The organism is Pararhizobium sp. PWRC1-1 (genome assembly GCF_049897905.1).
In the GTDB taxonomy this organism is placed as follows: domain Bacteria; phylum Pseudomonadota; class Alphaproteobacteria; order Rhizobiales; family Rhizobiaceae; genus Pararhizobium.
In genome coordinates, this window is the sequence record NZ_JAFCXE010000012.1 from 163,789 (window position 1) to 211,001 (window position 47,213).

At 61.0% G+C, this 47,213-nt stretch carries 49 protein-coding genes (1 of these 49 running past the window's edge); 22 read left to right on the top strand and 27 right to left on the bottom strand.

Annotated elements, in window-relative coordinates; translation table 11 throughout:
• On the bottom strand, positions 1 to 585 hold the 5' portion of the coding sequence (locus ACP7E0_RS19370; RefSeq protein WP_426126951.1) for a M20 aminoacylase family protein. It extends 579 nt beyond the left edge of the window; the window shows 585 of its 1,164 coding nt (coding positions 1-585); it begins with the start codon at positions 583 to 585; its stop codon lies beyond the left edge, outside the window.
• 142 nt (positions 586 to 727) lie between these two features.
• Here ACP7E0_RS19370 and ACP7E0_RS19375 point away from each other — a divergent pair, with 142 nt between their 5' ends.
• Genes ACP7E0_RS19375 through ACP7E0_RS19385 form a run of 3 tightly spaced genes read left to right on the top strand, consistent with a single transcriptional unit; the run spans position 728 to position 3,868 of the window.
• A complete protein-coding gene (locus ACP7E0_RS19375; RefSeq protein WP_426126953.1) occupies positions 728 to 1,855 on the top strand; it encodes a D-alanyl-D-alanine carboxypeptidase family protein in 1,128 nt (375 codons plus the stop codon).
• 28 nt (positions 1,856 to 1,883) lie between these two features.
• Positions 1,884 to 3,071 carry a CobW family GTP-binding protein gene (locus ACP7E0_RS19380; protein ID WP_426126955.1) on the top strand — a complete coding sequence of 396 codons (1,188 nt, stop codon included), beginning with the start codon at positions 1,884 to 1,886 and terminating at the stop codon, positions 3,069 to 3,071.
• Between the two features lie 20 nt (positions 3,072 to 3,091).
• A complete protein-coding gene (locus ACP7E0_RS19385) occupies positions 3,092 to 3,868 on the top strand; it encodes a DUF930 domain-containing protein (protein WP_426126957.1) in 777 nt (258 codons plus the stop codon).
• 12 nt (positions 3,869 to 3,880) lie between these two features.
• Here ACP7E0_RS19385 and ACP7E0_RS19390 read toward each other — a convergent pair whose 3' ends face one another.
• From ACP7E0_RS19390 to ACP7E0_RS19420, 7 genes are all read right to left on the bottom strand, one after another.
• Entirely contained in the window at positions 3,881 to 5,143 is a 1,263-nt protein-coding gene (locus tag ACP7E0_RS19390) for an RNA polymerase sigma factor (RefSeq protein WP_426126959.1), read from the bottom strand.
• 68 nt (positions 5,144 to 5,211) lie between these two features.
• Positions 5,212 to 5,634 carry a YciI family protein gene (locus ACP7E0_RS19395; protein WP_426126960.1) on the bottom strand — a complete coding sequence of 141 codons (423 nt, stop codon included), beginning with the start codon at positions 5,632 to 5,634 and terminating at the stop codon, positions 5,212 to 5,214.
• A 174-nt stretch (positions 5,635 to 5,808) separates the two neighbouring features.
• Positions 5,809 to 6,039, bottom strand: a complete 231-nt coding sequence (locus tag ACP7E0_RS19400) for a sulfurtransferase TusA family protein (RefSeq protein WP_426126962.1) — start codon at positions 6,037 to 6,039, stop codon at positions 5,809 to 5,811.
• Positions 6,039 to 7,505 carry a L,D-transpeptidase family protein gene (locus tag ACP7E0_RS19405; RefSeq protein ID WP_426126970.1) on the bottom strand — a complete coding sequence of 489 codons (1,467 nt, stop codon included), beginning with the start codon at positions 7,503 to 7,505 and terminating at the stop codon, positions 6,039 to 6,041. The genes ACP7E0_RS19400 and ACP7E0_RS19405 overlap by 1 nt, the downstream gene beginning before the upstream one ends.
• A 203-nt stretch (positions 7,506 to 7,708) precedes the next feature.
• Positions 7,709 to 8,662, bottom strand: coding sequence for an acetyl-CoA carboxylase carboxyltransferase subunit alpha (locus tag ACP7E0_RS19410; protein WP_113315288.1), 954 nt, complete (start codon positions 8,660 to 8,662; stop codon positions 7,709 to 7,711).
• Between the two features lie 80 nt (positions 8,663 to 8,742).
• On the bottom strand, positions 8,743 to 9,699 hold the full coding sequence (gene xerD, locus ACP7E0_RS19415; RefSeq protein WP_426126972.1) for a site-specific tyrosine recombinase XerD: 957 nt from the start codon (positions 9,697 to 9,699) through the stop codon (positions 8,743 to 8,745).
• Entirely contained in the window at positions 9,696 to 9,845 is a 150-nt protein-coding gene (locus ACP7E0_RS19420; RefSeq protein ID WP_426126974.1) for a hypothetical protein, read from the bottom strand. The genes xerD and ACP7E0_RS19420 overlap by 4 nt, the downstream gene beginning before the upstream one ends.
• A gap of 158 nt (positions 9,846 to 10,003) precedes the next feature.
• Here ACP7E0_RS19420 and ACP7E0_RS19425 point away from each other — a divergent pair, with 158 nt between their 5' ends.
• Genes ACP7E0_RS19425 through ACP7E0_RS19435 form a run of 3 tightly spaced genes read left to right on the top strand, consistent with a single transcriptional unit; the run spans position 10,004 to position 13,051 of the window.
• Entirely contained in the window at positions 10,004 to 10,582 is a 579-nt protein-coding gene (locus ACP7E0_RS19425; RefSeq protein WP_426126976.1) for a shikimate kinase, read from the top strand.
• Positions 10,583 to 10,586: 4 nt separating this feature from the next.
• Positions 10,587 to 11,720, top strand: a complete 1,134-nt coding sequence (aroB, locus tag ACP7E0_RS19430) for a 3-dehydroquinate synthase (RefSeq protein ID WP_426126978.1) — start codon at positions 10,587 to 10,589, stop codon at positions 11,718 to 11,720.
• On the top strand, positions 11,717 to 13,051 hold the full coding sequence (locus ACP7E0_RS19435) for an HlyC/CorC family transporter (RefSeq protein ID WP_426126980.1): 1,335 nt from the start codon (positions 11,717 to 11,719) through the stop codon (positions 13,049 to 13,051). Before aroB ends, ACP7E0_RS19435 begins: the two co-directional genes overlap by 4 nt.
• A gap of 19 nt (positions 13,052 to 13,070) precedes the next feature.
• Here ACP7E0_RS19435 and ACP7E0_RS19440 read toward each other — a convergent pair whose 3' ends face one another.
• Entirely contained in the window at positions 13,071 to 14,657 is a 1,587-nt protein-coding gene (locus tag ACP7E0_RS19440) for a caspase family protein (protein ID WP_426126981.1), read from the bottom strand.
• A 215-nt stretch (positions 14,658 to 14,872) separates the two neighbouring features.
• Entirely contained in the window at positions 14,873 to 15,154 is a 282-nt protein-coding gene (locus tag ACP7E0_RS19445) for a BolA family protein (protein WP_113242123.1), read from the bottom strand.
• 152 nt (positions 15,155 to 15,306) lie between these two features.
• On the opposite strand from ACP7E0_RS19445, the gene ACP7E0_RS19450 reads away from it, so the two are divergent.
• The 4 genes from ACP7E0_RS19450 (at position 15,307) to ACP7E0_RS19465 (ending at position 20,053) form a co-directional block, all read left to right on the top strand.
• Positions 15,307 to 15,942 carry a J domain-containing protein gene (locus ACP7E0_RS19450; RefSeq protein WP_113315350.1) on the top strand — a complete coding sequence of 212 codons (636 nt, stop codon included), beginning with the start codon at positions 15,307 to 15,309 and terminating at the stop codon, positions 15,940 to 15,942.
• Between the two features lie 93 nt (positions 15,943 to 16,035).
• Positions 16,036 to 17,031 carry a cobaltochelatase subunit CobS gene (cobS, locus tag ACP7E0_RS19455; RefSeq protein ID WP_113241926.1) on the top strand — a complete coding sequence of 332 codons (996 nt, stop codon included), beginning with the start codon at positions 16,036 to 16,038 and terminating at the stop codon, positions 17,029 to 17,031.
• Between the two features lie 3 nt (positions 17,032 to 17,034).
• Complete coding sequence (cobT, locus tag ACP7E0_RS19460) at positions 17,035 to 18,939, top strand: cobaltochelatase subunit CobT (RefSeq protein WP_426126983.1); 1,905 nt, start codon at positions 17,035 to 17,037, stop codon at positions 18,937 to 18,939.
• Positions 18,940 to 19,030: 91 nt separating this feature from the next.
• On the top strand, positions 19,031 to 20,053 hold the full coding sequence (locus tag ACP7E0_RS19465; RefSeq protein WP_426126985.1) for an esterase-like activity of phytase family protein: 1,023 nt from the start codon (positions 19,031 to 19,033) through the stop codon (positions 20,051 to 20,053).
• Between the two features lie 67 nt (positions 20,054 to 20,120).
• Here the strand turns inward: ACP7E0_RS19465 and ACP7E0_RS19470 are convergent, their stop codons facing one another.
• Positions 20,121 to 20,759, bottom strand: a complete 639-nt coding sequence (locus ACP7E0_RS19470; RefSeq protein WP_426126987.1) for a queuosine precursor transporter — start codon at positions 20,757 to 20,759, stop codon at positions 20,121 to 20,123.
• A gap of 163 nt (positions 20,760 to 20,922) precedes the next feature.
• Complete coding sequence (gene rpmB / locus ACP7E0_RS19475; RefSeq protein WP_113241922.1) at positions 20,923 to 21,225, bottom strand: 50S ribosomal protein L28; 303 nt, start codon at positions 21,223 to 21,225, stop codon at positions 20,923 to 20,925.
• A 369-nt stretch (positions 21,226 to 21,594) separates the two neighbouring features.
• On the opposite strand from rpmB, the gene ACP7E0_RS19480 reads away from it, so the two are divergent.
• Positions 21,595 to 22,371 carry a DUF3108 domain-containing protein gene (locus ACP7E0_RS19480; protein ID WP_426126988.1) on the top strand — a complete coding sequence of 259 codons (777 nt, stop codon included), beginning with the start codon at positions 21,595 to 21,597 and terminating at the stop codon, positions 22,369 to 22,371.
• Positions 22,372 to 22,399: 28 nt separating this feature from the next.
• Complete coding sequence (locus ACP7E0_RS19485; protein ID WP_426127048.1) at positions 22,400 to 23,290, top strand: DMT family transporter; 891 nt, start codon at positions 22,400 to 22,402, stop codon at positions 23,288 to 23,290.
• Positions 23,291 to 23,292: 2 nt separating this feature from the next.
• On the opposite strand, the gene ACP7E0_RS19490 is transcribed toward ACP7E0_RS19485, so the two are convergent.
• Positions 23,293 to 23,685 carry a cupin domain-containing protein gene (locus ACP7E0_RS19490; RefSeq protein ID WP_426126989.1) on the bottom strand — a complete coding sequence of 131 codons (393 nt, stop codon included), beginning with the start codon at positions 23,683 to 23,685 and terminating at the stop codon, positions 23,293 to 23,295.
• Positions 23,686 to 23,734: 49 nt separating this feature from the next.
• Entirely contained in the window at positions 23,735 to 24,505 is a 771-nt protein-coding gene (gloB, locus tag ACP7E0_RS19495) for a hydroxyacylglutathione hydrolase (protein WP_426126991.1), read from the bottom strand.
• Between the two features lie 89 nt (positions 24,506 to 24,594).
• Between gloB and ACP7E0_RS19500 the strand changes: the two genes are divergently transcribed.
• From ACP7E0_RS19500 to ACP7E0_RS19510, 3 genes are all read left to right on the top strand, one after another.
• Entirely contained in the window at positions 24,595 to 25,365 is a 771-nt protein-coding gene (locus ACP7E0_RS19500) for a class I SAM-dependent methyltransferase (protein ID WP_426126993.1), read from the top strand.
• Between the two features lie 78 nt (positions 25,366 to 25,443).
• Complete coding sequence (gene hisC, locus ACP7E0_RS19505) at positions 25,444 to 26,550, top strand: histidinol-phosphate transaminase (protein ID WP_426126994.1); 1,107 nt, start codon at positions 25,444 to 25,446, stop codon at positions 26,548 to 26,550.
• Between the two features lie 11 nt (positions 26,551 to 26,561).
• Positions 26,562 to 27,488: a prephenate/arogenate dehydrogenase family protein gene (locus ACP7E0_RS19510; RefSeq protein WP_426127049.1), complete on the top strand. Its 927-nt coding sequence runs from the start codon at positions 26,562 to 26,564 to the stop codon at positions 27,486 to 27,488.
• 168 nt (positions 27,489 to 27,656) lie between these two features.
• Here the strand turns inward: ACP7E0_RS19510 and ACP7E0_RS19515 are convergent, their stop codons facing one another.
• Positions 27,657 to 28,700 (bottom strand): DUF2125 domain-containing protein, encoded by a 1,044-nt coding sequence (locus ACP7E0_RS19515; protein ID WP_426126996.1) that lies wholly within the window; start codon positions 28,698 to 28,700, stop codon positions 27,657 to 27,659.
• Positions 28,701 to 28,905: 205 nt separating this feature from the next.
• Here ACP7E0_RS19515 and ACP7E0_RS19520 point away from each other — a divergent pair, with 205 nt between their 5' ends.
• Positions 28,906 to 29,451, top strand: a complete 546-nt coding sequence (locus ACP7E0_RS19520) for a gamma-glutamylcyclotransferase (RefSeq protein WP_426126997.1) — start codon at positions 28,906 to 28,908, stop codon at positions 29,449 to 29,451.
• Here the strand turns inward: ACP7E0_RS19520 and ACP7E0_RS19525 are convergent.
• From ACP7E0_RS19525 to ftsE, 4 genes are all read right to left on the bottom strand, one after another.
• Positions 29,442 to 30,236 carry a lysophospholipid acyltransferase family protein gene (locus ACP7E0_RS19525; protein WP_426126998.1) on the bottom strand — a complete coding sequence of 265 codons (795 nt, stop codon included), beginning with the start codon at positions 30,234 to 30,236 and terminating at the stop codon, positions 29,442 to 29,444. The genes ACP7E0_RS19520 and ACP7E0_RS19525 overlap by 10 nt on opposite strands.
• A 93-nt stretch (positions 30,237 to 30,329) precedes the next feature.
• Positions 30,330 to 31,028 (bottom strand): YdcF family protein, encoded by a 699-nt coding sequence (locus tag ACP7E0_RS19530; RefSeq protein WP_426127000.1) that lies wholly within the window; start codon positions 31,026 to 31,028, stop codon positions 30,330 to 30,332.
• A 100-nt stretch (positions 31,029 to 31,128) separates the two neighbouring features.
• Positions 31,129 to 32,139 (bottom strand): cell division protein FtsX, encoded by a 1,011-nt coding sequence (locus tag ACP7E0_RS19535; protein ID WP_426127002.1) that lies wholly within the window; start codon positions 32,137 to 32,139, stop codon positions 31,129 to 31,131.
• The gene (gene ftsE, locus ACP7E0_RS19540) at positions 32,132 to 32,791 is read right to left on the bottom strand and encodes a cell division ATP-binding protein FtsE (protein ID WP_162745284.1); all 660 of its coding nucleotides are present in this window, start codon (positions 32,789 to 32,791) and stop codon (positions 32,132 to 32,134) included. The genes ACP7E0_RS19535 and ftsE overlap by 8 nt, the downstream gene beginning before the upstream one ends.
• Positions 32,792 to 33,069: 278 nt before the next feature.
• Here ftsE and ACP7E0_RS19545 point away from each other — a divergent pair, with 278 nt between their 5' ends.
• From ACP7E0_RS19545 to ACP7E0_RS19555, 3 genes are all read left to right on the top strand, one after another.
• Complete coding sequence (locus ACP7E0_RS19545) at positions 33,070 to 33,738, top strand: hypothetical protein (RefSeq protein ID WP_426127004.1); 669 nt, start codon at positions 33,070 to 33,072, stop codon at positions 33,736 to 33,738.
• A gap of 68 nt (positions 33,739 to 33,806) precedes the next feature.
• The gene (gene hpt, locus ACP7E0_RS19550; RefSeq protein ID WP_113315266.1) at positions 33,807 to 34,352 is read left to right on the top strand and encodes a hypoxanthine phosphoribosyltransferase; all 546 of its coding nucleotides are present in this window, start codon (positions 33,807 to 33,809) and stop codon (positions 34,350 to 34,352) included.
• A gap of 140 nt (positions 34,353 to 34,492) precedes the next feature.
• Positions 34,493 to 34,852 (top strand): response regulator, encoded by a 360-nt coding sequence (locus tag ACP7E0_RS19555; RefSeq protein ID WP_113315346.1) that lies wholly within the window; start codon positions 34,493 to 34,495, stop codon positions 34,850 to 34,852.
• Positions 34,853 to 34,992: 140 nt separating this feature from the next.
• On the opposite strand, the gene ACP7E0_RS19560 is transcribed toward ACP7E0_RS19555, so the two are convergent.
• The 4 genes from ACP7E0_RS19560 to argH form a co-directional block, all read right to left on the bottom strand.
• A complete protein-coding gene (locus ACP7E0_RS19560; RefSeq protein ID WP_426127005.1) occupies positions 34,993 to 37,626 on the bottom strand; it encodes a TIGR02302 family protein in 2,634 nt (877 codons plus the stop codon).
• 144 nt (positions 37,627 to 37,770) lie between these two features.
• Positions 37,771 to 39,039, bottom strand: a complete 1,269-nt coding sequence (gene lysA, locus ACP7E0_RS19565; protein WP_426127006.1) for a diaminopimelate decarboxylase — start codon at positions 39,037 to 39,039, stop codon at positions 37,771 to 37,773.
• Positions 39,040 to 39,051: 12 nt separating this feature from the next.
• Positions 39,052 to 39,246: an LPS translocon maturation chaperone LptM gene (gene lptM / locus ACP7E0_RS19570; RefSeq protein ID WP_426127008.1), complete on the bottom strand. Its 195-nt coding sequence runs from the start codon at positions 39,244 to 39,246 to the stop codon at positions 39,052 to 39,054.
• A gap of 94 nt (positions 39,247 to 39,340) precedes the next feature.
• Positions 39,341 to 40,744: an argininosuccinate lyase gene (gene argH, locus ACP7E0_RS19575; protein WP_426127009.1), complete on the bottom strand. Its 1,404-nt coding sequence runs from the start codon at positions 40,742 to 40,744 to the stop codon at positions 39,341 to 39,343.
• 30 nt (positions 40,745 to 40,774) lie between these two features.
• Here argH and tlpA point away from each other — a divergent pair, with 30 nt between their 5' ends.
• Entirely contained in the window at positions 40,775 to 41,455 is a 681-nt protein-coding gene (tlpA, locus tag ACP7E0_RS19580) for a thiol:disulfide interchange protein TlpA (RefSeq protein WP_426127011.1), read from the top strand.
• Positions 41,456 to 41,463: 8 nt separating this feature from the next.
• Here the strand turns inward: tlpA and ACP7E0_RS19585 are convergent, their stop codons facing one another.
• A complete protein-coding gene (locus ACP7E0_RS19585; protein WP_426127013.1) occupies positions 41,464 to 42,432 on the bottom strand; it encodes a GlxA family transcriptional regulator in 969 nt (322 codons plus the stop codon).
• Between the two features lie 179 nt (positions 42,433 to 42,611).
• Between ACP7E0_RS19585 and ACP7E0_RS19590 the strand changes: the two genes are divergently transcribed.
• Both ACP7E0_RS19590 and ACP7E0_RS19595 read left to right on the top strand, forming a co-directional pair.
• Positions 42,612 to 43,082 (top strand): SRPBCC domain-containing protein, encoded by a 471-nt coding sequence (locus ACP7E0_RS19590; RefSeq protein ID WP_426127015.1) that lies wholly within the window; start codon positions 42,612 to 42,614, stop codon positions 43,080 to 43,082.
• A gap of 31 nt (positions 43,083 to 43,113) precedes the next feature.
• The gene (locus tag ACP7E0_RS19595) at positions 43,114 to 43,698 is read left to right on the top strand and encodes a glutathione S-transferase N-terminal domain-containing protein (protein WP_426127016.1); all 585 of its coding nucleotides are present in this window, start codon (positions 43,114 to 43,116) and stop codon (positions 43,696 to 43,698) included.
• 27 nt (positions 43,699 to 43,725) lie between these two features.
• On the opposite strand, the gene ACP7E0_RS19600 is transcribed toward ACP7E0_RS19595, so the two are convergent.
• The 3 genes from ACP7E0_RS19600 to ACP7E0_RS19610 all read right to left on the bottom strand — a co-directional run.
• Positions 43,726 to 45,321, bottom strand: a complete 1,596-nt coding sequence (locus tag ACP7E0_RS19600; protein ID WP_426127018.1) for an EAL domain-containing protein — start codon at positions 45,319 to 45,321, stop codon at positions 43,726 to 43,728.
• Between the two features lie 90 nt (positions 45,322 to 45,411).
• Positions 45,412 to 46,284: a 3-hydroxybutyryl-CoA dehydrogenase gene (locus ACP7E0_RS19605; RefSeq protein WP_426127020.1), complete on the bottom strand. Its 873-nt coding sequence runs from the start codon at positions 46,282 to 46,284 to the stop codon at positions 45,412 to 45,414.
• Positions 46,285 to 46,514: 230 nt separating this feature from the next.
• Positions 46,515 to 47,213 (bottom strand): electron transfer flavoprotein subunit alpha/FixB family protein (locus tag ACP7E0_RS19610; RefSeq protein ID WP_426127022.1); only part of this gene is annotated, 699 nt, incomplete at its 5' end.

A 47,213-nucleotide genomic window follows, 5' to 3' on the forward strand; every position in this document is an offset into this window, starting at 1 on the left:
GCGGCCATCGATGGTGATGGTGAATTCATCGGTCGAGGCCATGATCGGGCCGACGCGGCTGCCGAACTGGCCAACCGGCATGCCCGGCATATTGTGCATGCCGTAGACTTCCTCGATGGCGAAACGCTCCATCATGCCGTCCTTGACCATTTCGTGGCCACCGGCGCCGCCTTCTTCTGCGGGCTGGAAGATCACCGCAACGGCGCCTTTGAAATTGCGTGTCTCGGCGAGATATTTTGCAGCACCCAGAAGCATGGCGGTGTGGCCGTCATGGCCGCAGGCGTGCATCTTGCCTGATGTCGTCGAGGCCCAGGGCTTGCCGCTGGTTTCGGTCATCGGCAGGGCATCCATATCGGCGCGCATGCCGATGGTGCGGCCTTCGCCGAGATTGCCCTTGATCAGGCCGACAACACCGGTGCGGCCAAGACCCGTGACGATTTCGTCAACGCCGAATTCCTTCAGCTTATTTTCGACGAAAGCTGCCGTATTTTCGACGGCAAACAGCAGTTCCGGTTTCGTATGGAGGTGGCGACGCCATTCCGTGACTTCGGTCTGGAGCTCTGCTGCGCGGTTCAGAATAGGCATTTTGTCTTCCTGTGGATCCATTGCGGGCATGGGATACGAGAAATTTGGCATCGGCGCAAAAGAATGGTCTTTGCCATCTCCTCGCCATATAGGTTAAATAGCCGGACGATACGAGGCAATTCCCGAAATTTCGAGGTTTGACGTGGTGACAACTGGAATTCGCAAGAGTGGCGCGTTGAAGCTATTCGCAGTCCTGACTGGCGCCTGCGCGTCGCTGCTTTCGGCGACCTTGCCGAGTGCGGCCAATCCGCAGCTGGTTGTCGATGTCAGCTCGCTGAAGGTCTATGAGCAGCGGGAAATCTATCAGAAATGGTATCCGGCCTCCCTGACCAAGCTGATGACGGCCTACACGACCTTCCGGGCGCTGAAATCCGGCCAGCTGACGCTGGAAACACCGGTGGTGATGAGCAAGAACGCCGCCGGCGAACCGCCGAGCAAGATGTTCTACAAGCCCGGGCAGGCCGTCACGCTCGACAGTGCATTGAAGATGATGCTGATCAAATCGGCCAACGACATTGCCGTTGCGATCGGCGAGACCGTGGCTGGCTCCGAGCCCGCCTTCATCAACCAGATGAATTCCGAGGCGCGGCGCATCGGCATGACATCCTCGCATTTCGTCAATCCGAACGGGCTGCCTGCGCCGGGTCAATATACGACCGCCCGCGATCTCGCCGTTCTGGCGATCACGATCAAGCGCGAGTTTCCGCAATATGCAGCCTATTTTGCCTATGAAGGCTTCACCACGGGCAAGAAAAACTATCCCAACTTCAATATGCTGATCGGCCGTTTCGATGGTGCCGACGGCATGAAGACCGGCTTTATCTGCGCTTCGGGCTTCAATCAGGTTTCATCTGCGACACGCAACGGGCGTGCCGTCGTTTCCGTCGTGCTTGGCGCCGACAGCCTTGGCGGCCGGGCGGACGAATCTGCGCGCTTGCTGCAGCTCGGTCTGACGTCGAGCGGCGCCGGCAAGCCCGGACTTGGCCAGATTGCGCCCTATGGCGAGAGCCGCGACATGGTCGCCGATGTCAGCAAGGAAATCTGCAATCCGAAGGCCGCCAAGGTGCGCTCGGAAAACCGTGATGAAGGTGGCCGGCAGAAATTGCTGTCGCCCTATATTCACGAGATCAACCGCCCGCTGAACCTTGTCGCCGCCGGGCTTATCCCGGGCACCGAAAAGGTGGCCGATGCCAAGGGCAGGGACCAGACGGAGACCGCGCAGGGCGATGTCGCCAATGTGCCGATCCCGGTTCCTCGCCCCGTTTTCTAAAGTTTCCGCATACTGATTGGATAAATCCATGAGCCTTCTGCTGAACGCCGTGCCGGTGTCGATCCTCACCGGTTTTCTCGGCGCGGGAAAGACCTCGCTGCTCAACCGGCTGCTGAAGGATCCCGATCTCACCGACACCGCCGTGATTATCAACGAGTTCGGCGACGTCTCGCTCGATCATCTGCTGGTCGAGGCATCGAGCGACGGGATCATCGAGCTGTCCGACGGTTGCCTCTGCTGCACAGTGCGCGGCGAACTGGTCGATACGCTGGCCGATCTGATGGACCGGATGCAGACCGGCAAGATCAAGCCGTTGAAGCGCGTGGTCATCGAGACCACCGGCCTTGCCGATCCGGCGCCGGTGCTGCAGTCGGTGATGGGAAATCCCGTCATCGCCCAGAGCTACCGGCTCGATGGCGTCGTCACCGTCGTCGATGCGGCCAACGGTCTATCGACGCTCGACAATCACGAAGAAGCGGTCAAGCAGGTGGCGATGGCCGACCGGCTGGTGATCAGCAAGATGTCGCTGGCGACGCCGGATGTGGTGATCTCGCTGAAAGCGCGGCTTAGGGCGCTCAATCCGCGCGCACCGATGATCGATGGCGATCTGCCCGAGGCTGGCAAGGCGGAACTTTTCCATTGCGGGCTCTACGATCCGGCAACAAAGATCGCCGATGTCGGCCGCTGGCTGCAGGATGAAGCGGCGGCGGACCATGATCATCACCACGATCATGCCCATGGTCACGACGACCACCATGATCATGAGCATTGCGGTCACGAAAATTGTGGCCATGACCATCACCACCATCACCACCATCATCATAACGAAAACCGGCATGGTGCCGATATCCGCTCGTTCAGCCTCGTCCACGACCGGCCAATCGATCCGATGGCGCTGGAAATGTTCGTCGATCTGCTGCGCTCCGCCCATGGCGAAAAGCTGCTGCGGATGAAGGCCATCGTCTCGATGTCCGACAATCCGGACCGGCCGCTGATCCTGCACGGCGTGCAGACCGTGTTCCATACGCCGCAGCGCATGGCTGCATGGCCGGACCCGTCCGACCGGCGCACCCGCATGGTGCTGATCACCAAGGATCTGCCGGAAGCGTTCGTGCGCGATCTTTTCGACGCCTTTACCGGCAAGCCGCGCATCGACCGGCCGGACCGGCAGGCGCTGGAGGACAACCCGCTGGCGGTTCCGGGGCAGCGGATGTAACCAATCGGCAAGGGGCCGGCATGTTTCCCGAGGCGAGCGAAGTCATCGGCAACATGCGGGCGCCAGCCTATCCTTCCAGCCGTCCCGGCGGCTGGAGTATCAGCGCCTCGCTCGGCTTCCATCTGCTCATCGGGCTTGCCCTGCTTCTGGCCGTGACGCCACGCCGGCAGGTCCCGTCATCGGAAGACAGCGTCAGCGTTGATGTTCTGACACCGCAACAGTTTGAAGCTGCCAACAGCCCACCGGCCGCTGCGGTGCAAACCCAGGCTCAACCGCCGCAGTTCCAGCCCCAATCCCAGCCCCGGTCCATGAGCGATGCTGCATCCGAGCCACAAACAGATAGTCCGGTTCCGGACTTTGCCAAACTGCCAACGGACCGGCCACGTCCTCAAGCAAGCGTCATGGTTCAGGCGACACATCTCCGGTCGGCGAAGGTCCTGGCGGATCCGCGCAGCACCAAGGCGCGCAAGACGCTGGGCCAGCTGGCGCCCTCCGAGCGCATCGTCCAGCTTTGCAATATCGAGGCGATGGAGCAGGTCCATCTCTGGAAAGCCGCATTGAAGCCGGATTTTCTGGTCGCCTATGCTATGGCCGATACCGAACTTTCCGGACAAGAGCTCAGGGCCGATGGCGGTGCGTTTCGAAGCAAGCGTCGCTGGTACACGATCGGTTTCACCTGCGAGGTCACGCCCGACCTGAGGCAGGTCGTATCATTTGCCTTCGCGGTTGGCAGCGAGATTCCGAAAAGCGACTGGGCCGATCACAATCTGTTGGCGGATGATGGTCCGGCGGACTAGACGAGCAGCGGATCAGCTGCTGCAGGCAGCGGCCCGGGCAAGAAAGAAGGCCTTTTCACGGGCGTTGCGGGTGAGGTCTGCCGCGCGATCGAATTCAACCTTGGCTTCCGCCAGCCGCCCGGCGCGGAACAGGAAATCTCCTCTTGCGGCGGGCAGGGGCACATAGTTCTGCAGCCCGGCGGCCGGATCGATCTCGTCAAGGCGTGCGAGACCGGTTTCAGGCCCGAAGGCCATGCTGTGGGCCACCGCCCGGTTGAGATCAACCACCGGCGATGGCATCACCCCGCGCAGCGTATCGTAGAGCCCAGCGATCTTCTGCCAGTCGGTGTCTTCCGCCTTGCGGGCGCGTGCATGACAGGCCGCCAGCGCAGCCTGCAGGGCATAAGGCCCATTGGCGCCGCCAAGCGTTTCCACGCGCTGCAGGGCGGCAAGTCCGCGACGGATCAGCAGCTGGTCCCAGTGGGCGCGGTTCTGTTCGGTCAAAAGGATAGGCGAGCCGTCCGGGGCAACGCGGGCGGCGAGACGCGAGGCTTGAATTTCCATCAGCGACAGCAGGCCCAGCACTTCCGGCTCTTCTGGGAGCAGGCCAGCAAGAATGCGACCCAAGCGCTGGGCTTCAGAGCACAGGGCAGGGCGGATCAGGTCCTCGCCGGCGGTGGCCGCATAACCCTCGTTGAAGATCAGGTAGATTACCTCAAGCACCGAGGCGAGCCGTTCCCTGCGTTCAGTTCCGCGCGGCACGGCATAGGTCAGGCCGGCATTGCCGATCGTCTTCTTGGCCCGGACGATCCGTTGGGCGATGGCCGCTTCATTGGAGAGAAAGGCCCGGGCAATTTCATCCGTCGTCAATCCGCCGATCAGCCGCAGGGTGAGTGCTGCGCGCGCTTCTGCCGACAGGACGGGATGGCAGGCGGCGAAGACGAGGCCAAGCAGTTCGTCGCCGAGATCGTCATCCAGTGCAGCTTCCAGATCCTCGGCGCTCGTATCCTGTTCGTCTTCAAGGTCGCGGCCGATTTCGGCATGTTTGCGCACCAGCATCTTCTTGCGGCGAAAACCATCGATGGCGCGGCGTTTGGCGGCGGCCATCAGCCACGCTCCCGGATTTTTCGGCACGCCGGTCTTCGGCCATTCGGACAGGGCGGTCACAAGAGCGTCCTGCGCCAGCTCTTCGGCAAGACTCACGTCCCTGACCATACGGGCCAGGCCGCCGATGAGCCGGGCCTGTTCGATCCGGAAAACTGTTTCAATCGCCTGGTGTGTTTCGTTAGCCGCCATGCTTCCGGATTAAGCGAGCAGCAGCGGCTGCGTCAAGCCGCTGTGGCGGCTTGACTGTGGTGGCAATATCAGCGCTTGGCTGCCTTTTCGCGCAGCCGTTCTTCCTGCTCGGCCAGTTCAGGCGTCAACGCCTCGCCGAAATCGGCTGCCTCGAACACCCGGCGGATTTCCAGCTCGCTTGGTCCAAGCATCGGATTGGGGCAGCGCTTGGCCCATTCGACGGCTTCGGCCATGTCCTTGACTTCCCAGAGCCAGAACCCGGCGATCAGCTCGCGGGTTTCGGCAAAAGGGCCGTCGATAACGGTGCGGCTTGGCCCGTCGAAGGCGATCCGCTTGCCTTTGGACGAAGGGTGCAGTCCTTCGCCGGCCATCATGATGCCGGCATTGACCAGCTCTTCGTTGTATTTGCCCATGGCTTCCAGAAGCTCGGTCGTCGGCATGATGCCGTCTTCGCTATCCTTCGTCGCCTTGACGATCACCATCACACGCATTGTCTTCTCCTCTGATTGATGGACGCCGGAGTGGCCTTCCTGATCATACGACGAACGAACCTCGGCGCGATCGACATCGTTCCGGAATTTCTTTCAGATTTTTTTAGACAAGGATGGGCGAGCCGAACAGAGGCCATAGTGAAGACCGACGAGCGGCAATAAAGCGACTGGGCGCTACGCCTTCTTGCGGATGACGAAGCGGTGTCCGCCAGCCAGAACCTCGGATTGCTCCAGACTGTGGCCGTCTTCATGGCAGAAATGTGGAATGTCGATGATGGCGAGGGGGTCCGTCGTCTCCACCGTGATCAGCGTGCCCGGCGCAAGGGTCAGCATGCGCTTGCGGGTTCTTAAAACCGGCAAGGGGCATTTCAGCCCCTTGAGGTCATAGACCAGGCCGTCGAGCATCAATTGCCCCAGATTTTCCAAAACGGCCGCTTCTTCGGCTGCTGTTCGGCAACGGCCTGCTCGGCCATCGGTGCTGCCTCGGTGGTGGCCGCTGTCTGTGCGGTTGCGTCAGCCGGTTTTTTCGCTGTCGCAGTGGTCACCGGCTCCGGCGTTGCGATAGCTGGCGAGTGCTGCACGGCCTGCTTCTGGTTGAGCGGCTGCTGTTGAGCCGCCTCGACCGGGGCTACGGTTGCCGGCTCAAGTTGCTGCGCATCTGCACTGTTCTTGGAGAACAGGCTGCCCCAGAAGCCTTTGCGGGCAGCACCTGGCTGTTCGATAGCGGCCTGCTGTACCGGCTTGGGCAAGGGGTTTTCCACAGGCACCGGCACGCTCTTGCCGTTGCGGGTGGATTTGTCCAGCTCGGCCTTCTGGATCTCGATCGCCTTCTTGGCTTCTTCCAGCTCGGCGCGGCGGGCTTCCTGCTTTTCGAGATCGGCGACCTTCATCAGCTTGCCGGCGTCGAGCGAGGTGCCGGTCGGCGCGTAAGCCAGTTCCTTGCCCACGCGCAGCTTAGCGACGATCGCCTTGCGTTCCGCTTCGGTCGGCTCGTACCAGACCAGACCGTCGAGCTTCTTCGTCGCCTTGGCGTAGTCGTCATTGTATTTTTTGTTAAAGGCCGCGAGGGCGCCCTGCATCGCCGCCGGTGTCGACATGGCCGGGCATTGACCGGTTGGGCTGAATTTGCCGTCCGTCTGCTGGTTGAAGACGTATTTCTTCTCGCAGATATTCACTTCCGGCGGCCGCTTGGTGATCTCGAACTGGTCGTAGCCCGGCTTCAGCATGTTCCAGAATTCGATGTTCGGGCTGTTGCGGTGACGCGCCATGTTTTCGGCGGTCATGCGGAAGGGCAGGGCCTGCAGCTGGATCGCCTGCTGTCCGCCTTTGTAGGCGTCCCGCGACAGCGCAAAGATTTCCTGCATCTGCTCGTCGGTCATCGAATAGCAGCCGGACGACGAACAGGCGCCGTGGATCATCAGATTGGTGCCGAAACGGCCGTTGGCCTGATCGAAGCGGTTGGGGAAGCCGGTGTTGATGGCGAGATAATAGCTGGAATTCGGGTTCATCTGGCCCGGCGAGATCGGGTAGAACCCTTCCGGCGCCTGCCGGTCGCCTTCCTTCACCTTGGGGCCGAGCTTGCCCGACCAGGCGCAGATCTTGTACTGGCGCAGCATTTCGAAACGGTTGGACGAATTGGCCTTCCAGACTTCGAGAACGCCTTCCTCCTTGAAGATGCGCAGCATGATCGGCGAATCCTTCGCCATGCTCATCGCCTGCATCTTCTGGACGATTTTTCCGGAGAGCTGGTAATTGACCTTGCTGGAGACTTTCTTGAGGTCGACATCGACGGTGTCCATCGCCTCATTGGCGGTGCAGCTCGCAAGGAGCGCGGCGATGGCAGCGGTGGCAACAAGATGTGTCAAACGCATCGGCAAAGGTCCATCAAGAAAACTGTCGAACGTGGCGTTCCCGTGCAGGCGGTCCACAGGGAATCAATATGCCCTTATACTTCACAAAATATTAACCTTACAAAACCGCCTTGCCGCAAGCGTTCCAGAGCGCACGAATATGGCCAAGGTTGGACCGTGCGCTCCATTTTCACTGTGAACCCGTTCGAAGCCAGCAAATATAGTTAAAGCTGGCGGCCGATCGCCAGGTATTTCTGGCGGCGGTCGGAGCGCAGTTCATCGCCCGTGCGGCCCGAAAGCTCCTTCAGCGCGTCGGCGATGACCGTGCCGGTCTTCTCGATCACGGCGTTCGGATCGCGATGGGCGCCGCCGACCGGTTCGCCGATGATGCCATCGATGATCCCCAGCGACTTCAGGTCTTCGGCGGTGATCTTCATGTTGGTCGCCGCCTCCTTGGCACGCGTCGAGTCGCGCCAGAGGATGGAGGCTGCACCTTCCGGCGAGATCACGCTGTAGATCGAGTGCTCGAGCATATAGACGCGGCTGCCGGTAGCAATCGCGATGGCGCCGCCGGAACCGCCTTCGCCGATGACGACGGAGACGATCGGAACGCGCATGTTAAGGCACATTTCCGTCGAGCGGGCGATGGCTTCGGCCTGGCCGCGCTCTTCGGCGCCGATGCCGGGATAGGCGCCGGCGGTATCGATCAGGGTAATCAGCGGCAGGCCGAAACGATCAGCCATTTCCATGACGCGGATTGCCTTGCGATAGCCTTCCGGACGGGCGCTGCCAAAGTTGTGCTTGATGCGCGACTTGGTGTCGTTGCCCTTTTCCTGGCCGATGACGGCGACAGGCGTGCCGCGGAAACGCGCCAGACCGGCCTGGATAGCCTCGTCATTGGCAAACTTGCGGTCGCCGGCCAGCGGCGTGAATTCGGTGAACAGGTTGGCAGCATACTCCTGGAAGTGCGGGCGCTGCGGGTGGCGCGCGACCTGCGTCTTCTGCCAGGGGTTCAGCTTGGAATAGATTTCGGCCATCGCCTCGCGGGCGCGCACTTCAAGGCGCTCCACCTCGTCGGCGGTGTCGATGCTCTCGTCCTCGCTGGCAATCTTCTTCAGCTCGTGAATCTTGCCTTCGAGATCGGAGATTGGTTTTTCGAAATCGAGATAATTGTGCATGTGATGCGTTTCCGATCATATTGCGCCCAGTGGCCACGGGTATGACGTTTCAGCCGTCCCGGCCAAGTGTTCTGGCGCTCCTAATCCTGTTTTTTCGCCTGTTTGGCAAGAGGGTGATGGTTCTGGACCAGCTGATGCAGCCGTTCTTCCAGCACATGGGTATAGATTTGTGTCGTTGAAATGTCCGAATGTCCGAGAAGTTCCTGCACGGCACGAAGGTCGGCGCCGTTGGCCAGAAGGTGGCTGGCAAAGGCATGGCGCAGCACATGCGGCGAGATCGCCGCAACCCGGATGCCGGCGCGGGCGGCGAGATCCTTGAGGTCGCGGGCAAAAACCTGGCGCGGCAGGTAGCCTGCATTGCCTGAGGAAGGGAACAGCCACGGGCTTTCAGGTGGCGGGGTTTTCTGTGCTGCAGTGTCGCTTGCCATCGCTGCACCATAGGCCTGCATCGCCCGGATCGCCGAATGCGACAAGGGCACCATGCGTTCCTTGTTGCCCTTGCCGCGAACAACGAGAAAGCGGCCGTTCTGCGCCAGTACCGAGGCCGGCAGCGAGACAAGCTCGCTCACCCGCATGCCGCTGGCGTAAAGCAGCTCGATCAGCGCATGCATGCGCAGCCGGGCCACCGTATCCTCTCCGCTTTTCGCCGCCTCCTGTTCTGCCTGCCCAATCAGCTTCGAAACGTCGTCGATGCTCAGCACCTTCGGCAGCGAGCGGCCTTTCTTCGGCGCATCGAGAACGCCGGTCGGGTCGTCGGTGCGCAAACCTTCGGCATAGAGGAACTTGTAGAACTGCCGCAGCGCCGACAGCCGGCGTGCCTGAGACGAGGCCTTGAAGCCCTGCTGCGCCAGATGCGAAAGATAGGCGCGCAGGTCGTCCGAGGAGGCCTCGGTCGGCTTGACGCCGCGCTGCTTGAGGAAGGAATAGGCGTCTTCGAGATCGTGCTCATAGGAAACCAGCGTGTTGTTGGCAGCACCGCGTTCGGCACTCATCATCTCCAGGAAGGATTCCATATGGGCGGCGGAGAGATCGATCATTGCGGTTTGTTGACCCGCTCTGAGGGGATGCGGATCGTCACGTCGCGCTCCACCGGATTGACGAAGGTCACCAGCGCCACCATCGTTCCATAGATCACGCCGGCGATCAGGGCGCAGATGAACAGGAACCGGAACAGGGTGGGCATTTTCAACTCCTAGGGTCAGGGGTCTATATGACCATGCCTGTTTGCAAGTGCAAGAACCGCTGTATCGCACGGGATTCCGGTTGCCTTGTATGCCGTGAAGTCTTGACGCTTCCGGCTGATTTGTCGATACCGGAACGGAACGGGGAAATTGAAACTGCATGAGCGACGTGATTGAACCGGTTTCCGAAGCGCTGATCGGGCGAGCGAAGGCCGCGCTCGGGCGACGAAACCTGGTCTTTGTCGGTCTGATGGGGGCCGGAAAATCGGCGATCGGCCGGATGACGGCATCGGCGCTCGGCATTCCCTTTGTCGATTCCGATCATGAGATCGAGCGCGTGTCGCGCATGACGATCAGCGAGCTTTTTGCAGCTTACGGTGAAGACGAGTTTCGCGCGCTTGAGGCTCGCGTCATCAAGCGGCTGCTCAACACCGGCCCGCGCATCGTCTCCACCGGCGGCGGCGCCTATATCAATGAGCGCACCCGCAAGCATATCAAGCGCCATGGCCTGTCCGTCTGGCTGAATGCCGAACTCGACGTGCTGTGGGAGCGTGTCAACAAGCGTGACAGCCGTCCGCTGCTGAAAACCGAAAACCCCAAGCAGACGCTCGAAAACCTCATGCACGCCCGTTATCCGATCTATGCGCAGGCGGACCTGACGGTGCTATCGCGCGATGTCAAGAAAGAGGTGATGGTGGAAGAGGTTCTCGCCGCTCTCGCCAGTCTCCCGAAGAAGTGAAGCCATGACCATAGCCAACCTCTCTGCCGCCCGTAAAACCGTTCGCGTCAATCTGGGCGATCGTTCCTACGATATCCTCATCGGTCCTGGCCTGATCGCCACGGCTGCAGACGAGATCGCTGGGCGGCTGAAGGGTCGCCGCATGGCTGTCGTCACCGACGAGCATGTCGCGCCGCTCTATCTTGAGCCGCTGATGGAAAGCCTGAAGGCGAAGGGCATCACGGCCGTGTCGCTGGTTCTGCCGGCCGGTGAAAAGACCAAGAGCTTCGAACACCTGATCCCCGTCTGTGAGGCTATCCTCGGTGCCCGCATCGAGCGCAACGATGCAGTCATCGCGCTCGGCGGCGGCGTCATCGGCGATCTCACCGGTTTTGCAGCGGGCATTGCCCGGCGCGGATCGCGGTTCATCCAGATCCCGACCTCGCTCTTGGCGCAGGTGGATTCATCCGTTGGCGGCAAGACCGGTATCAACTCGCCGCACGGTAAGAACCTGATCGGCGTCTTCCATCAGCCCGACCTGGTGCTCGCCGATACCGATGTGCTCGATACGTTGAGCCCGCGCGAGTTCAAAGCCGGTTATGCCGAGGTCGCCAAATACGGGCTGATCGACAAGCCGGAGTTCTTTGCCTGGCTGGAAAACAACTGGCAGGCCGTGTTTGCCGGTGGCGCCGCCCGGATCGAGGCGATCGCCATCAGCTGCCAGGCCAAGGCCGATGTGGTCGCAGCCGACGAGCGTGAGAATGGCCGTCGCGCCCTGCTCAATCTCGGCCACACATTCGGCCATGCGCTGGAAGCCGCAACACAGTATGATGGCGCGCGTCTCGTGCACGGCGAGGGCGTGGCGATCGGCATGGTGCTGGCGCACCAGTTTTCGGCGCGCATGAACCTTGCAAGCCCGGACGACGTCAAGCGCGTCGAAGCCCATCTGAGGACTGTGGGCCTGCCGACCCGCATGGATGACATTCCAGGCACCTTGCCGCCTGTGGAAAAGCTGATGGACGCGATTGCGCAGGACAAGAAGGTCAGCGGTGGCAAACTTACCTTCATCCTGACGCGCGGTATCGGCCAGTCGTTTGTCGCCGATGATGTTCCGGGATCGGAAGTAACCGCCTTTCTCAAGGAAAAGCATCTGGGATGAACAACGAGACATTCACGGTTTTCCTGGCGGATTATGGCCCGGGCATCCTGATCATCCTCCTGATGATCCTGCTGTCGGCGTTTTTCTCCGGCTCGGAAACGGCCCTGACCGCAGCATCCCGATCCCGCATGCACACACTGGAAAACAATGGTGACGAGCGCGCCGGGCTGGTCAACCGCCTGATCGAACGCCGCGACCGGCTGATCGGCGTATTGTTGATCGGCAACAACCTTGCCAACATTCTGTCGTCGTCGATTGCCACCAGCCTGTTCCTGCATTTCTTCGGTGCGTCCGGTGTTGCCTATGCGACGCTTGCGATGACCGTCATCCTGGTCATCTTTGCCGAAGTGCTGCCAAAAAGCTGGGCGATCGCATCGCCGGACCGGTTTGCGCTGACGGTCGCCCGGGTGGTCAATATTGTTGTGCTGGTGGTCGGCCCGGTTTCAAGCCTGGTGAACTGGATCGTCCGGCGCATTCTCGGCCTGTTCGGCATCAATCTGTCCTCGGAAATGCCGATGCTGACGGCGCACGAAGAACTGCGCGGTGCCGTCGATTTCCTCCACCGCGAAGGCTCCGTCATCAAGGCCGATCGCGACCGGCTCGGGGGTGTTCTCGATCTGGGCGAACTCGAAATCTCCGACATCATGATCCACCGCACCTCGATGCGCGGCATCAATGCCGATGACGCGCCGGAAGTAGCGGTTCGCACCGTGCTCGAAAGCCCCTATACCCGCATGCCGGTCTGGCGCGGATCGACCGACAACATCATCGGCGTCGTGCATGCCAAGGACCTGTTGCGGGCGCTGGCCGAACCGGATGTCGAGCCGGAAAATCTCGATATTGTCCGGATCGCGCAAAAACCATGGTTCGTACCGGAAACCACCAATCTGAAAGAACAGCTCAACGCCTTCCTGCGCCGCAAGGGGCATTTCGCCATCGTCGTCGATGAATATGGCGAGGTACAGGGGCTGGTGACGCTGGAGGATATTCTGGAAGAAATCGTCGGCGATATTTCCGACGAGCACGATATCGAAATCCAGGGCGTGCGCCAGGAGGCCGACGGCTCGATCGTCGTCGATGGCAGCGTGCCGATCCGCGATCTCAACCGTGCGCTCGACTGGAACCTGCCGGACGAGGAGGCGACGACGGTGGCCGGTCTGGTGATTCACGAATCCAAGACGATCCCGGAAGAGCGGCAGGCGTTCACCTTCTACGGCAAGCGCTTCACCGTGATGAAGCGGGTGAAGAACCGGATAACGCGGCTCAGAATCAGATCGGCCGATGATGCAACAATGCCTCCGCTCTCGATGAAAAGCGAAGGCATTGAATGAGGCGTAGGTCGGGTCAGTCTTAACGGCTGCCGATGATGCCGCCGAGAGCACCGCCGAGCAAACCGCCGGCGAAGGCAGCGCCCGCCGGATCCACTCCGCCACTATTGCCCTGGCCTTCAACAGGACCTTCCAGGGTTGCTCCCTCGTGTTGTCTCTTAACGCGCTGCCCAGCCACCTTCTGGCGAACCGGGCTTTGGGCCTTGCGAACAGCAATGGCAGCTTTCTGGGCCTGATACTGGGCGCGGATCTGCGGCATCATCGGATCGGTCTGAACCACAAGGAACATGTGCTGCTGCTGTGTCAGGTAGGTTGTCTCGACCATGCCGTTCTGCTTTTGCCATGCGCCGATTGCTGTGCGTGACCGGGCACCGAGCGCACCATCGGCGCCACCGGTGACATGGCCGAGCGCACCGAGCCGCAATTGCAGATCGATCCTGCCTTCCTTGTCGAGGCTCAGGGCGGCTTCCGTTTCCGGTGTTCCGACGCTGAGCTTGACGTCATCCGGCATGGCGACAGCGGTGCGGACCTGTGAAGCCGATGCTGTTGCCTCGCCGGCCGGGGCGACGGAGGCAACTTCAGTTGTTGCCGTGGCCTTCAGCTGGTCGAGATTGAGCTTGGCAAGGGTGGCAAAATTACCGCTCGGATATTGCTGCAGGTAAAGTTCGTAATGCGCGACTGTGTTGCGTTTGGACGCTTCCTCCCACAGCTTCTGTTCGACGGTCCAGTTGACATCGTTGGTGCCGGCAGACGCTGCTTCACCCACAGGCTTCACTTCAGAGGGCGTAGCGACGGTTGCTTGCGCGGCAGGATCGACACCAATGAAGACTTCGCGGGACAGCGAGGCATTGTGCCAAGGATGCTGTGCGCCACCGGTCGCTTCCGAGACGTCGGCGCGGACCCGCGTCAGGGCGCTCTGGATTTCAAGCCCAGGTGTCGTCAGATGCCGTGCAAGTGCCGTCGTATAGGGGCTGTTGATGCCCTTGCCGTCATAGGCAACGGCGCCGGGATCGGTGGCATAGGCGATCAGCAATCCGCCCGATCCGGCTGTCTGGTTGTTGGCTTGCACCGGTGCCAGACCGACGCCCATCGAGGCGGAGCGGCTGGCCGGCATGGCCTTTGCCAGCGAGCGTGCAAGCGGATTGTCGCGGCAGGCATCCAGAATGATGATGCTGACCGCCGGGTCCGGCGGCAGGGCGGCCAGGAATTTTTCGGCAGGCACCGTGCGGGTCTGCAATTGCGCGGCTTTTTCCAGTTGCGCATCGATCGGCACGAGATAGTTGCGCCCATCGACCTGCAGGCCGTGGCCGGCGTAGTAGACGACGGCGATATCGGCGTCATAGGCGATCTCGGTGAATTGATCGACCAGTGCGCTCATCGCCGTCTTGTCGAGATCTTCGCCCTCGATAACCGTGAAGCCCGCCGTGCGGAATGTTTCCGCCATCAGCTTGGCGTCGTTTTTCGGGTTCGGCAATTCGACCGCATGCTTGTAGGCACTGTTGCCCATCACAAGGGCTACTTTTTTACCGGATGGCGTTGCTGCCGATACCGGACTGAACGTCAGAAACGCAGCGATAAACGCCGCGGCAAGCCCAAACCTCCTGAGCATCACCTTGACCCCTGAAAAAAGAGGCTCCCCGGACAACCTTGAACCGGCTCCGCCTATGAAAATTTTCTGTATGTCGCAATAATGGACGGATCGCCCGATCCGATAATTCTCTCGCCCCACCTACAAGTGTAGATGTTGCCCACAATCTCGTCAATTCGGCAGGAATTAAACCCTTCGGTTTACGTTCGTTGCTTCAATAGATGTTACCTCTAACCTTACCAGCGGGTTGTTTCCCCGGGAACAGCCGGCTCAAGGGCGAGCGCATGCAATCCTGCATCGATTTCGGTCTTCAGAATATCGTTGATGGCGCGGTGGCGTGCAATGCGGCTCATGCCGATAAAAGCGCTGGAAACAATCCGCACCCGCATATGGGTTTCGCCGGTGCCGTCGATGTCCGGATGATGGCCGGCATGCAGATGGCTTTCGTTGACAACGATCAGCCGTTCGGGCGAAAATGCCGCGTTGAGTTTTGTTTCGATGCGGCTTTGAAGCGACATGTTTTGGCCCCGTTTTTCTGGCTTTTCCGTAAGCATCGACCTCGAACGAGCGACCCGTCCGGGATTGCGTTTTGCGCGGTGCAAAATACCTTCACAAAGCCTGCAACATTCCCGTTTGTCAATTCTTGTTGTGGCGTCCGCCACGCCCCATAATTAGCGCCATGAAACTTGATTCAAAATACTTTGACGGGATCCGGACGCGCCGCAAGGTGAACCAGAAACCTGAGCCGATGGCACCCAAGTGCCAATGGGACGGCTGCGAGGAGAATGCGATCCATCGCGCGCCGGTGGGCCGCAATGCCGAAAACGAATTTTTCATGTTCTGCTTCGAGCACGTCAAGGAATACAACAAGGGCTACAACTACTTTTCGGGACTTTCCGACACCGAGATCGCCCGATATCAGAAGGAAGCCATCACCGGCCATCGTCCGACCTGGACGGTGGGGGTGAACAAGAACGCCAAGAATGCACCGCAGCAGTCTCAGCAACGCTCCGGGTCGGCCGGTGCCCAGGCCCGCATGCGCGATCCCTTCGGCTTCGTCGACCAGGCGCGAGCCCGCGCCAACCGGCAGGAACCGCGGCTGCGCAAACTGAAGACATTGGAGGCCAAGGCCTTCGAAACGCTCGGTCTGCATGCCAATGCGACTGCGGCAGATGTGAAGACGGCGTACAAAGAGCTTGTAAAAAAGCATCACCCCGATGCAAATGGCGGAGACAGGGGATCGGAAGAGCGTTTTCGCGCCGTGATCCAGGCATATCAATTGTTAAAACAGGCTGGCTTCTGCTAGGAACCCGTTTTATTACGGTCACACTTTTATAAAGGCATAGACGGGAACGCCCCCGCCGTTCGAGTCAAGGGGCTTTACCGTGCTGGAGACATGATGAGCAAGGTAGACCTCGATATTTCCAACCTCCCCGATACGACAGTTTCCGTCCGTGACGTTTTCCGTATCGACACCGATCTGCGCGTGCCGGCCTATTCGAAGGCCGATGCCTATGTGCCGGATTTCGATCCCGACTATCTCTTCGACCGCGAGACGACACTCGCCATCCTCGCCGGTTTTGCCCATAACCGCCGCGTCATGGTGTCCGGCTATCACGGCACCGGCAAGTCGACCCATATCGAACAGGTCGCCGCTCGCCTCAACTGGCCCTGCGTGCGCGTCAACCTCGACAGCCATGTCAGCCGTATCGATCTCGTCGGCAAGGACGCCATCGTCGTCAAGGACGGCATGCAGGTCACTGAATTCAAGGACGGCATCCTGCCTTGGGCCTACCAGCACAATGTCGCGCTCGTCTTCGACGAGTATGACGCCGGCCGCCCGGACGTGATGTTCGTCATCCAGCGCGTGCTGGAATCGTCTGGCCGCCTGACGCTGCTCGACCAGAGCCGCGTCATTCGCCCGCACCCGGCATTCCGCCTGTTTTCGACGGCCAACACCGTCGGCCTCGGCGATACGACCGGCCTCTATCACGGCACGCAGCAGATCAACCAGGCCCAGATGGACCGCTGGTCGATCGTCACCACGCTGAACTATCTGCCGCATGACAACGAAGTCGATATCGTCGCTGCCAAGGTCAAGGGCTTCACCAAGGATCGCGGCCGCGACACCGTCTCGAAGATGGTCCGCGTTGCCGATCTCACCCGTGCAGCCTTCATCAACGGCGACCTGTCGACCGTGATGAGCCCGCGTACGGTCATCACCTGGGCTGAAAACGCGCATATCTTCGGCGATATCGCCTTTGCCTTCCGCGTCACCTTCCTCAACAAGTGCGACGAACTGGAACGGGCGCTGGTGGCGGAACACTATCAGCGCGCCTTCGGTGTCGAGCTGAAGGAAAGTGCTGCCAATATCGTGCTCGAAGCCACGGCCTGATCGATGGCAGGCCGGGGCGACAATTCGAAAGCAAGGCCGGCCGGTGTCGTGGATGTGGAGCCATTCCGCCGCGCACTGACCGGTTGCATCCGTTCGATTGCCGGGGATTCGGAAATCGAAGTCGTGTTTGCCAACGAGCGTCCGGGTCTTGCCGGCGAGCGCGTGCGGCTGCCGGAAATCTCCAAGCGGCCGACGCGCCAGGAGCTCGCGGTTACCCGCGGGCTCGGCGATTCGATGGCGTTGCGCAAGGCCTGCCACAATGCCCGTATCCACGCGACGATGGCGCCGCAGGGTGCTGATGCGCGCAGCATTTTCGATGCTGTCGAGCAGGCGCGCGTCGAGGCGATCGGTTCGCTGCGCATGACTGGCGTTGCCAGCAACATTACGTCGATGCTGGATGAAAAATACGCCCGGGCCAATTTCGGCAACATCGACCGCCAGGCGGATGCCCCGCTCGAAGAGGCGGTTGCCCTGATCGTGCGCGAAAAACTGACTGGCCAAAAGCCGCCGGCCTCCGCCGGCCAGGTGCTGGACCTCTGGCGCGATTTCATCGAGGAAAAAGCTGCCGGCGACATGAAAGAACTGTCTGCCACGGTCAATGACCAGCAGGCGTTCGCACGTGTTGTGCGCAATATGCTGACATCGATGGAGATGGCCGAGAAATACGGCGACGACGATGTCGAGCCGGACGACCAGGAAAGCCAGACCGACGAGGACCAGCCGCGCAGCCAGGAGCAGGATGAAAACAGCTCCGATGAGGATGCTGGTTCCGACGCTGCCCCCGCCGACGAGAACGAATCTGCCGACGAGCAGATGGACGAAGGCGAAATGGACGGCGCCGAAATCTCCGAAGAGGAGATGTCGGACGACGGCGAGGATGACAGCGAAACGCCAGGCGAGGTCAAGCGGCCGAGCCACCCCTTCGACGATTTCAACGAGAAGGTCGATTACGGCGTCTTCACCGAGGAATTCGACGAAACGACCACGGCCGAAGAGCTGTGCGACGAAGCCGAGCTCGACCGCCTGCGAGCCTTTCTCGACAAGCAGCTGGCCCACTTGCAGGGCGCCGTCGGCCGTCTGGCCAACCGGTTGCAGCGCCGCCTGATGGCGCAGCAGAACCGTTCCTGGGAATTCGACCTGGAAGAGGGCTATCTCGATTCGGCGCGGTTGACGCGCATGATCATTGACCCGATGCAACCGCTCTCCTTCAAGCGCGAGAAAGACACCAACTTCCGCGATACGGTCGTGACGTTGCTGATCGATAATTCCGGCTCCATGCGCGGCCGGCCGATTACGGTCGCCGCCACCTGCGCGGACATCCTTGCCCGCACGCTGGAGCGCTGCGGCGTCAAGGTCGAGATCCTCGGCTTCACCACCAAGGCCTGGAAGGGCGGACAGTCGCGTGAAAAGTGGCTGGCCAGCGGCAAGCCTCAGACGCCGGGCCGCCTCAACGATCTGCGCCACATCATCTACAAGTCCGCTGACGCCCCGTGGCGCCGCGCGCGCCGCAATCTCGGCCTGATGATGCGTGAAGGCCTGCTGAAGGAAAACATCGACGGCGAAGCGCTGATCTGGGCGCATAACCGGCTGCTCGGCCGCTCCGAGCAGCGTCGCATCCTGATGATGATTTCGGATGGTGCGCCGGTCGATGATTCCACCCTGTCGGTCAATCCGGGCAACTATCTCGAGCGCCACTTGCGCGCCGTTATCGAGCAGATCGAAACGCGCTCGCCGGTCGAACTGCTGGCGATCGGTATCGGTCATGACGTGACGCGCTACTATCGCAAGGCCGTGACCATCGTCGATGCCGACGAACTGGCCGGGGCGATGACCGAGCAGCTGGCGTCGCTGTTCGACGACGAGAGTTCCCGCCGCCGTGCATCCTCTGGGCGCAGGCGTGCGAGCTGACAATATTATCTGGCCGGGACATCCTGTGTCCCGGCTTTGCTCGCCTATTGCTTGCCGATTTTTCCGGAGCCGCTTTGCGCTCCATGCCGGCATGCCGGAAGGACGTCTTTTGAAAGCGACACTGATTCAGGCCGCCGCCTTTTCCCTGTTCCTGGCCGTCGCGCCCTCGGCTGCGGCACCGCTGGCGCCTTCGGAACTCGTTCCGGTGAAAAGCCGGCAGATCGAGAATTTCAAGATTGGTTCGGACCAGAAACTGTTCGGCAAGCTGGAGTTTATCGGTGGTATCGAGATGTCGTCGTCGAACGCCCTGCTCGGTGCGATCTCGTCAATCCGCTTTCGCCCCGACCGGAAATCCTTCCTCGCGATCATGGATACCGGCCATTGGGTCGAAGGCGAAATCGAGCGCGACCAGAAGGGCCGGCTGGCGGGTACGAGCGAGCTGACGGTCACTTCGATGATCGATGCCAACGGCCGGTCAGAGCAGGTCAAGGAGCGCATGGACTGCGAGGGGGTGGCGTTGCGCGACGGCGCGGTCCTCGCCAGCTATGAGGGGCTCCACCGCATCGATGTCTATCCGTATCCTGGCTTTGCCCAGTCCGGGCCGATCGCCACTTTGCCGATTGTCATCCCGCCGAAGTCGCTTCGCCGCAATCGCGGCCTTGAGACCATTGCTGTTGCGCCACAAGACGGCCCGCTTGCGGGCGGAGCCGTTGTGGTTTCCGAGCTGAGCTTCGACACGAACGGACATCTCCTGGCCGCCGTCCTCGATGGTCCACGCAAGGGTATTTTCGGTGTCGTTCAGAAAGCGCCTTTCGCCATCACCGACGGCGCGTTCCTGCCCAACGGTGACATGCTGATTCTGGAACGCCGCTTCAGTTTTGCCGAGGGCATCGGCATGCAGATCCGCCGCATCAAGGGCGACGATATCAAGCCCGGTGCGGTCGTCGATGGTGAAATCCTGCTGAACGCGGACATGGGCTACCAGATCGACAATATGGAAGGTCTGGACGTCGTCGCTGAACCCGGCGGCGACATCCGCCTCATCCTCGTTTCCGACGACAACCACTCCATCCTCGAGCGCAACCTGATGCTGGAATTCCGGCTTACCGAATAGAATCACGCGCAAAGAAAACCCGCATCACGGTGTGATGCGGGTTCGATTTCTTTATGCTGCTCTGGGGTCAGGCGTTTGCCTTTGCCCCCGGCATAGGCTTGATCACGTTCATCAGTGCGCCATAGGGCAGCAGCATCACCAGGCCGACGATGATCTTGACACTGAGGTCGCCGAGCGCCCAGGAGATCCAGCGTGGCGCTTCTGCCGTCATGACGCCGAGGATTGGAGCGCTTTCGAGCGCGAAAGGATCGTTCGGGCCGAAGACGACGAAGAACGCGGCAAAAGCGAACGAGAAGAAGATCGCCGTATCGAGGAAGGAGCCGAACAGCGAACCGACCAGCGGCGCGCGCCACCAGCTCTGCGTCCGCAGCTTGTTGAACACCGAGATATCCAGAAGCTGGCCGAGCAGGAAGGCAGAGCCTGACGCGATCGCGATGCGCGGCGTGGCCACCAGCACCGACAGGATGATAGCGACGGCAAAACCGGCGATCACCACCTTACGGGCAGTACGCGGTCCGAACTGGCGATTGGTGAGGTCGGTGACGAGAAAGGCGATCGGATAGCTGAAGGCCCCCCAAGTCAGAAGATCATCCAGTTGCATGCCGGCGATCGAGCCGGGCAGGGGGTACTGCACCAGGAAATTGGAGGCCACGACCACAAGGGTCATCAGCGCCACATAGGTTAGGAACGTGCGGTTTGTCAGCATTTTTTTATCCTGGGGTATGCCACCAGTTGGAGTCATCTGAATCCACAGCTTACCGCGCTTTGAGCCCGGCAAGCCGCGAACGGTTTACTGTCGCCATTACACGAGAAAAAGGCTCGCCGGTTGCCCTGGCAAGCCTTTTAATTTGTAGAGCCAAGTGCGCCGATTAAGCGGCGATAGCGACGGCTTCCGCCGTCTTCTTGACGATCTGGCGGCGCAGCAGGCGAGCGCGCATCGACAACTCGACTTCGTCAGCCTTGATCAGGAATGCGTCGAGACCACCGCGGTGTTCAACCGAACGCAGGGCTGCGGCCGAAACGCGCAGACGGTAACGCTGGCCGAGCACGTCGGAAATCAACGTAACCTGGCACAGGTTCGGAAGGAACTTGCGCTTGGTCTTGTTGTTTGCGTGGCTCACATTGTTGCCCGACTGGACGCCCTTGCCGGTCAATTCGCAACTACGGGACATGATGCACCTATTTTCGTTTCGCCTTCGGTCCATGCGTTGGCGGGCCATAAGCCCAGGCCGCATTCCGTTGGCCATGATTGGAAAGTTGCGGTTCTATAGTCAGCGAGAGCCGCGGCGTCAAGCCAAACCTTCGTTTTCCGGGAAAAACTCTTGAGAAACGTGGGGTCTTTCAAGCCGGAGAAGCCGATCTGTTTGGATTCTCTTGGCCGGTATACATCTTTGCTACGACCAATTCCACTTTATTGGTCCATGGGTTAAGGCTTGGGGCAAAAGCGGGTTTCCCGGCGCAGAAATGCCGCAAACCCGCCGTATCGCCTAAGGTTACATGAACGGACGTGTCGCGTGAGCGAAAATGGAAGGGCACCTGGAATGAGCTGGCGCATCGGTATCTCGGCGCTTCTGGCGTTTGCCACGGCAACGTTTTCCACAGGCAGGGCTTATGCTGTCGATGTGACGCATAATACGGATTACAGCATCTCGCTTGCCGGCCTGCCGATTGCAAAGGCATCGTTCCGCACCGCGTTGAACGACAAGCGCTATACGATTTCCGGGACGATGAATTCCGCTGGCCTTGCCGATATCTTCGCGCAGACCTCGGGCGAAACGTCGGTATCCGGCGTCGTCGGCCGGGAACAGCTGAGCGCGTCAGAATATCGGGTCAAGTATCAGACCGGCAAGAAGGGCCGGGCGATCGACGTCCAGTTCCGCGACGGCGACGTCGTATCCGCCTCGATGAAGCCGCCGCGCAAGATCCCGAAGAACTGGGTGCCGGTCACCAAGGACGATATGCGCAATGTCGTCGATCCGCTGTCGGGCCTGATCTTTCCGGCGGATACGCGGGTCTGCCCGAAAAGCGTGCCGATCTTCGACGGCGAATCGCGCATGGACCTGAAGCTTTCCCCCAAGGGCACCCGACCCTTCAAGACGGAGGGTTTTCAGGGCGATGTCATCGTCTGCGGCATCAAGTTCGTGCCGAAATCCGGCTTCCGCAAGGGCCGCGATGACGTCGATTATCTGCGCAAGCTGGAAACCATGGAAATCTGGTTTGCCAAGGCCGATACGGTGAATGTATATGCTCCGGTCTACGTCCGCATCCCGACCAGCTACGGCCCGGTAACCATCTGGGCAACGCGGTTCGGCAGCTGACATTTCCATTCGGGCGGGGGGCATGCGCATGAAAGTCAAGGCAACGCTGATCGGCTTTTCGGCGATCCTGATGTGGTCGCTGCTGGCGCTGTTCACGGCAGCCTCCGGCACGATGCCGCCCTTCCAGCTTTCGGCCGTCTGCTTTTCCATCGGCAGCATTCCCGGCCTCATCGTACTGGCGCTCAAGCCTGAGCGGCTGGCGCTGCTCAAGCAGCCCGCAAAGGTCTGGATCGTCGGCATTGCCGGGCTGTTCGGCTACCATTTTCTGTATTTCACGGCGCTTCGGAACGCTCCGGCGATTGAGGCCGGGCTGATCGCCTATCTTTGGCCGCTGTTGATCGTCGTCGGCTCGGCACTTTTGCCGGGTGAACGGCTGCGCTGGTATCATGTTGCCGGTGCCATTTGCGGCCTTGCCGGCACGATCCTGATCGTGGCGCGCAATGGCGTTCAGTTCGATGATGCCTATGTCATGGGCTATAGCGCGGCTCTCGCCTGCGCGTTCACCTGGTCCGGCTATTCGCTGCTGACCCGGCGGTTCGAGGCGGTCTCGACGGATGTCGTCACCGGCTTTTGCCTGGCAACGGCGGCGCTGTCTTTTTTCTGCCATCTCGGCCTCGAAACAACAGTCTGGCCACAGACGGCAACGCAGTGGATCGCGGTTGCGGGTCTCGGCCTGCTGCCGGTCGGCGCTGCCTTCTACGCCTGGGATTACGGTGTGAAGAACGGCAATATCCAGATCCTCGGCGTTGCCAGCTATGCCGCACCGGTTCTCTCGACGCTGGTATTGATCGCTTTCGGCTTTGCCGAACCGTCGTGGCGCATTGCGCTCGCCTGTCTGTTTGTGACGGGTGGCGCGGTTCTTGCGGCCAAGGATATCATCTTCCGAGACCGCTCGAGTTCCGTGCAACCGGCCGAATAGGCTCAAGCTGCCGGCGGATGCCAGTCTGCGGGGGCCATTTCGAACGCCGAAAAATCAAAGCCGGGCGAAACGGTGCAGCCGACCGGCGTCCAGGCTCCGAGCGAAGTCGCCGATTGCCACCCGTTGGCCGGCACCACGGCCTGCGGCAGTTCCCCGATCAGGATGTTGGAACCGAGCGTGACGGTGGTGGCCGGTTTGCCGTCTTCGGCGATGCTGAGCGCTAAGGGTGCACCGGTATAGAAGTGCCAGACCTCGACCGCATCGCGCACGCGGTGCCAGTGCGAGCGTTCCCCGCGCTCCAAGAGATAGTAGATGGCGGTCGAGTGGCCACGCGGACCGCCCGCTGTGTCCTTGAACGTCTGGATATACCAGCCGCCTTCCGGATGACGTTGCATTTTCAGGGTCTCGATGATCGCCTGGGCTGATAGCGCAGTTGAACGTCCATCAGAAATTATCCTTGCGCTTGCGGATTTCGGCAAAGACTTCGGCATCCGATGCGTCGTTCATCTGCAGATGCGCCCTTATGGCGGCATCATGCGGCCGCAGGAAGGGGTTGGTGGCCTTTTCCAGCCCCAGTGTCGTCGGCGCGGTAAAGCTGCCCTTGGCGCGCAGGGCCTCGATTTCGGCCATACGGGATTTGAGCGCCGCGTTGTCGGGATCCACGGTCACCGCGAAACGGGCATTCGAGAGTGTATATTCATGGCCGAAATAGACCACCGTATCATCCGGCAGCGCCATCAGTTTCTGCAGCGAGGTCCACATCTGCGCAGGGGTGCCCTCGAAGAGACGGCCGCAGCCAAGCGCAAACAGCGTGTCGGCGGAAAACAAGAGCTTGTCTTCGGGGAAATAGAAACAGATATGCCCGGCTGTATGCCCCGGTGTCTCGAAAACATGCACCGGATGGCCTGCGAACTCGAAATCGCCGCCATCGCCGATGGTCATGTCGATGCCGGGAATTTTCGTGGCCTCGTTTTCCGGGCCGATGATCGTCGCCTCATAGCGCGTCTTCAGTGCCAGGTTGGCGTCCACGTGGTCGGGATGATGGTGGGTCGTCAGGATATGCGTCAGCGTCCAGCCACGGCGTTTCAGCGCCGCCATGATGGCTGCTTCCTCGGGCGCGTCGATCGAGACGGTGGCGCCGCTGTCCGGATCGTGGATCAGCACGCCGAAATTATCGGTGCGGCAGGGGAAGAGTTCGATGTCGAGATTGGCCATGAAGGATTTCCTGCGGAGGGCGGCGGTTGTTAAGGCGAATGTAGTGAGCGCCGCCTTGAAGTCCACCCGTTCCAGTCTAACATGAGGGTATGCACGCAGATATCGTCGATCTTCGCCAATTCTATCATTCCCGCCTCGGGCGCTTTGCCGAACAATCGATCGGTATGGCGCTGTCGTCTGTGTGGGCGAGGTTGCCGGAAGAGCGCCTAGTCGGGCTTGGCTATGCAGTTCCCTATCTCGATCGCTTTCGTGCCGATACCGAGCGCACCTTTGCCTTCATGCCGGCGGGCCAAGGGGCGGTGAACTGGCCTGTCGCCGAACTCTCCTCGACAGCGCTGATCTTCGACGAGGAATTGCCGCTGCCCGATTCGTCGATCGACCGGGTGTTGATGGTGCATTCGCTGGAATTCGCGGAAAACCCGCGCGAGACGATGAAGGAGCTCTGGCGGATTCTGGCACCGGGTGGGCGCTTAGTGATCGTCGTGCCGAATCGCCGCGGTGTCTGGGCGCGCATGGAACACACGCCCTTCGGTTCCGGCCGGCCCTATTCGCGCGGGCAATTGACCGCGCTTCTGCGGGAAACCAACTTTACCCCGGGGGCCTCTGCTGAAGCCTTGTTCTTTCCGCCATCCAAACTGAAGATGATCCTGAAGATGCGCCAGGCTTTCGAACGTATCGGCCGGTCGCTCTGGCCGGTGTTTTCCGGGGTCATCATCGTCGAGGCACAGAAACGGCTCTACCAGGGCCTGCCGGTCGCCGCCCGCGCCTCGCGCCGCGTCTTCGTGCCGGTACTGGCGCCACAGGGTGTGCCGACGACGCGGGAAAAGCCGCTGGGGCAGGCGCATCGAATCGAATTGTGACGCCGCGCCACACTCGACAAAAACCCGCTGCACCGGTATTGGCTGAGCGTCATTTCCCTGTCGCCGAAAGCTGATCCCATGAGCACAGACATCCAGAGCCCCACACCACGCCCCGGTATCCTTGATATTGCCGCTTACGTGCCGGGCAAGGAGCATGCGCCGGGTGTCGCCAAGGTCTACAAGCTGTCTTCGAACGAGACCCCGCTCGGCCCGAGCCCGAAGGCCATCGAGGCCTTCCAGAAGGCGGCTGCCAAGCTTGAAATCTATCCGGACGGCCAGGCGATCGAGCTGCGTGAAGCCATCGCCTCCGTTTATGGCCTCAACACGGCCAACCTGATGTGCGGCAACGGCTCGGACGAACTGCTCGGCCTGCTCTGCCACGTCTATCTCGCCCCCGGCGACGAGGCCATCATCACCGAGCATGGTTTCCTCGTCTACAAGATTCAGATCATGGGCGCTGGCGCTACGCCGGTCACGGTGCCTGAGAACGATTGCCATGTCACCGTCGATGCCATCCTGGCCGCGGTAACGCCGAAGACCAAGATGGTTTTCCTTGCCAATCCAGGCAATCCGACCGGCACCTATGTCCCGGTCGACGAAGTGCGCCGCCTGCAGGCCGGCCTGCCGAAGAACGTTATCCTGGTTCTCGACGCTGCCTATGCCGAATATGTCCGCCGCAACGATTACGAAGCCGGCCTCGAGCTGGTATCGTCCAACCAGAACGTGGTGATGACCCGCACCTTCTCGAAGATCCATGGGCTTGCAGCGCTTCGCGTCGGCTGGATGTATGCGCCGCTTGCCATCATCGATGCACTGAACCGGGTGCGCGGGCCGTTCAACATGAATGCGCCGGCGATTGCCGCCGGTGCCGCCGCAATCCGCGATCAGGCGTTTATGGCGACTGCTCTTGAGCACAATTCGCTATGGCTCGGCAAGCTTACCGACGCGTTCTCCGCGCTCGGTCTGCGGCTGACGCCGTCGGTCACCAATTTCGTGCTGATCCACTTCCCCGATATCGACGGCAAACGCGCGCCGGAGGCGGACGAATTCCTGACCAGCCTCGGGTTCATCCTGCGGGCGGTGCGCGGCTATGGCCTGCCCAATGCGCTGCGCATGACAATCGGCTCGGCGGAAGCCAATGAGGGCGTGATCGCGGCGCTGACCGAGTTCATGGGGCAACCTTGATGTCAGGTGGCGTGATGGCAAAGCAGTTCGAAACCATCGCGCTGATCGGCATCGGCCTGATCGGCTCGTCGATCGCCCGCGAGATCAAGGACAAGGGCCTTGCCGGGTCGGTCACGATCTCGACGCGCAGTGAAGCAACGTTGAAGCGGGCAGAGGCACTGAATCTCGGCGACCGCTATACGATATCGGCCGCCGATGCGGTCAAGGATGCCGATCTGGTCATCGTTTCGGTGCCGGTCGGTGCATCCGGCGCTGTCGCGGCCGAGATCGCGCCTCATCTGAAGCCGGGTACGATCGTCACCGACGTCGGCTCGACCAAGGGCTCGGTGATTGCCCAGATGGCGCCGCATATGCCGCCGGGCGTGCATTTCATTCCCGGCCACCCGATCGCCGGTACCGAATATTCCGGCCCGGATGCGGGCTTCATCGGCCTGTTCAAGGGCCGCTGGTGCATCCTGACGCCACTGCCGGATACCGATGAAACGGCCAAGGCCAAGCTGCGCACCTTCTGGGAAACGCTGGGCTCGATGGTCGATGACATGGACCCGGAACACCACGACAAGGTTCTGGCGATCGTCTCCCACCTGCCGCACATCATCGCCTATAACATTGTCGGCACGGCGGACGATCTGGAAGCCGTGACCGAATCGGAAGTGATCAAATATTCCGCCTCGGGTTTCCGTGATTTCACGCGTCTTGCGGCGTCAGACCCAACCATGTGGCGTGACGTCTGCCTGCACAACAAGGATGCGATCCTTGAAATGCTGTCGCGGTTTTCCGAGGATCTCGCCTATCTGCAGCGGGCGATCCGCTGGGGCGACGGCGACAAGCTGTTCGACCTCTTCACCCGCACCCGCGCCATCCGCCGGTCAATCGTCCAGGCCGGCCAGGATACCGACATGGCTGATTTCGGGCGGCATGCGATGGATCAGAAGTAGGCGGGCTACCACATATGCCGCTTTGCCCCTCACCCTAGCCCTCTCCCCGCAAGCCGGCAGAGGGGACGACGCAGATCGCCGCTTGGTCCTTCGCCCCGTTTACGGGGAGAAGGTGCCCGACAGGGCGGATGAGGGGCTACTTGCGTTACAGCGAAATAATCGCCCCCATCAAAGCTGCGGCAATTCCCCAATCGGAAAGAACGCCAAAAACGCAATTCCATCGCGCACATTGAGCTTGACGGTCGCCTCGTTCTTGCCGTCGGCCAGCGCCGTCAGCATGTTGGCGATATTGTTGACCATGACGGTGCCGTCCTCGTCGGTGAAGACCTTGACGAGGTTCTGACGCCAGCCCTCGATATTCTTCATGGTGACGCTGAATTCTCCCGAGATCAGTCCCTGGTCGTTGACGCTGAACGGGCCGGAGGCGGTGGTGACCATGCCGTTGCCGAGATCGAGTGTCAGGTTGCGCATCTCGCCCTTGGTGCCACGCAGCGCGTCCGGCTTCCATCCGCCTCTCTGCATCAAATTGGCGCGATCGATGACTGTCATGTCGGCGCTGGCGTTGACGGGCGGTAGCAGGCTCAATCCGTTGTCCAGTTTCAGATCGAACGTGTCGACGCTGAGGGCGGCGTCGAGATCGGGGCCGTTCTGGCGGAAATGGGCCTCGCCATGCCCGGCATTGAAGATGACCTTGTGGGTGTCGCCCGGTGCAGCATCATCTTCGAAAGCCGGCAGCATCGCCGTGCCGGCCAGCTTGTCATAGGTGAGCGAGGTGCGGTTGAGGCCCGACAGCGTTGCCTGCACGCTCGCATGCATCAGTTCCCAATCGGCAGAGACGGTCATGCCAGGCGAGATGCGGATTTCCGCCGGGCCGTCGAGCTCGATGATGGCATGGCCCGGCCTGTAGACTTGAGCTGCCGAGCGCAGCGCGCCGAAGGACGCCGATGCGCCGCGTGCCGTGTCATCGAGGCGCACGCCGTCGCAGAACAGGCCGATGCGGAAGGGAAAGCCCCGCACGTTCAGGGCGTCGCATTCCGCCGATGAGCCGCCCGCGTTCTTTTCGGTGAGAAAGGCTGCCAGCCGCGTCTCGATCTGGTTGGCGGCCAGAAACCATGCGCCGGAATAGACGATCAGGAACAGCACGATGCCGATCGCCAGCCGCCTGATTTTCCGGCTACCGGCGGAGGGGGCGGCGATATCTGCTGCGGTCATGGTCTGCTCCGGGGTCTGTCGATCATGCGCGGTGGTGCGACACGAGAATTCTGGTCTGCCGATCTGGCTATCCACGGTCGCATGCGCTCCAATATCGTGCAGGAAATCGATTCCGATTGCCGGGCAGATGCGTTAGGAAAGCACCAACGTGGTCTGTCCGCCGCTCCTGACCCCGTTTTGTGGCGCCGGGATGGCATGGATGTGAATGGCAGTGGATATGGACGATTTTTGGGTGTTTGGCTACGGTTCGCTGATGTGGAACCCCGGCTTTGCCTTCGAAGACAAGATGACGGCACGGGCTTTCGGCTACCGGCGCTCGCTTTGTGTCCGCTCCTTCGTGCACCGGGGAACCCCGGAACGTCCGGGCCTCGTGCTCGGTCTCGACCATGGCGGCTCCTGCAGCGGCATGGCGTTCAAGGTAGCCTTGAAAGACAAGGATGAGGTTGTCGGCTACCTGCGCGAGCGCGAGCTGGTCACCCATGTCTATCTTGAGCGCACCATGCCGGTGCTGCTTGCCGACGGCCGCCGCGTCCCAGCCCTCACGTACACGATCGACCGCGCCCATCTGCAATATGCCGGGGCGCTGAGCGCCGAGGATGCGGCTGCAACCGTCGCAGTATCCCATGGAAAATCAGGGCCGAATACCGAATATGTAATGAATACGCTCGCCCACCTGAAGGAGATGGGTATTCGTGATCATTGGCTGGAAGACGTGGCTGCCATCGTCGAAAGAACCAAGCTTCAGGCCTGAGCCCCGAGCTCCTTGAGCTCTTTCAGACGCTGTACAGCCGTCGGCGGCAGCGGCACATGCGGATTGTTCTTCACCGTTTCCACCAGCAGCGCATCGCTGGCACTTTCCATCACATCGACCAGCCTCTTCAGGAACACGTCCGGATCGAGCCCGGCCTCGATCGGTGGCAGAATCTGCACCTTGAAGTGACCGGGATAACGCAGGAACTTGCGGCGCGGCCAGAACAGGCCCGGGTGCATGACAACGGGCACCACCGGCACGGTCAGATCCCGATAGAGCCGGGCGATACCGTATTTGTAATCAGGCGGGGCACCGGCCGGCCGGCGTGTGCCCTCCGGATAGATGATCAATTGCCGGCCTGTCGCCATCTCCTGTTTGGCGCGCTCCATCACCGCCGCCATCACCTTGCCGCGGGCGCCGCGATCGACTGCCACCATGCGCTGCTTTTGCACGTACCAGCCGAACAGCGGAATCCAGGATAGCTCGCGCTTGAAAATGAAAAACGGGTCGGAAAGCCACGGCAGCAGCGCATAGACGTCCCAGAACGACTGGTGCTTCGGCGCGAAGATGTAGCCGCCCTTGGGGATGTTCTCCAGTCCCTCGATCTCGAACGTCGTGCCGACGATGACCCGGAACAGCCAGTGATTGCTGCGCGCCCAGTTCTTCGGAACGAACCAGGCCGTCTTGCGCGGCGCCAGGAAATAGAACGGCGTCATCACGACCATCTGGAGGATCAGATTGATGTAGAACACGATGTTGAACAGGACTGAACGCAGGATGATCATCAGGCGGGCTTTCGCAGCAAAAAGGTTAGCCCGCTGCCTACACGAATATTTCGGCAAGGAAAACAGCTGGGTTTGCGAGATTAAGCGCAGTGCCTATTTACTGGTGCTGCCAGCGTCCTTGGTTTCCGTGCGTAATCCACTTGCCGGATGGGCACCGAGTGCATCGCGCGCCGACGCGATCGTCAGCTTGACATATTCCAGCAGGATCGTCTTCAGCACGATCGGATTTGCCAGCCAGTTGGTGCTCTTCAGATCGGAATTGACCACCGGATAGGCGATGAACTCAATTTCCGGGTTGGCCCGGCGCAATTCGAGCAGGCTGCGCGGCATATGGTAATTGTTGGTGACGACCAGAATGCTGCGGTAGCCGTTGTCGCGGATCCAGTTGGCGGTTTCGTTGGCATTGCCGATCGTATCGATCGCATCATGACCGATATCGACGCAGCATTTGAACAGGTCGGCTGAGCTCTGGGTATTGCGGCGGATCTGCCCGCCTGTTGTCGAGGGGTGGACGCCCGAGATCAGCAGCCGTTTTCCGGCTCCGTTTTTCAGCAGATCGACAGCCTGGTCGATCCGCTGGAAGCCGCCGGTCAGCACAACGATGGCGTCTGCCTTGGGATTGGCCGGCGGCTGAAGAGAGGCAACGGAATCGGCGAAATAGAGGAAGCCGGCAGCAGCCATTCCGGCAATCAGCAGAAGCACGTAAAATGTCAGCCGCACGATCCGGCGGCGCAGGCTCACATGCCGCCGCACCAACGTTCCCCTCTGTCGTGTCTCGCCGCTGTCGCTCATTGCTGTTCCGGCCGCTCCGCTAGGACCAGGACTGATTCGGATTCTTCAATAGAAGCAGATTGCGGCAACGGATGGATGCAAGACAGCGCAATCATGACAATCAGGTCTGGTTGCCGTCGATGCGGGCCGGATCTGACCGGATCAGATCGATTTCGTAGATTGTCCGCATCACCGTGAAACGGGCCGTCAGCGTCGTCAGAAGCGCGATGACGATCATGATGGCGGCAATACCGAGATAGCCGGAATAGCCGATGGAGAAGCTGCCGAACATGGCGTTCGTCTGGTCGCTCTGGGGCGTGGCCAGCGAACGCGATTGCCAGAAGCTTGCGACTGCAAAGCAGGCTGCAGCCAGCAGGCCGCCGGCGCCGGCGCCTTTCAGGCTGATCTTCAAAAAATGTTTCTGGAATTCCGAGGCGACGAAGCCGGCTTCGGCACCGACGAAATGTAGCACCTCGACGATGTGGCGGTTGCCGGAAAGCGTGCCGCGCGTGGCAAAGACCACGGTCAGAACCATGGCGGAAAACACCAGCACTAGCACGCCCGTACCGATCAGCGCCGTCGTATGCGCCATGGCCACCAGCCGGTCGACCCAGGTGCGGTGATCGTCGAGATAGGCCTGTGGAATGGTTTCCGTCAGCATCGCCCGCATGGCGGCAAAGTCGGGCGGGTTCTGCTCGTCGATGGTGATGATCACGAGGCGCGGCACCGGCAGATCGTCGAGATCAAGCCCGGCCCCCAGCCACGGCTCCAGCAACCGGGCGGTCGCGGCCTTGTCGACGATGGTGCCATTGGTGGTGCCCTCGAAGGTCAACGCGAGATCGCGGGCGTCGGCCAGCGCCTTTTCCATGTCGAGGTTTTCGTCCGGCTTGATCTGGATGGTGATCTCGCGGGAAATCTGGCTCTCCCAGCTTTGGGCCGTCGAGCGAACCATGCTGACGGCACCCAGCGTCAGGCAGGCGAGGAACGCCATGATGGCGATGACCAGCACCAGCGCATTGCCGGAGACGTTTCCCGGCGGCACGATCGGCGCGGTCGGGCGGACACGCAGCGAAGCCTTGCGCTCCTGCGGCGCGGCCTGACCGGCGCGGTTGCTGGCGGGCGCTTCACTCATAGATATCGAGCCGCCCCTGGGAAAGGATCATCCGGCGTGCTTCGACCTGATCCATCAGCGAAAGATCGTGGGTCGCGATGACGACGGCGGTGCCGAGCCGGTTGAGTTCGAGGAACAGGTTGAGCAGGCGGCGCGCCATCGGCGGATCGACATTGCCCGTCGGCTCGTCGGCCAGCAGGATCTCCGGCCGGTCGATCAAGGCGCGGGCGATGGCGGCACGCTGCTTTTCGCCGCCTGACAGAACCGGCGGCAAAACATTGATGCGCTCGCCCAGCCCGACCCAGCCGAGCAGTTCGAGGACATCGGAGCGGTAGGACGATTCGTCCTTGCCGCGTACCCGCAGGGGCAGGGCGACATTCTCGTAGGTGGTCAGATGATCGAGCAGCCGGAAATCCTGAAAGACTATGCCGACGCGGCGGCGCAGCATCGGCAATTCGTCGCGCGGAATGGTCGAGATGTTGCGGTCGAACATGCGAATGAGCCCGCGCGTCGGCTGCAGCGATAGAAACAGCATCCGCAGCAGCGTGGTCTTGCCGGCACCGGAAGGGCCGGTCAGGAACTGGAAGGACTTTTTGGGAATGTCGAAGGTCAGGTCGCGGAGGATTTCCGGGCCCATTCCATAGCGCAATCCGACATTTTCAAAATGAATCAACGGGTCAGTGTCCAGCTTCTCTTCAATCCAGTCTGCCACGTCTTCGCGGCGGGCTGATGGCCCTTGTTGCAGCATATAGCGCAGCATTCGCTGTTACAGCGCCAACATGGTTAAACAGTGGTTAATTTTGCTTGAAAACAGGCCGTCTCGGCGGCGCCGTTTTCGAAGCATTAACCATTTAGGTTTACGTCTGGGAAAGGTTTGTTTCAATGCCCGAATCTGGCCTGCTGATGCCTTGGGCATTCTGGCGCGGCCGAGGTGGCTGCGAAGGAGAGACAATGAACGCTTTCCGCTCCAACGGGACTGCAACCCGCATGGATTTCCTGCCGCCGGAGCGCCGGGGGCGTGCCGCTTCCGAAAAGGGCGTGCCGCATCGCACCGATATCGTCGATGCCGAATTCGAGACCGTCGCGCCGCATGGGCGGCGCAACGTCTATCCGGTTTTCAACGATAATCGTGCTCGTTCGGCGGCCCCGCCGGCGCAGAGCCCTCACCGTGTTGCATCGGTGCTCGGATGGGCGGTGAACCATTTCGAGCGACTGCTCCAGACGGCGTCCCCTAAGGCGTTTGCCGTCCTCGTCACATGCCTGTGCGCTCCGGTCTTCCTGTTGTTTGCTGGCTTTTCCCAATATCAGCCAGCCATTGCCTCGGTGCCGGCATTGTCGATCAGCGATGTCACCACGTCGCTGAACGATGCCAACGGCATGAAGATCCTGTCGGTCTATGGCGCGGTGAAAAATCACTCCGATGTGCCCAAGGTCGTTCCCACGCTCCTGGTCGATGTGATTGCCAACGGCCATCGGCGGACGGCCACCCGGATCGATGCAGCGCAGCCCGCTCTTGCTCCGGGCGAAAGCCGTCCATTCTCGACGCGTCTTCTACACACAGGTGGAAAACTGCCCGGCGTCGCGGTTTCCTTTGGCCAGCCGGGTGATTCGGCGCCCTGACTGTGCTAAGCGGCTAGCTTCCGGAGGCATAAAACGCAGTCTCCACTATCGTTCTGGAGACTATCCTTATGCCCGTCGTCCGTGGAAAAAACATTGATCCGCTCTATACCGCCGAGGTGATCGCGGCGCGAAACGTTGAAATGGCCGAGCAAATCGTCAAGGGACCGATCAACGACCTTTTGGTCATTGCCGTGCTCAAAGGCTCGTTCATCTTCGCCGCCGACCTGATCCGGGCGATGCACACCGTCGGCCTTGCGCCGGAAGTCGAATTCATCACCCTGTCCAGCTATGGCACAGGCACGGTGTCGCAGGGCGTCAAGATCATCAAGGACATCGACAGCGACGTGCATGGCCGCGATGTTCTCCTGATCGATGACATTCTCGAGTCAGGCCGCACACTGCGCTTTGCCAAGGAACTGATGCTGGAGCGCGGCGCGAAGTCGGTGACAATCGCCGTTCTTCTCGACAAGAAGGTCAAGCGCCAGACCGATCTCGAAGCGGATTATGTCGGCTTCGAATGCCCCGATTATTTCGTCGTCGGCTACGGCATGGATGTGGCCTATGCCTTCCGCGAACTGCCTTTCGTCGGCATCGTCACCGGTGACGCCGAATAATCATTCGGCTGTGGAAAGCCTTTGATCTGGCATCCGCGTTTACGGAAAACAAACAAAACTCTGGTGGTGTTGGCCTGCAGCCTGTGCTGCGGGTCGGGGACAAGCGTCCCTGCAGAGCTGTTGCCGAAACGGAGGCCATGATGGCGAAAATCCTGATTACCGAAGATGAGGACGGCCTGCGCCGTTTCGTTGCCCGCGCTTTGCAGCTGGACGGTCATGAGACCGTCGAGGCGGCTGATGGTGCCGAAGGCCTCGCTTGCCTTCAGGGCGAAAGCTTCGATCTGCTGCTGTCCGATATCCGCATGCCGGTGATGGACGGCATCGAGCTTGCCCATCAGGCATCGGCAGCCTTTCCGGCGCTGAAAATCCTGTTGATGACCGGCTATGCCGAACAGCGCGAACGAGCCGACAACCTGACCGGCAAGGTCATCGACGTCGTCTCCAAGCCGTTCACGCTGCCCGATATCCGCAAGGCTGTTGCCGTGGCATTGGCGGCTTAAGCGCAGCCCTTTTCATTTTGGAATAGCCCCTCATCCGGCCTGTCGTCCCCTCTCCCTGGTTGCGGGGAGAAGGTTAGGGTGAGGGGCAATGAACAGCCTGTGAGCGTTGTTTTTAAGTGAATGCGCCTCCGACATCGGCCTCACCTTATATCCAGCAACCGCTCCAGATATTGCCGCTCCGTCTCCGGTGATGAATTCATGCCGAGACGGCGGCGGATTTCGTCGAGAATTTCGCGGGCGCGCTGGGTGTCGATCTCGTCTGGCACCTTCACCTGGCCGCCAAAATCCTGCCCGGCATTCTGCTGGCGGCGGCCGAGCGGGTCGCGGCCGTTCTGGCCGTATTGCGGCACGCCTTGACCTTGCCCTGGGCCCTGACCCTGGCTTTGCATCTGCTGCATCATATCCGACGCGCCGTCACGCAGCGCCTGCAGCGCCCGGCCCTGGTTGCCGACGGCCTGTTCGCCTTGTCCCTTGCCAAGAGCGCCTGAAGCGCCCTTCATCTCGCGGCCGGCCTCGCCAAAACCCTTGCCGGGCTTGATGCCCATGCCTTCAAGGCCCTTCTGCAACTCGCCGAGCTGCTTGCCGAGTTGGTCCTGCTGCGCCTGCATGTCCTTCAGCGCCTGCTTCAGCTCCTCCGCCGTCATGTTATCGAGCGGACCGGGCTGCTGAGTATTGCTGTCCTGCTGCTGGCCGGGCTGCGGTGGCATGTCCTGCCCGAACAGTTCCTGGTCCTCGCCATCCAGCGGATCGCCGCGCTGCATGCGGTCGCGCATGGCCTGATCGTATTTGAAAGTCTCGTCCATCAGCCGCTGCTGCTCCTGCATCAGCTGGCCGAACTTGTCCATCTGCTTGCGCATCTCGCTGTTCTCCTGGCCCTGCTGCTGTTGCTGCGGCCGGCCGGCCTGGAGGTTGTTCATCATGCGCTGCATCTCGGACAGCATCTGGCGCGCCTGATCCTTGGCGCCGGATTTGGCGAGGTTCTCGATCTGGTTCATCATCTTTTCCAGATCCTGCTGACGCAGCAAATTGTTCTGGTTCGGATTGGCCGCCACCTGCGGGTTCTTTGCCGCCTGCTTGGCCAGCGCCTCCATGTAGTCCTTCATAGCATCGCGCAGTTCCTGCATCAGCTTGGTGATTTCCTCGTCCGATGCGCCCTTTTCCAGCGCCTCTGACAGCTTCTGCTGGGCATCGCGCAGCCGCTTGTCGGCCAGCGCCATGTCGCCACCTTCGATGCCGAGCGCGATATCCCAGAGATAGCCTGCCGCATCGCGCAGCATGTCGTCATTGCGCGCCAGCGCCATGCGGGTACGGGCCGACTGCAGCAACAGGAAATGCGTCAGGTTCGGGATGGTTTCGTCCGGGCGGACGGACAGGGCGTCGTTGAGATCGATGGCGCGCGGCAGGTCGTTCGCGTTGAGCGCAAACACCTGGCGCTCTTCGGCAACGGCGTCTGCGAGCGGCTCGAAGAAGGGGCGGGCAGGCAGGATCATGTCCTGCGGCACGCTGCGGCCTTCCTGACCGGCGGCATCCCTGGCAACCAGCGTGACACGGACGCGTTTTCCCGACAGTGGATGCTCACTGAGGTTGCGGCTGGTCAGGCCCTTTGCCTCGCGCGCATTGCGTTTGGGCAGGTCGAGACGATATTCCGGCAGTGGGTACAGCGGCCGCGCGTCGGCTGCCTGCTTGTCCAGAGGGACGATCTCGGCCCAGGCATCCTGAATGCCGTAGTCGTCCTTGGCTGCAAAACCGATTTCAAGCGCAGCGTTGACGGTCGTGTGTGGAATGCCGTCGAAGGCGATATCCGGAACGCTGTCCGGGATCACCGTGAAGGCCCATTGTTCGCCACCGACGGAGAGCGAACCGTCCTTGGTGATTTTCATCATATGGGTGTTGCTGCCGGGTTTTGCCGGATCAGCGGGCGCTGCTTCGGCGACGGCCTTCCCGTCCTTGCCGGGCTTTGGGGTTTGGGCCGCGATGACCAGCGGCTGGGCCGCGCCGTTTTCCAGATAGGTAACCGGCGCTTCCTGGCCGCCGCTGGTAATGCGCACGGTCAGTTCGCTGAACTGCGGGATGCGCAGCGGCTCGGTACTGTCGGTTGCCTGCTCCGTGCCTTGCCGGCCGGTGAGGAAAACCGGTGCCCGGCCGGTATAGGCCGGCGGCGTCACCCAGGCGTCGATGCGGATATCCGGGGTGGCGGCGATCTGCTGCGGCGGGTGGAAGGCATCTGAAATCAGGCCGGCCTTGTTGGAATAGGAATAGGCAAAGGCGACGCAGGCAAGCAGGACCGGAACGGCGCGCAGGCCGTAGCTGTCGGTGCGGGCAATGTCCGGTTTCGGCAATCCTGCTTCCAGTGCGCCGATCATCCGCGCCATGCGCGTCTGATGTTCCTGCCACAGAGCCAGGCCGAAAGCGCCGCTGGTGGCGGGTTGATCGTCCTGGACGCGGATGGCCTGATGCGGCAGGGCGTTGCGCTCCTCCAGCATCCGGTCGGCTTCGGTATTGCTAGGAATGCGGATGCGAAGCAGCGGGATCAGAAGGATGATGAAAGCGGCTGCGAAGGCAACAAGGGTGGCCACATGCACCCAGCCGGGGACCGCGCGGAAAAACCCAAACCAGGTCACGGAGAGAAACAGCAGCACGGTGGCCATGAGCGGCAAGGCGCGGGGTGCTGCCTGCTCGATGACGAGAACGAGGCGCGCAAGCGTCCGCTTGACTGCAAGGCTTCGTATAAAACCTGCCGCCGCCGTCGAGCTGTCCCGCCGGATTTCCGTCATCCGTTCCCTTTCAACGTTTGAAACGTGCCTTTGAAGGATAACACTCTTTGTGGCGAAGACGAGGGCGGCAACGCAATCGTGATCGATTTCACTGCGTGACGCGGCTCTGTCAACAGCGGCAGGTGGGCCGCCGCCGATCTCTCGTCAATCGAGCCAGTCAGGCACCGAATCGAGACCGATCAGGTCTTCATAGGTCGTGCGCGGACGAATCACATGGAAACGATCGCCCTTGACCAGCACTTCTGGCACCAGCAAACGGCTGTTATAGGTGCCAGCCTGCACCGCCCCATAGGCGCCCGCGGTACCGACCGAGATCAGGTCTCCGGGCTTCGGCATGGCCATTTCCCGGTCGAGTGCCAAGTAGTCGCCGGTCTCGCAGACCGGGCCGACGATATCGGCCTTGATGCGCGGCGCGTTGGCGGCCGATATGCGTACCGGCTGGATCTCGTGATAGGCCTCATAGAGCGTCGGGCGGATCAGGTCGTTCATGGCGCCATCGACGATGACGAAGGTTTTCGAGCCGCCGTCCTTCACATAGATGACTTCCGTGACCATGATCCCGGCATTGCCGACGATCAGCCGGCCTGGCTCCATGATGATCTTGCAGCCGAGTTCGCGCAGCTGGTCCTTGACGATCGTGGCATAGGCATCGGGCAGTGGTGGCGGGTTATTGTCCGTCTTGTAGGGAACGCCAAGGCCGCCGCCGACATCGACATGAGCGATCCTGTGGCCATCGGCGCGCAGCGTGTCGACCAGTTCGCGCAGCAGCTTGAAGGCATCGGCGAAGGGCTGCAGCTCGGTGATCTGGCTGCCGATATGCATATCGATGCCGGTGACCTGAATACCGGGCAGGGTCGCGGCATGGGCATAAACGGCGCGGGCGCGTTCATAGGCGATGCCGAACTTGTTTTCCTTCTTGCCCGTCGAAATCTTCGCATGGGTCTTGGCATCGACATCCGGGTTGATGCGGAAGGAGACATGCGCCTTCTTGCCTTCGCGCACGGCGCGGGCATTGAGCACTTCCAGTTCCGGCTCGGATTCGACGTTGAAGCAGTAGATGCCGGCGTCGAGCGCCAGGTCCATTTCGGCGGCCGTCTTGCCGACGCCGGAAAACATGATGCGGTTTGACGGAATACCCGCTGCCAAGGCTCTGCGCAGTTCGCCGCCCGACACTACGTCGACACCGGCGCCCAGACGTCCGAGCGTCTTCAGCACCGCCTGGTTGGAATTCGCCTTCATCGCATAGCAGACCATCGCGTCGATATCGGCGAAGGCCTTGGAGAAGACCGAATAGTGTCGTTCCAGCGTTGCGGTGGAGTAGCAATAGAACGGTGTGCCCACCGCCTTGGCGATGTCGATGACGGAGACGTCTTCCGCAAACAGAATGCCGTCACGATATTCGAAATGGTTCACGAGTGTGCCCTGTTACAGGAGGGGGTCGAGGAGGAAGGGCTTGCCCTGCGCTTCATCTTGTTTTTCGACGCTGCCGGGTGCCGCTTTGGTGTTGACCGGCGCGGAGGAACCCGGGCGATCGAGATCGCCCTTGCGGCCGCAGCCGGACAGCGTCAGGCCGGTTATGGCAAGGGCTGAAAGCAAAATGGTGGTGTTTCGTGACAGCATCGATGGTTCCCGGTCCGGGCAATCAGCCCTTCTGCGCAAATTCGTCAAAACTCATATCGGCTTTTCAGGGCATTGTGCACCCTGAATCTTATGCTCAATTGCGGGTGCGCCACCAGGCGATCTGCCTGCGCACTTCGCTCGGAGCTGTGCCGCCGAAGGATGTGCGGCTGGCAACCGAGGCCTCGACGGTCAGCACGCCGAACACCTTGTCGGTGATGTCCGGGTGGATCGCCTGCAGGTCTTCAAGAGAAAGCTCGGCCAGTTCGCAGGACTTCTGCTCGGCCAGCGCCACGGCGCGGCCGGTGACATGATGGGCGTCGCGGAAAGGCAGGCCCGCTTCGCGCACCAGCCAGTCGGCAAGGTCGGTCGCGGTGGAGTAACCGGAGCCGGCAGCAGCCTTCATCCGGTCCACCCGGATCGTCATGTCGCGAACCATGCCGGTCATCGCGGCAATCGCCAGCTCCAGGCTCTCGGCCGAATCGAACACCTGTTCCTTGTCTTCCTGCATGTCCTTGGAGTAGGCGAGCGGCAGGCCCTTCATGACGGTGAGCAACGCGATTAGCGAGCCGTTGATACGGCCTGTCTTGGCGCGCACCAGTTCGGCGGCGTCCGGGTTCTTCTTCTGCGGCATGATCGAGGAGCCGGTGGAAAAGGCATCGGACAGGCGCACGAAGCCGAATTGCGGCGTCGACCAGATGACGATCTCTTCGGCCAGCCGCGACAGGTGCACGGCGCAGATCGAGGCGATCGACAGAAATTCCAGCGCGAAGTCACGGTCGGACACAGTATCGATCGAATTGCGGGTCGGCTCGCGGAAACCGAGCGCCTTGGCGGTCATGTGGCGGTCGATCGGAAATCCGGTGCCGGCAAGGGCGGCGGCCCCGATCGGGCTTTCGTCCATGTGTTCGATGGCGTGGCGCACACGCTGCCTATCGCGGCCGAACATTTCGACATAGGCCATGCAGTGATGGCCGAAGGTGACGGGCTGGGCCGTCTGTAGATGAGTAAAGCCGGGCATTACGGTTTCGGCATGCTCTTCGGCGCGGTCGAGGAAGGCAGCAATCAGGCCTGTCAGCATGCCCTCGCATTTCTGCAGCTCTTCCTTCACCCACAGGCGGAAATCGAGCGCCACCTGGTCGTTACGCGAGCGGGCGGTGTGCAGGCGTCCGGCCGCCGGGCCGATCAGTGCCGCAAGCCGCGCTTCCACGTTCATGTGGATGTCTTCGAGCTGGCGGGAGAATTCGAACTGGCCGCTTTCCATCTCTGACAGGATCGTGTCGAGACCGTGAACGATCTTGTCTTTATCCTCTGCCGAAATGATGCCTTGATGGGCCAGCATGGTCGCATGCGCCATTGAGCCGCGGATGTCCTGGGCGAAAAGCTTCTTGTCGAAGCCGATCGAGGCATTTATCTCCTCCATGATCGCCGCCGGTCCTTGAGCAAAGCGACCGCCCCACATCTGGTTGGAGCTTTTGGTTTCAGAAGTGCCGTCAGCCATGAAGATGCCCGCCCTGGAGAATGACCCGTTTTGGAAAATGAAGTAAACGACAGACAAAAACGCTTTCCGCCTGCCAGACTGGTGATGATCGCTGCCCTCGGAGGGCTGATCGCCGGTGCGGCAGCGGTATACGTCAGGGAAAGCGGGTCTGGCAATGGTGTGGCGGTGGAAACCGCCGGTGCAAAGACCTGCGAAGCGGCAAAAGACAAGGTCGCAGCCATCACGCCGTACCTCAAAGGTCAGGTCGCCGCCATGGCCCCGGTCAGCGAGCCCCGGCAGCTGTCGGGCTTGAATTTCAAGGGCAAGGACGGAAAGGAGCTGACGCTCGCCGATTTCGGCGGCAAGACCGTCCTCCTCAATCTCTGGGCGACATGGTGCGTGCCCTGCCGGGAAGAGATGCCGGCCCTCAACGCTTTGCAGAAAGCCGCGGGCAGCGACACGTTCGAAGTCGTGGCTGTGAACATCGATATCGGCGATGATGAGAAGCCGACGGCATTCCTCAACGAGACCGGTGTGCACGAGCTTGGCTATTACCGCGATGCGTCGATGGGCGTCTTCAACGCTTTGAAAAAGGAAGGCCTTGCGTTCGGTCTGCCGGTGACGCTGCTGATGGATGACAAGGGCTGCCTGATCTCGTCGATGAACGGGCCTGCCGCGTGGGACAGCGACGATGCCAAGGCGCTGGTAAAGGCCGCAACCGGCGGGGTCTAGGTTTTCGCTCAAGCGCCGGTGCGCAATCCGGCCGGCTGGAAACGCTGCCGGTATTGCGCCGGGCTAAGACTGGTGATGCGCTTGAACAGGCGGCGAAAGAAGGTCGGGTCTTCGTACCCGACCTCGGCGGCGATGCCGTCAATGCTGTCGCGGGTGGTTTCCAGCATCTGCTTGGCTTCTTCGATGCGGATCGCCTGCACATAATCGACCGGGGTATAGCCGGTCGCCTTGGTGAAGCGCCGCTTGAAGGTTCGTTCGGCTAAGCCGGATTGCTCCACCATTTTCGTCACCGGGTTCGGTTTCGGGTAGTGATCGGCGATCCAGCTCTGGCTTTCAGCGATGACGGCATCGTCGTGCTGGCGCGGGCGGGTCATCGCGGCAAAGGGCAATTGTCCGCCGCTGCGATCCCCGATCAGAAAGATCTTTGCAGCGCGCATCGCCTCCGCCGATCCGCAATAGCGTCCGATCAGATAGAGCGACAGGTCCTGCCAGGACGATGCGCCGCCGGCGGTCAGCAGCCGGCCCTCATGGCCGCTGTCACAGAGAATGCGGTCGGGCCGGAACCGAACGGCCGTATAGCGGTCGCGAAACAGTTCGGCCGCACTCCAGTGCGAAGCCGCGTCGCATCCATCGAGCAGGCCTGCCTCGGCAAGCAGAACCGAGCCACTGCAGGTCGAACAGACCAGCGCACCTCTCGCAAGGGCTGCCTGCACCCAGGCGATTTCCTCCGTCCACCTTCCTTCCGGACTGCCCCGAAGCGGCAGTTCGATATCGCAGACGATCACGACATCGGCGTCATTGTCGTCCGCAATGGCTGCTTGCGGCGTAATCGGAACACCGATGACGGACGTGAACGGTTCGTCGGACTTCGAAACGATGCGCGGGACAATGTCGCGAACCTTCTCCGTTTCACCGGTCAGCTGCGGCCAGATTTTTCCAACTGAACCAAGCACCTCATAGAGGCCATAGACCGCCATAGGCGCTGTTTCCGGCAAGACCAGAATGCTGACGCGCAGTGGAGGAGGTGTGAACTGTTTTGGAAACATCTTGGCAATTTGGCACGTATGCCCCGGTTTTGTCCATCCTGCCACTCAAGCGCCCGGCGGCGAGCGGCTAGGGTTCCCTTGTCTTCAACAAGCCCCAAGGGAATAAGCCCATGATTATGCCAAACATTGATCACGCTACCATCATTCTTGAACGCAGCCTGACCGCTACCCCATCGGAGGTCTTTGCCGCCTGGTCAAACCGCGAGGCGCTTCTTGACTGGAGCGCGCCGGGGGATGGGTGGGACATGGCCTATCGGGCTTTCAACTTTCGCGTCGGCCATACCGATGTCCTGACATTCGGCCCGGTCGGTGCGGAGCCGTATGTCAACACGGTCCACTATCACGCCATTCGCGCCGATCAGTTCATCGTCTACTCAAGCACGGTTTCGCACGAAAACGGCCTGCTTTTTGCAGGCATGGTCTTGCTTGAGCTCGTTGAGACGGCCAGCGGGACGGATTTCAGGCTGACCGAGACGGGCTTCTATTTGGAGGGCGACAGCCCGGAAGGCCACAAGGAGGGCTGGGCCGCGATGCTCGATGGCTTGACAGCCTATCTCGGCCGCGCAGGCCGGGCCGCCTGAAACTAGCTCATTCGCAAGGAAGGACTTTAAGATGAAATACTACTATTCTCCGGGCACCAGCGCGCTGGCAGGCCACATCGCCCTTCTCGAAGCCGGGTTTGAACCGGAACTGTTCAAGGTCGATATCATGACGCACACGATCGACCGCACGGGGGACTATCTCGCCGTCAATCCGAAGGGTTACGTGCCGCTTCTGGAAATCGAAGCCGGCGTGCCGCTGACGGAAACCGTGGCGATCCTCGACTGGATCGATCAGCACACTGCAGGCCATGAAGGGGCAAGGGGAACGGAGCGGCATCGTCTGCTCGAGACGCTGGCATTCCTGTCGACCGAGGTACAGAAACCTTTCGTCTTCTCGTTCTTCCTGCCGGGCGACGAAGCGGTTGCGATGCTACGCGGCATGGTCGAGGAGCGTTTCGTTCTGATTGCCGGACAGATGACGGAGCGGTATGTGCTCGGACCCCGGTTCAGCGTCGCCGATGCTCTGCTCTATGTCACCCTGCGCTGGGCGCGGATGATCGAGATGCCGGTTCCCGAAAGGTTGCTTGCCTATATCGCCGATGTCGAGGCACGGCGTACGGTTCAGCGCGCGCTGTGGGAAGAGGGGCTGATCTAGCCTTGGTTCCTCCCCGCCGGAGCGGGGTCAGGCACTCATGAGGAAAGTGACACGGCTCTTGTTTTTCGGTGCGGCTGTGGCGATGCCATTCGTTGCCATGGCAAGAATCGTGGCGGCGGGAACCGGGCGGGAATAGACGAACCCTTGTCCCTCTCGGATCCCCAGCTGCAGCAGCGCGGTGATCTGCTCCTCCGTCTCGATCCCCTCGGCAACGACGATCATGCCGAACTTCGTTGCCAGTCCGGCCAGCATTTCCACCAGTTCCGACGATTTGCGATCAAGCGTGACGCCATCGACGAACAACTTGTCGATCTTCAGGTAATTGGCACCGAGCGCATGGATGGCGGACAGGCCGTTATGGCCGGTTCCCGCATCGTCGATGGCGACGCGCATGCCGGCATCGTTGAGCTTACTGGTGACGATGGCTGCACGTGCCTTGTCGGCAATGGCCTGCCGTTCAGTGACTTCGACGACTAGGGCGCGGTGGGGAAGGTTGAAGCGGGTGGTGTTGTAAACCAGGCTCTCAACAAAATTTTCCGTCAGATACTGGTCTGGCGTCACGTTGAAGGTCAGCTTGAGCTGGGTTTGCACCTGGAGAAGCCCGCCAAGCTGATCTCCCGCCTGCCGCAGCAGTTCCATGGTCAATCGTTCGATCCGGCCGCTGCTTTCGGCCAGCGGAATGAAGGCCAGCGGCGGGATCATCGTGCCGTCCGGTTTGATCCACCGGGCCAGCATTTCAAAGCCGAGAAGTTTTCGGTCCTCAAGATCGAAAATCGGTTGGAAATACGGCTGGATCTGGCCACTCGCCAAGGCCCGGTCGAGTTCACCGAGAATGGACGTGTTGCGCATCACGCCGCGTGCCGCCAGAAAGCCGAAGCCAAGGCCAAGGGCCACCGCAATCGCGGCCAGCTCCGGTGACACCGTCTGGTTCCATTGAGCAAGAGCGGCCGCATCGACCCTCATGCTGAACGTGATGGGATATTTGGCGGACATCTCGTCGAAACTGACGAGATTGGCACCCTCGGTGGACCATTTTCGCTCTGGACGATAGCTGGCGAAGGACGAGCCGTCCGCAAGGGTCAATCGCATCAGCGCGCTGTCGCGCAGTTGTTCCGGCAGGATGGCGAAGAGCAGGCCACCGGTTGCGAGAATCTCGGTTAGGTTTTCGTCCTGCCCGTATTGCCAGCGCACGCCCAGCCCCGTCCAGCCGGGAAAGCCAAGCGAGAACAGCGAATAGCCTGGGCTTTTGGTGCGGTTGCGCTTTGCACTTGCGATCGACTGCTCAAGCGCTTCGTTTTTTTCGTCATAGCTCCAGCAGGTGCCGTCCTTCGTTTCCAGCCGGATGTTCTTCATGATGCTGGAGCCGTACAACGCCTTGCTCATCGCCATCGGATCGACGGTTGCACGGGAGGTGCTGCGATTGACGATGACGTCGCTCATTTTCATGGTGGCGGAATCGATCGCCAGCTCGGTGCGTGCCACCGTATCAATGGCGAGCTGCCGCAACTGTTTCTCGTTCCAGGAGGTGATGAAGGCTGAGTGAACGTAATAGAGGACGCCGACGAACAGGCCGGTAAAACACAGCATGAAAGCTGCGAAGCGTAGTCTGCGCTGAACTGTCATGGCCCGGCCTTTTGCTAAGGCTCGGACCGTGAACGAAACAGGTTAAAATCGGTTGAATGGTTCTACCGCTGATTTAGCAGGTGAAGCGCTTTAGCGTGTCGGAACGGGCACTTCGCCACGGTAGTCATAGAAACCGCGGCCGGATTTGCGGCCGAGCCAGCCGGCCTCGACATATTTGACCAGCAGCGGGCAGGGGCGGTATTTGGAATCCGCCAGCCCGTCATGCAGCACCTGCATGATTGACAGGCAGGTGTCGAGCCCGATGAAATCGGCGAGCTGCAACGGTCCCATCGGATGGTTGGCGCCCAGCTTCATCGCCGTGTCGATGGCATCGACGCTGCCGACACCTTCATAGAGCGTATAGATGGCCTCGTTGATCATCGGCAGCAGGATACGGTTGACGATGAAGGCCGGGAAGTCTTCGGCAACGGTGATCGTCTTGTCGAGTGAGGCGACGAATTGTTTGGCAGTGGCGAAGGTGCCTTCTTCGGTGGCGATACCGCGCACCAGTTCGACCAGCTTCATCACCGGCACCGGGTTCATGAAATGGATGCCCATGAAGCGTTCCGGCCGGTCGGTCGCGGATGCGAGCCGCGTGATCGACAAAGAGGATGTATTGGTGGCGAGAATGGCGTCGGCCTTCAGAACTGGACAGATCTGGCCGTAGATCTTGCGCTTGACGCTTTCGTCTTCGGTGGCTGCCTCGATCACCAGGTCCATCGGCGACAGATCATTGATGTCGGCGGAGCCCTTGATCAGCGACAGCGCCTTCTTGCGCTCCTCGTCGGTCAATTTGCCGGAGGAAACCTGACGTGCCATGTTGCCGTTGATGGTTGCAAGGCCGGCTTCAACGCGGTCGGCCGAAATGTCGTAGATATGCACCTTGTAGCCGGCCGAAGCCGATACCTGGGCGATGCCGCAGCCCATTTGTCCAGCGCCAACAATTCCGACATTCTTGATCATCGAACCGATTTTCCATCATCCATACGAAAGGCCGATCGCGCTTCCGTTCGTGCAAAAAGCAAAACGCCCGGTGAGGCGAGGTATTCGCATGTCAGTGATAAAGGCATCGCGCCCACTTTTCCAGCCTTTATTCATGGTGGAAGTGATTGTGGGTTAAGGAAAGACGTTGCTTCTAAAACGAAAAACGGCCGCGCAGGGGTGCGCGGCCATCAGTAGCCTTGTCAAAAAGATCAGAGTGCTTTTTCAAGCTCCGGCAGGATCGTGAAGAGATCACCGACGAGGCCGTAGTCGGCGACCTGGAAGATCGGGGCTTCCTCGTCCTTGTTGATGGCGACGATGACCTTCGAGTCCTTCATGCCGGCCAGATGCTGGATGGCACCGGAAATGCCGACGGCGATATAGAGCTGCGGCGCAACCACCTTGCCGGTCTGGCCGACCTGCCAGTCGTTCGGGGCATAGCCCGCATCGACCGCAGCACGGCTTGCGCCGACGGCAGCACCGAGCTTGTCGGCCACCGGCAGGATGACTTCCTGGAACTTTTCCGCAGACCCGAGTGCGCGGCCGCCCGAGATGATGATCTTGGCCGACGTCAGTTCCGGACGATCCGACGAGGACAGTGCGTCCTTGACGAAGGTCGAGAGACCGGGGTTTGCGGCAGCCGAGATGGTTTCGACCGAAGCCGAGCCGCCGTCGGCAGCCGAGGCAAAGGACGCCGTGCGCACGGTGATGACCTTCTTGGCCTCGCCCGACTGTACCGTCTGGATGGCATTGCCGGCATAGATCGGCCGCTTGAACGTGTCGGCCGAAACCACTTCGGTGATTTCGGAGATCTGGGCAATGTCGAGCAGGGCTGCGACGCGCGGCAGGACGTTCTTGCCGGTCGAGGTGGCGGCCGAGATGATGGTGTCATAGGACCCGGCGAGCGATAC

What these genes read in the sequence shown, in the direction of transcription:
- ACP7E0_RS19600 (WP_426127018.1), bottom strand. Translation starts at nt 45,321, where the DNA reads ATGACAGTTCAGCGCAGACTACGCTTCGCAGCTTTCATGCTGTGTTTT.
- ACP7E0_RS19485 (WP_426127048.1), top strand. Translation starts at nt 22,400, where the DNA reads ATGAAAGTCAAGGCAACGCTGATCGGCTTTTCGGCGATCCTGATGTGG.
- ACP7E0_RS19395 (WP_426126960.1), bottom strand. Translation starts at nt 5,634, where the DNA reads ATGCGTGTGATGGTGATCGTCAAGGCGACGAAGGATAGCGAAGACGGC.
- ACP7E0_RS19530 (WP_426127000.1), bottom strand. Translation starts at nt 31,028, where the DNA reads ATGAGCGACAGCGGCGAGACACGACAGAGGGGAACGTTGGTGCGGCGG.
- lptM (WP_426127008.1), bottom strand. Translation starts at nt 39,246, where the DNA reads ATGCTGTCACGAAACACCACCATTTTGCTTTCAGCCCTTGCCATAACC.
- ACP7E0_RS19500 (WP_426126993.1), top strand. Translation starts at nt 24,595, where the DNA reads ATGCACGCAGATATCGTCGATCTTCGCCAATTCTATCATTCCCGCCTC.
- cobS (WP_113241926.1), top strand. Translation starts at nt 16,036, where the DNA reads ATGAGCAAGGTAGACCTCGATATTTCCAACCTCCCCGATACGACAGTT.
- ACP7E0_RS19380 (WP_426126955.1), top strand. Translation starts at nt 1,884, where the DNA reads ATGAGCCTTCTGCTGAACGCCGTGCCGGTGTCGATCCTCACCGGTTTT.
- ACP7E0_RS19425 (WP_426126976.1), top strand. Translation starts at nt 10,004, where the DNA reads ATGAGCGACGTGATTGAACCGGTTTCCGAAGCGCTGATCGGGCGAGCG.
- hisC (WP_426126994.1), top strand. Translation starts at nt 25,444, where the DNA reads ATGAGCACAGACATCCAGAGCCCCACACCACGCCCCGGTATCCTTGAT.
- ACP7E0_RS19525 (WP_426126998.1), bottom strand. Translation starts at nt 30,236, where the DNA reads ATGATCATCCTGCGTTCAGTCCTGTTCAACATCGTGTTCTACATCAAT.
- ACP7E0_RS19585 (WP_426127013.1), bottom strand. Translation starts at nt 42,432, where the DNA reads ATGGCGGTCTATGGCCTCTATGAGGTGCTTGGTTCAGTTGGAAAAATC.
- ACP7E0_RS19440 (WP_426126981.1), bottom strand. Translation starts at nt 14,657, where the DNA reads ATGCTCAGGAGGTTTGGGCTTGCCGCGGCGTTTATCGCTGCGTTTCTG.
- ACP7E0_RS19405 (WP_426126970.1), bottom strand. Translation starts at nt 7,505, where the DNA reads ATGCGTTTGACACATCTTGTTGCCACCGCTGCCATCGCCGCGCTCCTT.
- xerD (WP_426126972.1), bottom strand. Translation starts at nt 9,699, where the DNA reads ATGATCGATCTCTCCGCCGCCCATATGGAATCCTTCCTGGAGATGATG.
- ACP7E0_RS19400 (WP_426126962.1), bottom strand. Translation starts at nt 6,039, where the DNA reads ATGCTCGACGGCCTGGTCTATGACCTCAAGGGGCTGAAATGCCCCTTG.
- ACP7E0_RS19385 (WP_426126957.1), top strand. Translation starts at nt 3,092, where the DNA reads ATGTTTCCCGAGGCGAGCGAAGTCATCGGCAACATGCGGGCGCCAGCC.
- gloB (WP_426126991.1), bottom strand. Translation starts at nt 24,505, where the DNA reads ATGGCCAATCTCGACATCGAACTCTTCCCCTGCCGCACCGATAATTTC.
- ACP7E0_RS19545 (WP_426127004.1), top strand. Translation starts at nt 33,070, where the DNA reads ATGAACGCTTTCCGCTCCAACGGGACTGCAACCCGCATGGATTTCCTG.
- aroB (WP_426126978.1), top strand. Translation starts at nt 10,587, where the DNA reads ATGACCATAGCCAACCTCTCTGCCGCCCGTAAAACCGTTCGCGTCAAT.
- ACP7E0_RS19435 (WP_426126980.1), top strand. Translation starts at nt 11,717, where the DNA reads ATGAACAACGAGACATTCACGGTTTTCCTGGCGGATTATGGCCCGGGC.
- ACP7E0_RS19470 (WP_426126987.1), bottom strand. Translation starts at nt 20,759, where the DNA reads ATGCTGACAAACCGCACGTTCCTAACCTATGTGGCGCTGATGACCCTT.
- ACP7E0_RS19520 (WP_426126997.1), top strand. Translation starts at nt 28,906, where the DNA reads ATGGCAGTGGATATGGACGATTTTTGGGTGTTTGGCTACGGTTCGCTG.
- ACP7E0_RS19595 (WP_426127016.1), top strand. Translation starts at nt 43,114, where the DNA reads ATGAAATACTACTATTCTCCGGGCACCAGCGCGCTGGCAGGCCACATC.
- ACP7E0_RS19390 (WP_426126959.1), bottom strand. Translation starts at nt 5,143, where the DNA reads ATGGCGGCTAACGAAACACACCAGGCGATTGAAACAGTTTTCCGGATC.
- rpmB (WP_113241922.1), bottom strand. Translation starts at nt 21,225, where the DNA reads ATGTCCCGTAGTTGCGAATTGACCGGCAAGGGCGTCCAGTCGGGCAAC.
- ACP7E0_RS19480 (WP_426126988.1), top strand. Translation starts at nt 21,595, where the DNA reads ATGAGCTGGCGCATCGGTATCTCGGCGCTTCTGGCGTTTGCCACGGCA.
- ACP7E0_RS19420 (WP_426126974.1), bottom strand. Translation starts at nt 9,845, where the DNA reads ATGCCCACCCTGTTCCGGTTCCTGTTCATCTGCGCCCTGATCGCCGGC.
- hpt (WP_113315266.1), top strand. Translation starts at nt 33,807, where the DNA reads ATGCCCGTCGTCCGTGGAAAAAACATTGATCCGCTCTATACCGCCGAG.
- ACP7E0_RS19590 (WP_426127015.1), top strand. Translation starts at nt 42,612, where the DNA reads ATGATTATGCCAAACATTGATCACGCTACCATCATTCTTGAACGCAGC.
- ACP7E0_RS19515 (WP_426126996.1), bottom strand. Translation starts at nt 28,700, where the DNA reads ATGACCGCAGCAGATATCGCCGCCCCCTCCGCCGGTAGCCGGAAAATC.
- cobT (WP_426126983.1), top strand. Translation starts at nt 17,035, where the DNA reads ATGGCAGGCCGGGGCGACAATTCGAAAGCAAGGCCGGCCGGTGTCGTG.
- ACP7E0_RS19535 (WP_426127002.1), bottom strand. Translation starts at nt 32,139, where the DNA reads ATGAGTGAAGCGCCCGCCAGCAACCGCGCCGGTCAGGCCGCGCCGCAG.
- ACP7E0_RS19555 (WP_113315346.1), top strand. Translation starts at nt 34,493, where the DNA reads ATGGCGAAAATCCTGATTACCGAAGATGAGGACGGCCTGCGCCGTTTC.
- ACP7E0_RS19490 (WP_426126989.1), bottom strand. Translation starts at nt 23,685, where the DNA reads ATGCAACGTCATCCGGAAGGCGGCTGGTATATCCAGACGTTCAAGGAC.
- ACP7E0_RS19410 (WP_113315288.1), bottom strand. Translation starts at nt 8,662, where the DNA reads ATGCACAATTATCTCGATTTCGAAAAACCAATCTCCGATCTCGAAGGC.
- ACP7E0_RS19605 (WP_426127020.1), bottom strand. Translation starts at nt 46,284, where the DNA reads ATGATCAAGAATGTCGGAATTGTTGGCGCTGGACAAATGGGCTGCGGC.
- ACP7E0_RS19465 (WP_426126985.1), top strand. Translation starts at nt 19,031, where the DNA reads ATGCCGGAAGGACGTCTTTTGAAAGCGACACTGATTCAGGCCGCCGCC.
- ACP7E0_RS19445 (WP_113242123.1), bottom strand. Translation starts at nt 15,154, where the DNA reads ATGTCGCTTCAAAGCCGCATCGAAACAAAACTCAACGCGGCATTTTCG.
- argH (WP_426127009.1), bottom strand. Translation starts at nt 40,744, where the DNA reads ATGGCTGACGGCACTTCTGAAACCAAAAGCTCCAACCAGATGTGGGGC.
- ACP7E0_RS19560 (WP_426127005.1), bottom strand. Translation starts at nt 37,626, where the DNA reads ATGACGGAAATCCGGCGGGACAGCTCGACGGCGGCGGCAGGTTTTATA.